A 57,671-nucleotide genomic window follows, 5' to 3' on the forward strand; every position below is an offset into this window, starting at 1 on the left:
GACGATGCCGATCGCCACCGCGATGAGGTTCTTGAGCACTCCCCCGAACTCCGTGCCGATCACATCGGTGTTGACGAACGTGCGGAAGTAGCTGTTCCGCGCCGCGCGCGCGACGATCTCGGCCGTCTCCTGGCTGCGCGAGGAGATCACGGCGGCGGTCGGCTGCTCTCGGGCGATCTCCAGCGCGAGGTTCGGACCGGAGGCGACGGCGATGCGATCGGGGTCGCAGCGCAGCTCCTGCTGGATGACCTGGCTCATGCGCAGCCCGGTTCCGCGCTCGACGCCCTTCATGAGGCTGATGACCTTCGCATCGCTCTCTGCGAGCAGTGGCCGCAGCGCCTTCAGGTTCTCGCGTAGGGACTGGCTCGGCACCGAGAGATAGACCTGGTCGACCCCGTCGAGAGCGGTTGCGAGCTCGTGTGTGGCCGCCATGGTGCGCGGGAGGTTGATGCCGGGCAGGTAGCGTGAGTTGCGCTTGGCCTCGTTGATCTCCTGCGCGAGCTCGGCGCGGCGCGCCCACATCGTGACCTGCGCTCCGCCATCCGCGAGGATCTTGCCGAAAGTCGTGCCCCAGCTGCCCGAGCCGATGACCGTGGCCCGCGGACCGACCGGAGCGGTTCTCTTAGGAGTCAAGGCGTCCGGTCTCCTTCTGGCCGTGGCTGGCCGGGTTCCATCGTTCCGCCGGAGCCTTCTCGTCGCGCAGCTCCTCGAGGAGCGCGGTGATCGCATTCATCAGCCGGTTGGTCGCCTCGTTGAGGGCCGCAGGCTCTCCGGCGCGTCCGCGCAGATCCGAGACGTCGACGGGGTCTCCGATGATGACCCTGACGGGCTTGCGCAGCGGCCAGAGGCTGAGCCCCTTCTGATAGCGGCCCATGATCGCCTGCGTGCCCCACTGCGCCATCGGGATCAGTGGGATGCCGTCGGCGAGGGCCAGACGCACCGCGCCGGACTTTCCCCGCATCGGCCACAGATCGGGGTCACGTGTGAGCGTGCCCTCCGGGTAGACGATCACCCCGCGGCCGTGTTCGACGAGCTCTTCCGACTGCTTCATCGTCTGGCGCGCGGAGGAGGCCGAGGAGGTGCGTGCGACCGGGATCATCCCGGTGCGGTGGAGGAACCAGCCGAGGACCGGCACCTTGAAGAGGCTCTCCTTGGCCATGAAACGTGGGGCGCGACCGGCACGCCATACGGCGACGGCCACGACGAGCGGATCGAACTCCGAGTAGTGGTTCGGCGCCAGGATGAACGCGCCCTGCTGCGGAAGCTTCTCCGCCCCTTCGACACGGATCTTCGCGATCAGGGAGACCGGCGGGATCACCAGCGCCGCGAGCGGCCAGAAGACGCTCGGCCGCTTCGTCTCCGTCGACCGGGACGTCACTGCCGTCACCGGATGACGTCGAAGTCGGCGCCGAGCGCGTCGAGCTTGGCGAGGAACTTCTCGTAGCCGCGGCTGAGGATGTCCACACCCGAGACCTTCGACTCGCCCGTGGCCGTGAGCGCCGCGATGACGTGACTGTAGCCGCCGCGAAGATCGGGGACGACGATGTCCGCACCGTGCAACGGCGTGGGCCCGGTGATGACGGCGGCCTGCTCGAGGTCGCGGCGCGGAACACGGCGAGGGCCGTCCTGCAGACCACGCGGGTGCACGACGATGTCGGCGCCCATCTTGACCAGGGCATCGGTGAAGCCCATCCGGTTCTCGTACACGGTCTCGTGCACGACGGAGCGGCCGTGGGCCTGGGTCAGCGCGACCACGAGCGGCTGCTGCCAGTCGGTCATGAAGCCGGGGTGCACGTCGGTCTCGATGACGACGGGCTTGATGTCGCCATCGCGACGGAACAGGATGCCGTCCTCCTGGATGTCGAACCAGCCGCCCGCCTTGCGGAAGACGTTGAGGAACGTGAGCATCTCCTGCTGCTTGGCGCCGCCGACGAAGATCTCGCCGTCGGTCGCGAGAGCGGCGGAAGCCCAGGACGCGGCCTCGTTGCGGTCGAAGATCGACCGGTGGTCGTACCCACGGAGCTTCTCGACGCCCTCGATCACGATGACGCGGTTCGGCTCGTAGGAGATGATCGCCCCCATCTTCTGCAGCACGGCGATCAGATCCATGATCTCGGGCTCGATGGCGGCGTTGCGCAGTTCCGTCACGCCCTCGGCGCGGACGGCGGTGAGGAGCACCTGCTCCGTCGCACCGACGCTGGGGTACGGGAGGTGGATGTTCGCTCCGTGCAGGCGGGTACCGCCTGTCGAGAGGCGGATACCGCTCGGGAGCTTCTCGACGATCGCGCCGAACTTGCGGAGCGCATCCAGGTGGAAGTCGATGGGACGGTCGCCGATGCGGCATCCGCCGAGGTCGGGGATGAACGCCTGACCGAGACGGTGCAGGAGCGGGCCGCAGAACAGGATCGGGATGCGGGAGGCGCCGGCGTGGGCGTCGATCTCCTCGAAGTGGGCGGACTCGACATCGCTCGGGTCGAACACGAGCGAACCCGGCTCGTCCCCCTCCGAGACCCGCACACCGTGCACCTCGAGCAGCGAGCGCACCACGGCGACGTCGCTGATCGCCGGCACGTCGCGCAGGGTGCTCACGGTCTCGCCGAGGAGCGAGGCGACCATGGCCTTGGTGGCCAGGTTCTTCGCGCCCTTGACGTCGACGCGACCGCGAAGCGGTCGCCCACCTCGAATGGCGAGGACGTCTCCGGTGAGTGCGGGGACTCCGTCCGGAAGAGCGTCGCGCACAGGTGTCGTCATTCGGAGCCTCACTTCATTCACGGATTTCGGGGGCGGGTTGCCCCTGGCTCCCCCGCCCCCTCCGTCTACTGGACGGGAAGGGTTCGGGGCCGCCACGACTCGCGACGGGCCTCGAACTGCGCGATCTTGTCTTCATTGCGCAGCGTGAGCCCGATGTCATCGAGCCCTTCGAGGAGCCGCCATCTAGTGTAATCGTCGATCCCGATCTCGGCCTGGACGTCACCGATCGACGCCGAGCGCGCCTGGAGGTCGACCGTCATCTGCGCCCCGGGATTCCGGTCGATCTCGGCCCAGATCCGCTCGAGATCCTCTTCCGAGATCGTCGCGGCGAGGAGCCCCTGCTTACCCGAATTGCCGCGGAAGATGTCGGCGAAGCGGGGGCTGAGCACGACCTTGAAGCCGAAGTCCCGCAGCGCCCAGACGGCGTGCTCACGGCTGGATCCGGTACCGAAGTCCGATCCGGCGACCAGTACCGACGCGCCCTGGAAAGGTGACTGGTTGAGAACGAACTCGGGATCCTGACGCCAGCCGTGGAACAGGGCGTCCTCGAACCCGGTCTTCGTGACGCGCTTGAGGAAGACGGCGGGGATGATCTGGTCGGTGTCGACGTTCGAGCGCTTCAGCGGGGCGGCGATGCCCGTGTGAGTGATGAACTTCTCCATGATTCAGAACCCTTCGGTCAGGTCGCTCGGGCTGGACAGGGTGCCGCGGATCGCGGTCGCCGCAGCGACGAGGGGAGAGACGAGATGTGTGCGCCCTCCCTTGCCCTGACGGCCCTCGAAGTTGCGGTTCGAGGTGGAAGCGCACCGCTCCCCCGGCGCGAGCTGATCGGGGTTCATGCCCAGGCACATGGAGCAGCCGGCGAACCGCCACTCCGCGCCGAAGTCCTTGATGATCTTGTCCAGGCCCTCCGCCTCGGCCTCCAGACGCACTCTGGCGGATCCGGGCACGACCATGACGCGCACGCCGTCGGCCTTCTTCTTGCCCTGGATGATCGACGCGAAGGCACGCAGATCCTCGATGCGGCTGTTCGTGCACGATCCCATGAACACGGCATCGACCGGCACCTCTTTGAGAGGAGTCCCCGGGGTGAGATCCATGTACTCGAGTGCCCGCTCGGCGGCCGCCCGCTCGTTCGGGTCGATGATCTCGGCGGGATTCGGGACCGACGACGACAGCGAGCTGCCCTGGCCGGGGTTCGTCCCCCACGTCACGAACGGCTCGAGCTGGTCGGCGTCGATGAACACCTCGGCATCGAACGTCGCGCCGTCGTCGGTCGGCAAGGTGCGCCAGTAGGCGACGGCGTCGTCCCAGTCCTGCCCCTTCGGCGCATGCGGTCGACCCTCGAGGTAGGCGAACGTCGTCTCATCGGGGGCCACCATGCCGGCGCGGGCTCCCGCTTCGATCGACATGTTGCAGATCGTCATGCGCCCCTCCATGGAGAGGGCGCGGATCGCGCTGCCGCGGTACTCGAGCACGTAGCCCTGCCCGCCGCCGGTGCCGATCTTGGCGATGACCGCGAGGATGATGTCCTTCGCGGTGACCCCGGAGCGCAGTGTGCCCTCGACGTTGATCGCCATGGTCTTGAACGGCTTCAGCGGCAGCGTCTGCGTGGCCATGACGTGCTCGACCTCGCTGGTGCCGATGCCGAAGGCCATGGCGCCGAAGGCCCCGTGCGTCGAGGTGTGGGAGTCGCCGCAGACGACGGTGATACCGGGCATGGTGAGTCCGAGCTGGGGTCCGACCACGTGCACGATGCCCTGCTCCGCGTCGCCCAGCGAATGCAGGCGCACACCGAACTCGGCGGCATTGCGGCGCAGCGTCTCGATCTGCGTGCGACTGGTCAGGTCGGCGATCGGCTTGTCGATCTCCCAGGTCGGCGTGTTGTGATCCTCGGTCGCGATCGTGAGATCGAGACGACGGAGGGGGCGTCCCTCGCTGCGCAGACCGTCGAAGGCCTGCGGGCTGGTGACCTCGTGCACCAGGTGCAGGTCGATGTAGATGAGGTCGGGTTCGCCGTTCTCGCCCTTGACGACGAGGTGGTCGTCCCAGACCTTCTCGGCGAGCGTCCTGCGGCGTGCGGAATCGGCACCGTTTGCGGGGGTGGTCATTGCGTGTCTCCTGAGGCTGGCGGTTCGGCCCACGATGGACTCCGCGACGAGGAGGGGCTCAGAACGAGGTCTCGTCGCGGCGCCTAAGAAGAAGGAGGACGGTCCGCATGACGTCAGATTACCACCGCTCGGACGTGCTCCGACCCGTCATGACACTCTGTTGAGCACCCGAACGACCGAGAGGCACCGCATGACCGTCGACACCGCCCGCTTCGCCACCCGTGCGGTCCATGCAGCGAGAAGCCGCGAGACGGCATCGTCCCGCGCGACCCCGATCTATCTGACGGCGGGCTTCGAGTTCGACGACTTCGACCATGCGGCGGATCACTTCAGCACCGGAGCCGGCTTCGGCTACACCCGCACCGGCAACCCCACCGTGCGCGCCGTGGAGCGCCAGCTCGCGGCACTCGAATCCGGTGCGGATGCGGTGCTCGTGGCCAGCGGACAGGCGGCGGTCGTCACCGCCCTGCTCACGGTCGTGGGCGCCGGCGATCACATCGTCTCGTCGACCCACATCTACGAGGGCACCAGGGGGCTGTTCCTCGACAACCTGGCGAGGCTCGACATCGAGACGACATTCGTCGACGACATCGCCGATCCCGGGGCCTGGCGCGCGGCCATCCGTCCGAACACCCGCGCACTGTTCGCGGAGTCTCTCGCGAACGCGCGCAACGACGTCCTCGATGTCCGCGCCGTCAGCACCATCGGCGATGAGTATGCGATCCCGCTGATCGTCGACAACACACTGGCGACACCGGCGCTCCTGCGTCCGCTCGAGCACGGCGCGGCGATCGTGGTCCATTCCGCCTCGAAATTCCTCGCCGGACATGGTTCCGTGCTCGGCGGTGTGATCATCGACGACGGGCGCTTCGATGCCGAGCGCGCGGGCCACAACGCGCCGCACCTCGTACTCCCCGGGCGAGGGGACGCCCCCAGCGTTTTCGCCCGCCAGGGAGGTCGCGCCCGCATCGCCTACGCCCGGGAGTCGGTGGCACCACGCTTCGGCGCCTCGCCCTCCCCTCTCAACGCGTTCCTGATCGGGCAGGGTGTGGAGACGCTCGGGCTGCGCGTCGAGCGGCAGTCGCGGAACGCCCTCCGGATCGCCCAGTGGCTGGAAGCGCACGAGGCCGTCGAGAGCGTCGACTACGTCGGACTCCCCTCGCACCCCGATCATGAGCTCGGGAAGCGATACCTCGACGGCGGATTCGGCTCCATCTTCACCTTCACCCTGCGAGGGGGGCTCCCGGCGGCACGCCGATTCGTCGAGCACGTGCAGGTCTTCACCCACATGACCCACATCGGAGATGTGCGCTCGCTGGTGCTGCACCCCGGGACCACGAGTCACGCCCAGCGCACCGAGGAGGAGCGCGAGATCCTCGGCGTGCGGCCGGGAACCCTCCGGCTGTCGATCGGCATCGAGGACGTCGACGATCTTCTCTCCGACCTGTCCCAGGTGCTCCAGGGCGTGCGGGAGACGGTGGCATGAGTCGCCCCCAGCACTTCGGCTGGTTCCTCGCCCGCGGCTTCGGACCCCAGGGCTGGGGCTATCCGTCCCTCGACTGGGACTACGACTGGACGCGCCCCGAGATCTATCAGGACGCCGCCCGCACTCTCGAACAGGCGGGTTTCGACCTCGTGATCATCGAGGACGCACCCTCATTGGGCTCGCCATCGACGATCGACCTGCGTGTCCGGCACGCGTTCGGAGGGCCGAAGCTCGATCCACTCCTGCTCGCTCCCTACCTTTTCCAGGCGACCAGGCACCTGGGCGTCGTGCCGACGGTGAACCCCGCGGCGTACCTGCCGTACACGGCCGCGCGGCAGTTCGCGACGCTGCAGCACCTGAGCGGACATCGGCTGGGCCTCAACGTCGTCACCGACACCGGTAGCGCCCGGCACTTCTCCGAGGCGCCCCAGCTCGGGCACGACGAGGCTTACGATCGCGCCGAGGAGTGGCTCGCCGGCATCCGCGCGCTCTGGCGCAGCTGGGACGACGGCGCCCTCGTCGCTGATCGGGAGACCGGCGTCTTCGCCGATGGAACCCGGTTGCGGACGGTCGAGCACCGGGGCGAGTACTTCGCCTTCGACGGCCCGCTGAACGCCGTGCCCTTCACCGACGGGGACCCCGCGATCGTCTCCCCCGGCGGCTCCGGCCGAGGGCTCGGTTTCGCCGGCGCGAACTCCGATGTCCAGCTCGCCCTCGCTCCGTTGCACGAGAAGTCCGTGCGGGACTACCGCGCCAAGGTGCACGAGGCGGCGATCGCGAGAGGACGCCGGCCCGAAGACATCAAGATCCTCTTCGCCATCCAGCCCGTGATCACGTCGTCGAGCGAGGAGGCCGATCGCATCGTGGCGGCGTCCGCGCACCCGGACGATGCAGCGCTCGTGCAGATCGCCCGCAAGCAGTCCAGCGATCTCGAGACCGATCTGACGACACTCGATCTCGACAGGCCGCTCGACCTCTCCGTCTTCGGAGCCCATGTGTCGCGCGGAAGCATCCAGCGCCTGATCGGAGACCGTGGGGAAGACGCCCCGCTCCGCGCACATCTGACAGCACTCGCCCGCACAGGACGGATCGCGGACCGCACCGGATTCGTCGGCACCGCCGACGAGTTCGCCGACCTGATCGAAGAGCTCGGCGAGTGGGGGAACGACGGCGTCCTGCTCTGGGGCGACTTCCATCCGGTCACCCTGCACCGCACGCTGGACGAGCTCGTGCCTGTCCTCCGCCGCCGCGGCATCCTTCGTCGGGACTATGCGGACGGCGGCCTGCAGGCGAACCTGCGCCGATTCTGAGTCGGGCGCAGGTCCGTTGCCGGGCTACTCGCTGACTGCGGCCTTCTTCTTCTCCGCACGCTTCTCGCGAGAGGAGGCGATCAGGCTCGCGACGGTCGCGATCGTCATCGAAGCCAGGATGACGCCGAGCGAGACCATGTTGCTGATGTCCGGCACCCACTCGACGTGCTCGCCGCCGTTGATGAACGGGAGCTCGTTGACATGCAGGGCGTGCAGGATCAGCTTGATGCCGATGAAGCCGAGGATGACGGCGATGCCGTAATGCAGATAGCGCAGGCGGTCCAGGAGGTCGCCCAGGAGGAAGTACAGCTGGCGCAGACCCATGAGCGCGAAGATGTTCGCCGCGAACACGAGGAAGCCGTTCGTCGTGATCTCGAAGATCGCGGGGATCGAGTCGATCGCGAAGATCAGGTCGGTCACGCCGATCGTGATGAAGACGATCACCATCGGCGTCCACATGCGCTTGCCGTCGACCGTGGTGCGGATCTTGGACCCGTCGTACGTCTCGCTGATGTCGACGCGGCGGCGGAGCTGCCGCACGATGAAGTTCTCGCGCTGCACCTCGCCCTCGTGGTCGCCGTCCGGCATGGCCTGACGGATCGCCGTCCAGATCAGGAACGCGCCGAAGATGTAGAAGATCGGCGAGAAGTTCTCGACGATCGCGACGCCGGCGAGGATGAAGAGGCCGCGCAGGATGAGCGCGATGATGATGCCGACCATGAGCACCTGCTGCTGCAGACGCCGCGGCACCGCGAACTGGGCCATGATCAGGACGAAGACGAACAGGTTGTCGATCGACAGGCTGTACTCCAGCGCCCAGCCGGTGATGAAGTCACCCGCGTTCTGCCAGCCTCCGACGTTGCCGAGCAGCACCGCGAACAACAGCGCGAGGCCGACGTAGAACACCACCCAGAGGGTGGATTCCTTGGTCGAGGGGATGTGCGGCCGCAGCCGGATGAGGAGCAGGTCGGCGATCAGGATGATCGTGAGGACGACCATCGAGGTGATCTCGAACCAGACGGGGATTTCCAAGGGCGCACTGCACCTTTCGCGGAGGGGTCGGGAATGAGTCGAAAGTCTCTCCCCCGCACACACGTGCGGCGCGCGCCCGGAGCAGCGATGACGGTGCTCGTGATGACGTTACGCGCGGATTCGGGATACTCCCTCTCGCCCGGGCAATGCTACCGGAGCCGTGGCACCGACGAGTAGCGACATGGTGAAATAGTCGGCGTGACTTCGACCTCTCCCCTCCAGAACCCCGAGCACGGCATCGCACCGCTCGAGGCCACTCCTCGCAATCCCTGGGCCCGCTCGATCGGATCACTGATCTTCGTCAGCCGCTGGCTGCAGGCTCCGCTCTACCTCGGACTCATCGTCGCTCAGGTCGTCTACGTCGTGGTCTTCATGGTGGAGCTGTGGCACCTGATCGCCGAAGACGTGTTCGGCGACATCACGCACATCGACGAAGCCACGATCATGCTGACGGTCCTCGGCCTGATCGACGTCGTCATGATCGCCAACCTGCTCATCATGGTGATCATCGGCGGATACGAGACTTTCGTCTCCCGCATCGACACGGACGGGCACCCCGACCAGCCCGAGTGGCTCTCGCACGTGAACGCGAACGTCCTCAAGGTGAAGCTCGCCATGGCGATCATCGGCATCTCGTCGATCCACCTCCTCAAGACCTTCATCGAAGTCGGCGGCATGGGCGAGGGCGGCATCAGCACCGACGGCGAGAAGTACACCCCGACCGGCGTGCTCTGGCAGGTCGTGATCCACTGCGTGTTCATCTTCTCCGCGCTCGCGCTCGCTTGGATCGACAAGATGTCGCAGAGCACGGCGAAGGCGGCACACGACGCCGCCCAGAGCCCCGCGCACGCGATCTGAGACGATGGGGCATCCATCGACACTTCCCTGGTGAGAGACACCGAACGGAAACAGGATGCCCCTGCAGACAAGTGATCAGAAATGGGCGGCGGCGGCCGCGGCCGGCGACGAGAACGCCTTCCGCGCGCTGTACCGCGCACACGTACGACCCGTGTACTGGATCGCGCAAGGGATCCTCGCCTCGCCGGCCGACGCCGAGGACGTGACGCAGGAGACCTTCGTCGTCGCCTGGCGGAAGCTCCCCGACCTCGAGCTGCGCGGCGAGTCGATCCTGCCCTGGCTGGCCACGATCTGCCGTTTCCACGCCGCCAACCGGCTTCGGCAGCGTCGGCGCGATCAGGCGCACACGGCCGAAGCCGTCGACGAGACCCTGCTCCCGGACACGGTCACCGTGGAGGAGCAGGTGATCACCGCGGAGCTGGCCGCGCGGATCGCGGCCGAGGTGGGCACACTGGGCGACCTGGACCGCGAGATCTTCCGTCTGTGCGCGTCCGAGGGCTATGCCTATCAGGCGGCGGCCGAAGAGCTCGGCGTGTCCCACGCCGTCGTGCGGAACCGTCTCTCCCGAGTGCGCACGCAGTTGCGCGGCGCCGTGAAGGAAGTGAGAGACGCATGAACGACCAGACCACCCGCGAGGAGCTGCCCACGCTGTCGGACGAGACGATCGCCCGCATCGAGGACGCGGTCTTCACCGAGATCGCCACCGAACGGGCCCCTGCACGTCCGGTCATGGCGAAGTCCCGTGCTCGCCGGCGACGCTGGCTCACCGGCGGAGGCATCGCCGCGGCATTCGTGATCGGCGTCCTCGTGACTCCGCCGATCCTCGGGGCCGTCGGCGGCTCCTCCTCGGTCACCGCCGAAGGCCTCAGCATGCCCGTCGACTCCGCCGCCGACTCCGCAGGCTCCTCCCCCGAGCGGCTCGTCGGTGTGACTCCGGAGTCGCTGCCCGACGGCGCCCTGAGCCCCGACCTGAACGGCGCGATGCTCCCGGGCACGGCGGTGTCCGACAACGGTCGCGAGATCATCGCGACCGCGCAGGCCACGGTGCAGGTGACGAGCATCCCCGACGCCGCGACCGCGATCGCGGCGCTCGCCGAGGAACATGGCGGCTACGTCGAGAGCACCGAGATCGGAAAGTCGATGGCGGTCGACGGCTCCGCCGAACCCGCCCCCGCCGATTCGGCGTACGGCTGGATCAGCATCCGCGTTCCTTCGGCGGATCTGCCCGAGGTGATCACCGCACTCGGCGACACCGGAGAGGTCCTGTCCTCCTCCACGTCGAAGCAGGACGTGACCTCCGTCGCGATCGATCTGCGGGCGCGGGTCGACTCCACGAAGGCATCGGTCGAGAGGCTCACGCAGCTCATGGCGCAGTCGGGCAGTGTCTCGGAGCTGATCGAGGCGGAAGTGGCTCTGACCGAGCGTCAGGCTCAGCTCGAGTCGTACGAGCAGCAGCTCGCCGCGCTCGACGATCAGGTCGCGATGTCTTCGCTCCAGGTGCAGTTGACCAGGTCGGGTGCGCCGACTGCCGCCGATCCCGCGGGCTTCGCCGATGGCCTGCTCGCCGGGTGGAACGGCCTCGTGGTGTCGCTGAACGCCCTGGTCATCGCCGCCGGGTTCCTCCTCCCCTGGCTCGCCATCGCCGGCATCGTCGTGCTGATCGTCTGGCTGATCCGCCGGACACGTCGAAACCGTCGCGCGGGGCGGGCACCGGCGGAGACCGAGGCCGAGGCCGAGATCTGAGGATCGTGGCACCCGACGGCCCGCTCCTGAGCACTCAGGAGCGGGTCGTTTCGTTGATTTTCCGGGGTATACAAGAAGTCTTGTCCATCTTCTCCGCGGCGATTAGCGTCGATTCCCGTGGAAGACATCTCTGTGATCACCGCCGTGCATCACCCCCTGCGTCGCCGGATCTACGACTACCTGCTGCTGTACGGCGCCTCGCAGGTCACGGCCATCGCACGCGCCCTCGACAGTCAGGTCGGCAGCATCAGCCACCACCTGCGGATGCTCGAACGGGCCGGTGTCGTGGAACGCGCACCCGACCCCGCCGGAGACAAGCGCACCAGCTGGTGGGCGGTCGCGCGCCGCGGACTGACCTGGTCGACCGACGACTACGCCGATTCCCCAGCCGACGCGCTGCTCGCGCGGGAGGCCCAGCGCCAGGGCATCCGGATGCAGATCGACCGGCTCCAACGATGGCATCGCCGCCGACATGATCCCGCCTATGCCGGGTACGACGGGTCCAACACCGAGACGACCGCCTGGGCTTCTCCCGACGAGCTGCGGGATCTCTCCGCACGGATCCTCGGAACGATCCGCGGGTGGCAGGACGGCATCGATCTCGAGGACGGTCAGGACCGTGTTCCCGTCTTCGTGTTCGCCCATGTCTTCCCCACGGAGCCGTGATGACCGCCGTCGGCGACCCCGTCGAACTCGTCGCGCCGCCGGGCTTCCGTCGAGATCGCCTCGTGCATGCCTGGATCGGCATCAAGGCGCTCTCCGATGCCGGTGACGCGCTGTGGACGATCGCACTCGCCTGGACAGCGGTGCAGATCGCCTCCCCGGCCGTCGCCGGACTGATCGTCGCGGCCGGCACCGTCCCCCGGGCCGCGATCCTGCTCTTCGGCGGTGTCATCGCCGATCGCGCAGATGCGCGGCGGGTCATGATCGTGTTCAACGTGCTGCGGGTCGGCGTCCTCGTCGCCGTCGCGATTTGGGTGCTGACGACGCCGCCCTCCGTCGCCATGCTCCTCTTCGCCGCGATCGCGTTCGGGGTGTGCGACGCGTTCTACGAGCCCTCAGCAGGGACGATCGCACGTCAACTGGTGCGAGCCTCCGATCTGCGGTCGTACGGCGCGGCCGCACAGACGGCGTCGCGCCTCGGGACGATGGGTGGGGCGGCGATCGGCGGCGTCATCGTCGCTCATACCGGTCTGGTCGGCAGCGCCTCGGTCAATGCGCTGACGTTCACCCTGGTCGTGGCCTTCATCGCGATCTGGCTGCGTCCGCGCTTCCGGCTCGCCCGCGCCGACAAGGAATCCGCCCTGCGCGGCATCGCGCGAGGGTTCGCCCACCTCTCCGCGAATCCGACCACGCGGACCCTCGTGATCGCGCTGTCGGGACTGAACCTCGCCGTCGGGCCCGCCGTCGGCATCGGGCTCGCCCTGCGCGCGCACGCCGAAGGGTGGGGTGCGCAGGCCGTCGGCCTGTTCGAGGCCCTCCTCGGTCTCGGAGCGGCCATCGGTGCGATCTCCGTCGCGAAGTGGCGACCACGGCACGAAGCGCGAGGCGGGTTCTGGGCACTCGTCCTCCAGGGTGCGGGGATCGTGGCGCTGGGGTTCGGGCCGGCGTGGACGGTCGCCGCGGCGGCCTTCGTGATCGGCGCCACCGCCGGCTACGCGTCGGTGCTGCTGAGCGCGACGTTCTCGGCCACTGTCGACACCGCCTACCTCGGGCGGATGGGGTCGCTCACGCGTCTGGGCGATGACTGCCTGATGCCGCTCGCGATGGCGGGGTTCGGCGCGCTCGCATCGGCCACGACCCTCTGGGTGCCGTTCACACTCTTCGGCGGGGCGATGATGGCGCTCATGATCCTGCCGTTGAGCAACCGGACCTTCCGAACGATGTCATTGCGCGCCGAGTCCTGATCGGGGTGCGCGCACGAGGAAGGTAGGGTCGTGTGCCATGAGCACCGCCACCGCCGATCCCACGCCTCGCACCGTGCCGGCAGGCCGCGATCTCACTCTCGACCTGGTGCGCGTCGCGTGCGTGCTGCTCGTGGTCTTCGTGCACGTCCTGTTCACCGGCGTGGGGCGAGAGGCCGACGGATCGCTGGTGATCGAGAAGACCGTCGAGGCTCAGCCGTGGTTCGCGGCCGCCTCTTGGATCGCGAACATCATGCCGCTGTTCTTCGTCGTCGGCGGCTACGCGGCGAGAGCCGGATGGCGCTCAGCCCTGGCCCGAGGAGAGAAGGCCGACGCCTTCGTGCGCATCCGACTGGCCCGTCTCGCCCGTCCCGCGCTCCCCCTCTTCCTGTTCTTCACGATCGCCCTCGGCGCGACGCGCCTCCTCGGTGTCGACCCTGCTCTCGTCGACACCGTGGCGATCGGCATCGGATCCCCCCTGTGGTTCCTCGCCGCCTACATGATCGCGCAGGCACTGGCCCCGACGATGATGCGGCTGCACGAGCGGTACGGCGCCTGGGTGCTGCTCGTGCTGTTCGCCGCCGCCCTGGCGGTCGATGCGTTTCGCTTCCTCTTCATCGGCGGGGTCCTCGGGATCGAGCCGGTCGTTCCCGGCGGATACGGCCTCGGACAGGAGCTCTTCGGCATTCCCAACATCCTGTTCGTGTGGCTGTTCGCTCAGCAGGTGGGATTCGTCCTCTACGACGGCTGGTTCGCACGCCGTGCGTGGTGGCAGCTCCTGTCGATGATCGCCGGCGGATACGCGGTGCTGTGGGGTCTCGTGTCTCTCGGCGGATACACGCAGAGCATGCTCGGCAACCAGTGGCCTCCGACGGCGACGATGGCGGTGCTCGCGGTCATCCAGGCGGCCGCGCTGACCCTTTTGCACAGCCCGCTGACCGCGCTCATGCGCACTCGCCCCGCCCAGGGCGCGGTGTTCGTCATCGGGTCGCGACTCATGACGATCTATCTCTGGCACCTGCCGGTGATCATGGTGCTCATCGGCATCGAGCTGCTCCTGCCACTCCCGTTGCCCGCACCGGGGAGCGCTGTGTGGTGGTGGACGCGGCCAGTGTTCTTCCTCGTGGTGCTGGCGACGGTGCTGCTGCTCTCGCTGTGGCTCGGCCGCTTCGAGAGGGTTCCGCCTCTCGGACTCCCCCGGCGCCCGTCACGCGCGGCCACGGCAGGGGCGGTGCTGCTGTTCGTCGTGCCGATCATCGCGATCACGACGTACGGGCTCGACTTCCCCCTGGCCGTGCTCGCGGCCGCCGGCACCGCCGCGGCGCTCTGGCTCACCCGCTCGACTGCGGCGTGAACCGGCCCGAAAAGCGAGAAAGCCCCCGGCGAACCGGAGGCTTTCTCTGTTGTGTGACCCCAGCGGGATTCGAACCCGCGTTACCGCCGTGAGAGGGCAGCGTACTAGGCCGCTATACGATGGGGCCGTCTGGCGAAACGTTTCCGTCGCGCGACAACCGTTCAAGTATGCCATGGCGATTCTCGCTGCGCCAAATCGACGCCGCCTCCCCTCGAATCCCGGGCGTGGCGCGAAGAATCCGTTTGCCGTGGGCGATCCGAAGGAGTTGACTCTCCTCATGCGCGTCACCAAGTTCGAACATGCCGCCCTCCGCCTCGATGCGAACGAGCAGACCCTTTTGATCGATCCGGGCTCCTTCACGGCGCCTGTGAACGATCTCCCCGCCCTGGTCGGCATCGTCATCACTCACGAGCACCCGGACCACTGGACCACCGATCACCTCGATCGCCTGCTTCGTGCGGCACCGGGCACGCCGATCTTCGCGCCGTCCGGAGTGGCGCGCGCCGCCGAGGGGTACGACATCACCGTGGTCTCCCCCGGCGAGACCGTCGAGGTCGGCGGATTCACGCTGCGATTCTTCGGGGGGACCCACGAAGTCATCCACTCCTCACTGCCGACCGTCGAGAACGTCGGCGTGCTCGTGAACGACGAGCTCTACTACCCCGGCGATTCCTATGCGGTTCCCGAGGGCGTGAAAGTCGGCACGCTCGCCGCACCGCTGGGAGCCCCCTGGCTGAAGATCGGCGAGGCGATGGACTACGTGCTCGCCGTCGCACCGCGTCGTGCCTTCGGCACCCACGACATGACCCTGTCGGTCATCGGCAAGAACATGCACCGGCAGCGCCTGCAATGGGCGACCGAACAGGGCGGCGGGGAGTTCTTCGTGCTGGAGCCCGGCGAAACCCTCGACCTCTGACGATGGCGGATTCTCCCGCCGCGGAGCACGTTCTCGACGAACGAGGCGTGCGCGAACTCGTCGGCACTGCCGCGCCGGAACTGGCGACGCTCGCGCTCAGCCGCTTCGCCGAAGGATGGGACAACGTCACCTGGCGCCTCGGCGCCGACCTCGCCGTGCGTGTCCCCCGCCGGAGCATCGCCGCCCCGCTCATCAGGAACGAACAGAGCGCACTGCCTCGGCTGGCTGCGGCACTGGCCGCCGAGGGCGTCCGCACGCCGCTGCCTGTCGTCGCAGGGTCTCCCACGGCCGACTTCCCGTGGCCCTGGTCGATCGTGCCGTGGCTCCCGGGTCGCCAGGCACTCGGTCTTCCTCGACGTGACAACTCCGGGTGGGCCGCGCAGCTCGCCTCGGCGCTCCTCGCCCTGCATCGAACCGCTCCCGACGACGCGCCGTCCAACCCCGCTCGCGGCGTACCCCTGGCGATGCGGGACGACAGCATCCGCCTCCGGCTCGCAGACCTTCCGAGCCGGATCGCCGACCCCCTCGGGACGATGTGGCGGTCCGGGCTCGACGTCGAGCCGTCGACGGAGAACGTGTGGATCCACGGCGACCTGCACCCCGGGAACATCCTGGTGGCCGGGGACCGTCTGTCGGCGCTGATCGACTTCGGCGACGTGACGGCCGGCGACCCGGCCTACGACCTCGCCGCCGGCTGGCTCGCCTTCGATATCGAGGGCCGCCACGTGTTCCGTCGCACCACCGGTGGAAGATACGACGACGCCACCTGGATCCGCGCCCGCGCCTGGGCGGCGGCGATCGCGGTCATCCTCTGCCATGCGAGCGATGATCGCGAGGACCTCCGCGCGCTCGGTCTCGACACCGCCGCCGAGCTGGTCAGCGAGGCAGAACTCCCCGCACCGTGAGATCGCGGCGCAGGTGATCGCGTTGCTCGATGACGAGTCGCCGGAGGGCGGCGGGCGCATCGGCGTTCTCTTCGAGCCAGGTGTCGACGGGGCCGAGCGAATCCATCGAAGGGAAGAACCCGAGAACGAGCCGCTTCGCGATCTCGATGCTCCGTTCGCCCCACACGGACCTGATCCTGTCGAAGTACTCATCGTCGAAGCCGGCGGTCAGATCTCGACGCCCTCCGGCGCGGAATCCACCGATCTCCGCGTCGAGATGATCGTTGCTGAGCGACAGGTCGTTCCACGCGGCGTCCCAGGCCGCACGACGCACGGCCGCGTCCGGGCGCGAGGCCCGCGCCCGCCGCGCCGCCGTGCGCCCGTCGCCGGTGTCATCGCGCACCTGCTCGGCATCGACATCCGCGACATCCGCGCGTGCGATCGTGACGAGAGCAGTCAGCAGTTGCCAGCGCAGATCGGGGTCGACGACGAGACCATCGGGGACATCGCCGTCGAGCAGAGCACGCACCTGCGCGTGATGACGGTCGTCGAATCCCGACGACGTCGCGAACGCCCGCGCCCACGACAGCTGAGCATCACTGCCGGCCTCGGCGCCCTGCAGAGCGGCCCACACCGCGTCGGTCCACCTCTGCTGCTCCTCATCGCGCTCTGCATCGCCGACGAAGTGGCGGATCGTGTAGACGGCGTTCGCGAGGACCCCCGCCAGCAGTCCGATGTTCGACTCCGCCGGCGCATGCGCCCGCACGATCGCGAGGTACCGTGCCGCGTCGAGCTCGCCGTCCCTGGTGGCGTTCCAGAGCGACGACCACACGAGCGCGCGCGCCAGCGGGTCCTCGATCGACGACAGTGACTCCTCGACGGTGCGGAGCGAACGCTCATCGAGGCGCGCCTTCACATACGTCAGATCGTCGTCGTTCAGAAGCAGCAGATCGGCGTCCGGCAGCTCCACCTCGGTCCGCTCGCCGATGACGTCCAGCTCCTGCTGCTCGCGCCGGACGATGCGACCGTCACGCCGCTCGTAGAGTCCGATGCGGAGGCGGTGCGGACGCGGATCCGTCTGCACCAGGAACTGCCGACCCTCACCATCCGTCTCCGTCCACAGCGTCGACACACCCGAGGTCTGCAGCCACGCCGACGACCAGTCGCTCATGTCGCGGCCGGAGACCGCGCTCAGCTGCACCAGGAAGTCGTCGAGCGTCGTGTTGCCGAACGCGTTGGCGGCGAAGTAGCGGCGTGCGCCTTCGAAGAACGCCTCATCCCCGACGAAGGCGACGAGTTGCTTGAGCACCGCCGCGCCCTTGGCGTAGGTGATCCCGTCGAAGTTCAGCTTCGCGGCTTCGAGGTCGGTGATGTCCGCCACGATCGGGTGCGTGGTCGGCAGCTGGTCCTGCTGGTAGGCCCAAGCCTTGCGGCTCGCGGCGAACTTGACCCAGGCGTCATGGAAACGCGTCGCCACCGCGGAGGCGTGCGCCCCCATGTAGTCCGCGAACGACTCCTTGAGCCACAGATCGTCCCACCACGTCATCGTGACGAGGTCGCCGAACCACATGTGCGCCATCTCGTGCAGGATCGTGTTGGCGCGCGCGGCACGCTGCGCGTCGGTCGCCGCCCCGCGCGAGAGATACGACTCCGTGAAGGTCACCAGACCCGGATTCTCCATCGCGCCGAGGTTGTACTCGGGCACGAAGATCTGGTCGTACTTGCCCCAGGGATACGGGTACGCGAACGCGTCGGTGAAGAAGTCGAGTCCCTGCCTCGTCACTTCGAGGATCTCGTCGGCCTCCAGGTGCGGTTCGAGGGACCGACGCACGAAGACCCCGAGCGCGATGCTCTGCTCGTCGCGCTGCCACTCGCCGTCCACGCGCGTGTAGGGACCCGCGGCGACCGCGGTGATGTAGCTCGAGATCGGAAGTGTCGGGGCGAATTCCACGCGCTGCACGCCGACACCGAGATCGGTGTGCGCAGCCGACTGGTTGGAGAGCACCTCCCACCCCGTCGGCGCATCGACGACGAACGTGTACGCCGCTTTCATGTCGGGCTGCTCGAAGCACGCCATCACACGCCGCGAGTCCGCAGGCTCGTACTGCGTGTACAGGTAGGTCTCGTCATCGACCGGGTCATGGAAGCGGTGCAGACCCTCGCCGGAGCGGCTGTACGCCCCCACGGCGTCGACACGGACGATGTTGGAGCCCCCGAGTCCGGAGAGCGAGATCCGCGCACCGTCGTAGACGACTTCCTGCTCGACGCCGTTCACCATGACCCGATGCACGTCTTCGCCGATGAAGTCGAGCCATGTCGTGTCGGTCGTGGCGTCGAACTCGAGCGTCGTCACGGTCGGGAAGCCGGTGCGGGCCCGCTCCGGCGCGCCGGTCAGGTCGAGCTCGACGCGGATGCGGTTCACGGTGATCGACGCGGATCGCGCGGCGGTCTCCTCGCGGGTGAGATTGGCGGTGTCCATGCATCCATCCTGTCATCCGGATGTCGGAGGGACTGCCCCACCCCGGTGTTCACGGCGTTGCCAGGCGGTGTCCGACCTCGCTGTAGAGCTGCACGGAGGCGCGAGCGAACGCGGCGGACGCCTCCGCTTCACCCCGTGCGGCGGCGATCGACGAGAGGATCGCATCGCTTCTGGCCACTTCCGCACGATCTCCTGTCGCCTCCGCGATGCTCCGCGCCTCCTGCGCATGCCGCTCCGCATCGTCGAGCCCGACGGGCGACGAGTCGGCGACGACGGCAGACACCAGGATCTCGGCCAGCGAGTTCGCGGCCTCTGTCGCGATGAGCGGAGATCCCGCCAGCTCCGCCTCGCGCAGAGCGCCCGCAGCGGATGTCGCCGCCCCGGTGAAGTCGCCGGCGCGACCGTCGATCCGGGCAGCGAGCAGGACGAGGTCCGCCGATGTCGCGAACTCGCCCGCGATCTGGAGCGTCTGCATCGCCGTCGCACACAGGTCACGCGCGCGCACGTCGTCGCCCCGCGCCTCCGCGACGAGCGCGAGCGTTCTCCGCACGAACGGCAGCGAGTCGACGCTCGATTCGTCCAGCAGACTGCGCAACTCCGCCTCCGCCTCGTCGAGATGCCCGATCGCGAGAAGGAGCAGCGGGCGATTGCCGCGCACCACGGCCACGTTGAGGTCATCTCCGGCGGCACGTGCCATCGCGAGCGCGACCGCGTAGCCGTCCAGCGCCTCCGGGTAACGGGCGAGGATGCGGAGGGTGTCGGCATGATTGCCGGTGGCGCGCCCTTCGACGATCCGGTCCCCCGCAGCTCGTGCCTGGCCGATCGCGCGCTGGTACGACTCGAGCGCCTCGTCGAGATGGCTCATCCAGCGCTGCACGTTGCCGATCTGGTTCCAGGTCCGCGCGAGCGACGAGCCCGTGGCGATGCGCCGGACCCGATGCAACGTGATCAGGGCCTCGTCCAATCGTCCGAGCTTCTCTGCGCAGTGTGCGATACCGAGGGCGATCTCCGGCACGAGGTCGAGCCCCTCGCCTCGGGCCGCCAGATCGTGCAGTCGCAGTGATTCCGCCCACAGCGACCACCGCGAGAGTGCGGGATGCGCCGCGAGCGCGAGGTGCTCGACCTCCGCGTCCAGCCCGTGCTCCCTGGCCGCCGCGGCGACCGCGAGCACCGTCGCGACCTCGCGTGCCGCGTAGTCGGGGTCGGCACCGATCATCGTCAGAACCGCCTCCGCCGACCGCGTGACGAAGCCCCGCCGCGCCGAGGAGGGTCGCAGCGATCTCGACCGCTCGGCCGCGAAGGCGTACACGGTGGCGTGCATCCGCACGCGTCCGTCTCGAAGCTCGATCAGGTGCCGCGCGTCGAGACGTCGCAGATCCGATGCGGCGTGCGCCCCGCCGGCTGCGAGGAGGACCTGCGCGTCCACCTCGCGGTCGAGCAGGGCGGCGTCGGCGAGCAGGTCTGCCTCTCCGCGGGACAGCGAGCGGGTGGCTGCCTCGAGCACCGGACGGATACGCGCATCACGGGGTTCGTGTTCGAACCGCGAGGCGAGGTCCTGGAACGACCACCCCTCGTGCTCGCGGACGATTCCCGCGAGCATGACGAGATCGAGCGGGAGGCCACCGCCGACCGCGACGATGCGTCGCAGCGCATCCGTGCGCAAGGTGACGTCGGTGCCGGACAACCGTGCGGACCCCTCCGCGGACAGCAGGTGCGTGAGGAGACGCTGCGCGTCGTCATCACCCATCGGAGGGACGACGATACGCGCGACGCGCAGATCCTTCGACGGCAGACGCTCCTCCAACCCCACCGGGTCCACGCGCGCGGTCACGATGAAGCGGACACCGGGGACGAGCAGGGCGGCGAGACGCCCGGCGTCGCCGGCATCCTCGATGATCACCGTGGTGTCACGGGCGGCCCCCTGCAGGCGCTCACGAAGTCGCGGGAGCTCATACGGAAGCGCGCGGACGCCGAGGCTGCCGAGCATCCGCCTCAGGATGTCGATCGGGTCGGCGGGCGGTCGGTCGGGCTCCGACTCGCGCAGATGCACGGTGAGCACGGGTTCGCAGCCCGCCAACGCCGAAGCCAGGGTCGTCTTCCCCGCGCCGGGGAGTCCGGTGAGGAGGAGCACGTCCGCATCGGGCGCGGCGGCGAGCAGAGCCTCCCTGCCGATCTCCGCGCCCGACGTGGGGCGAGGTGCGAGCGATACCTCGATGTGCACTCCCGACCTCTCGCCGTTGAGAGTGCGCGCAGCCTCGCGCCAGCCGTCCGCCCCCGTGTCGTCACCACCCAGGACCCGGACGATGTCGCCGACCAGACGATCGTCCACGCGCCGCCGCCCCGGACGGAAGCAGTCGTAGACCGTCACTTTCGGGGGCTCGATGCCGTCGCGCAGGCGCCCGATGCGACGGGCGATCTCGGCGTAGGACGGGGCGCCGGCCGCCATGCGCATGCGGCCCAGCCCGATGCAGAGCTCGTCGAGGGTGCGCGGGGCGGGCATGAGTCGAGCCTATGACAGGCCATCAGCGGTCGGAGCACTGTCGTTCGGGCTCGTTCGGAGTCGGGATGCCCGGCACCGGTCACGCCTAGGCTCGCTCGACGGAGAGGCCGCCCGTCCTCCCGGACAAGGAGAGAATCCCCATGACGACACGCACAGAGATCGCCGCGAAGCTCGACGACTTCGCGTTCCAGAAGGTGAACTTCGGCGGGTTCCTGATGAACAAGCGTGCCAAGCTCTCGCACGCGATGTGGACCCGCGCCTCCGAGAAGGGTGTCACCGAGCTGACGATCCTGGCCACCCGCGACTTCGGCGAGGGGAACGTGTACGACGTCGCCGCGTTCACGCTCGACGGCACCGTCCCGGCCGAGGTCGTCGCCGAGCTGCGGACAGAGGCCGAGTCGCTCGCAGACCGCATCAACCTCCGCGAACACGGCTACGTGTACACCTTCCTCGAGCCATGGGACGGCGGCGGCTCCATCTGGATCTCGAAGAAGCCGGAGTTCCGGGCTCTGAGCCGAGTGGACCAGGGCGTGTACGTCATCCCGATCCAGCGCCTCACCGGCCCCGGCGAGCCGCGCTGGCTCGCCTGGGCCCACGATGGCGGCCATCTGAACATCGCGATCGTCTACAAGCCCTGACGGTGCGCGGACCCTTCGACGACACGCCCGCCTCGCACGCGCAGCCGCGCGCGCGAGGTGGCGCGCTCCTCGCCGCCGCCTCCGCGACATCCCTCGCGATCGCCGCGTCCGTGGCCTTCTATGTCCTGCCCGTGGGCTTCGGCCTGCAGGGGGCGACGCTCCTGCTCGGCCAGCTGGGCGCGATGCTCGTGGGAGCGGTGCTCGTCGCCTCGTCCACGATCACGATCCGACGCCATCGTCGGCGCCGTGCTGCTCTCGCGGAGATCGCGACGGCGTTCGACTGGACATACCGCGCCGACATCGGCGATCGGGTCTGGGGCGGATCGATCGACGAACAGATCGACCGAGGGAGCCGCACGGCGCAGGACCATCTCGATGCCCTGCACGCCGACCTCCCGTTCGACAGTGTCGAACGGACCTTCGTGGTCGGCGACCGCGAAGGTGCGACGATGCACACCGTCCGCGCCGTCCGGATCCCGCTGCCGTCGGAGGCCCCGCGGATCACCCTCCGATCGCGGCGGGGCGGCGGTGCGCTGAGTGTGCTCCCGCGTCGACCGACCGGAAGATCGCAGCTCCGGTTGGAGGGTGACTTCAGCGATGTCTTCGAGGTATCGGTGCCCGCCGGATACGAGACCGATGCCCTCTACGTGCTCACTCCGGACCTGATGGCGATCCTTCTCGACGAGAGCGCCGAGCTCGATCTGGAGATCGTCGACAGCACGCTGCACGTGTACCTCCCGGCCGCCGATCTCACCGACCAGGCTGCGCTCCAAGGGTTCCTCACCGTCATCGCGGCTCTATACGACCGATTCGGACGCCGGACCCTCTTGTATCGCGACGAGGCAGCGGAGCCCCTGGATCCGGAGGCATACCGGCGGAGCGGCGACACGCTCGCCGCTCGGGCGCGGAAGGTCGACACCCGCGCCCGGTGGTGGCCGGTGATCACGGCCGTGGCCACACCGCTCGTCCCCATGGTCATCGCCGTCGTCTGGCTCCAGCTCTCCGGGTGACCTTCCGCGAGATCTCCGGGCCGCCGAGCAGGCGACGGATCGCCGTCTCCGGGGTGACCGACAGGTCGAGTGTCCGACCCCGCGCGTACTGCGTGAACACGCGGGGGTCGATGTAGCTTCCTCGAGCGACGGCCGTGGTGTTGCCGAGCGCCGTCGCCGCGGCCTGCACCGCGAGGCGCTCGGCCTGACTCCGCCGGCTGCGACTGTCGAGCTCGCCGATGCGTGCCAGCGCATCGGCGGCGATGATCGTGCCGTGAAGGGTGCGGAAGTCTTTCGCCGTGAACGACGCCCCCGTCACTTCCCGCAGATACGTGTTGACCTCCGCAGGGGTGATGCGCACCCGGCGACGGCCTCGGCGGTAGGCGAGGAGGAACGCTCCGGACTTCCCCGCGGCGAAGTCGGTCAGGGCCTCGGCGAGAGACTCGTCCGAGATGTCGATCGACGCCGTGCGCCCGCTCTTGGCCGGGAACGACAACGCCACCTCGCTGCCGCTCACACGCACGTCGCGCCGCCGAAGCGTGGTCAGGCCACGGCTGCCGTGTCGCACCAGGTATCGCTCCGAGCCGATGCGGAGCGCCGCGTCGTCGAGGAGCCGGAAGGCGATCGCGAGCGCCCGTTCCTTCGCCTGCCCCTCCTCTTTGAGGGCTCGGGTCACCTGCGCCCTGGCTCCGGGAAGTGCGGCAGCGAGGTCGAGGGCGCGCACGAACTTGCGACGGTCGCGGCTGACCCTCCACAGCGGGTGATACAGATACTGTTTGCGGCCTGCCCCGTCCACGCCCACCGCCTGGATGTGCGCGAGCGGGTCTGCGGCGATCCACACGTCGTTCCAGGCCGGCGGGATCACCAGATCATGGATCCGCTCCCGATCCGCCTCGGGCGCCGTCTCCCCCCTCGGATCGACGTAGCGGAACCCCGCCCCTGATCGCCGACGGCGGAAGCCCGGGTCCTCCCCCGGGACCACACGGATCAGTCTCGCCATCTCGCTGCCTCCTTCGATCTTCTGCGATCGAGGATGCCGAGTCGGGGGCATCTGCGATAGGGAGTGGCGTCGCGCGTATCGCCGTGCTATCCGCCCTCGCTGCTCCGGGAATGGGGCGCCGCGAAGGTGCTGCGCATGTGGTCGCTCGTCAGGAAGTCGGCGATGCCGATCATGATCAGGCTGAACACGATCTGCTCGGACACCATCCACAGCGGATACAGACCGGGGATGGCAGCCATCACGAGGGTGATGACCGGAAAGATCTGCGCGAAGAGGCGCAACCGCTGATACGCCCATCGCCATCCGCGCCGCGCCCGCCACGCGAAGTAGAACAACGTGGCGGTCATGGCGAGCACGACCAGGGTCCGCATCCATACCGCGAACGAGACCGACTCGCCGTCGACTGCCAGCACGAGGGCGACGATGACGGCCCCGACCCCGATCACGAGTTCGACGACCAGGAGCCAGAGGATCCAGACGAACGCGCGGACGGTCTTGGGGTGGGTACGGTCGGCCTCGCTGATCGCGACGCCGGCCTGCCGCCCGCCCGCGATCCGGTCGAGTCGGAGGAAGAGAGACTCCAGAGCCATGCTCGGAGCCTATTGCGTGCGTGTGCCGCCGTCATCGTCCGTTCGATGGATGCCCGGAGCGGCCACCGCTCTCCTGCCGGCGTCGATGCCGGTGACGGTCACGCCGTTGACCTCGGGCGTGACGGTCCGCTCGAGCACGAGTGCCAGTCCGCCGACCGTCAGACTCCCGGCGATCATGACCCCGATGAACCAGCCGTCGAGCCCGCCACCAAGCATCACACCCGCCACGAGCGGGCCCGTGATCGCGCCGCCCTGAAACGCCGCGGAGTTGATCGCGTTGTACCTGCCTCGTGTGCGATCCGAGGCGAGGTCGTTGTAGATCGCGGGGACGGTGGGCTGCAGCATGGTCTCGCCGAACGCGAAGACACCCATGAACGCGATCACCCCGATCGCGGCGGCGAGCGAGTCCGGCAGGAACCCCGTGGCACCGAGCAACACCCACGAGAGCGCCCAGATGAGCGCCATCACCTGCATGACCCTGGTGCGTCTCCTGCCGGAGATGAGCCTGAGCACGGCGAACTGCAGCAGCACGATGACCGCCGTGTTCACGGCGAACGAGAGGCCGACGACCTGGGTCGACACCTCTGACACCTGACGCGCGAATGCCGGGAACCCCGCCTCCATCTGGCCGTAGCCGATGAAGACCGAGAAGAACGTGAGCAGCGTCAGCCACAGCACCGCAGGGCGACGCAGGATCTCCCGGTAGCCCCCCGTCGGAGGAGCGTCGGCCTCCGCCTCGTGCTGCGTACGGACATGTCGGAGCGGACCGAGGAGCAGCGCCAGCGGGATGAGGCTGCTCGCAGCGTCGATCAGGAAGATCGTCGTGAAGGTGGCGGGGTCGGTCACATCGACGAAGAACCCGCCGATCACGCCGCCCACGCCGATGCCCAGATTCACGAGGGCGAAGTTGACGCCGAAGTACTGCTGCCGCACCTCGCCTTCGACCACCGTCGCGATGAGGGCGTTGAACCCGGGCCAGGACACCCCGAAGTTCACACCGATGAGCATGACGGCGACCGCCGCCACGACCGGGTGCGTGGCGTATGCCAGAAGGATGCACCCGGCGATCATCGACAGCAGCCCCACGACCAGCACCCGACGCGCGCCGAAGCGGTCGATCAGGGTGCCGCCCGGGCCCGTCACGATGAGGCCGGTGATCGCGATCAGGCTCATCAGCGCGCCCGAGATGCCCAGATCGAATCCGCGCACCTCATGGAAGTAGATGATCGTGAACGGGAGGGTCATCCCCCGCCCGAGCGTCTGGATCGCGACGGTCGACAGCAGCCAGCGCCCTTCCGTTGGCAGGGCGTTCCAGAAGCTCCTCATACCGATCACCTCGACATTCTTCCGGATGCCGGGGACATCGGCGCGCGGGCCGTTGCGCGAGGCCTCGACCTCTCGGTGCCCGGGCGGCGGCGTGTCACACGGCGGAGTCGGGCAGCCCCACCTTCGGCTTCGCCCAGGAGCGGCCGCGCGTGTCCTTGAGGATGTCGTACTCGACGTCGACATGCGGCTCGATCGCGCTGTACTTGTCATTGGGAGCGCCGATCACGAGCTGGAAACCGAGCCCCCTCCACGCGCCGATCGCCCGTTTGGTGAAGTGTGCGTCCGCCTTGATCAGCGCCTCGTCCATGAAGACCGGCGCATAGCGAGGCCGCGCCGCGCCCGCATCCCCGAGCTGATAGCGAAGGGCTGCGCCGACGATGAACGCGACGAGCTCCTGCGACTCGCCTCCGGATTTCTCCCCGATGTGATCGTAGAGCGCGACGTGCTCGCGTGTCGCGGCGGTGACCCGCTCCGCGCTCACGCGCACGTGGTTTCGCACGTCGATGAGTTCGGCGAAGTCGGGCGCCGTCCGTCGCATCCGCGCGATGAGGCGGCCCATCTTGCGGTAGACGGTCTCCCGTTCGGCATCCGTCGACGCGGCCTCGATCAGGCCCCGGACTTCACGCAGCTCTCGGCGGAAGCGCTTGCGCGCCTCCGACTGATTCTCGCGCGGGGTGATCTGCAGACGGTGGTCGTCGTCGTAGAACGGCAGCTCCTCCATGATCCGGTTGATGGGATCGATACGGTCCTTGATCTCGCGCAGAGAACGGCTGAGCGTCGAATCGAGGCTCGTCAGGTCATTCCCCGAGAGCTTGACCAGGCTGTCGCGCCACTCGGCCTCCAGCTCATGGAGCCCATTGGTCTGGAGCGCCTCGAGGATACCCTCGAACTCCCCGACCGAGGCATCCGGATCCGGGAGGATCGTGAGGTTGTCCCACCGCTCGAGGAATCCCGTCATGAGTCGACGCATGCTCTCGCGCTGCTGCTCGTGCGCCTCGGCGGCCTCACGCCGGTCTTCGAGAAGACGCTGCGCTGCGGTGCGGAGGGCGGTGTCCAAGTGGGCCAGCCGCTGAGATGCGCTCGGGGTGTCCCCCGTCTCGGAGTGCAGGAATCGGCCGTCCAGGAACGCCGCATGCCCATCCCCCAGCTCGACTCCGGAGGCCTTCGCCGAATCGATCACGCTCTGACACGTGTCGACGTCGTCGGTGACCTGCCCCCAGCGCTCCTGTGTCTGGGCGAGCTCATTGCTCAGTCGCGCCTCCTCGTCGCGGAGCCGTCCTGCACGAGACCTCAGGTCTTCGGCTCGACGCTTGAGTTGAGCGATCTCGGGGCTGGCCGTCGTGACCTCTGCTTCCACGGCGAGCCAGCGTTCTCTCTCCGCCTCCACCGCGGCGACATCGATCTGCTCCCAGGTGAGGTCTTCGACCTTCGCGAAGGCGGTCGACCGCGCCTCGATGCGGTCGAGCGCGGACTCGGCGGCCTGCGCGGAGGACGCGCACTCCTCGTAGCGAGACGCCAGCTGTTGCAGCTGCTCGTCGATCTCGCGCAGCCGACGGTCGTTCGTGAAGCCCAGCACGTTGGCGCGGCCCTGTCCACCATGGGCGCCTCGGCTCCCCTGAGACATCTGGCCGCTGATCGTGAGCGCCTTCGGGTGCGCGCCCAGCTGCGACGGGGAATCGACGCAGACATATCCGAATCGGTCCTGCAGTCGCTGCTGAAGCCACCCGGTGAAAGGGGTCGTCAGATAGTCGAGCCGAGCGGGGAGTGTCTTCGGGTCGGCATTGCGAACCTCGGAGAGCCCGATGTGGACACCCTCGTAGTTGAGCCGCTCCGGTGTGCGCACGGAGTTGATGGCGGCGCGGAACGAGGCCAGCTGCTCTGAATCGATCAGGAGCGTCCTGGCGAAGCCGCCGAGCGCGAGGTTGAAGGACTCCCGCCAGGGCTCGAACTCCGTCCGCAGCTCGATGAGCTCGCCGACGAACGGAAGATCCGACGGGTCGAGTCCGACTGCCTTCGCGAGAAGGGCGCGCGATTCGTCGAGATGCGCCGGGATGCTGCCGCGCACACGGCTCGTCCGCTCGCGTTCGTCGCGCAACCTCCGGATGTCGGCCTCGATCGTCCTCCGCGCGGTCTCGGCATCGGCGAAGGCTGCGCGCGCGTCGCGAATGTCGGACTTCGGAGACGGAACCCGAGCACCGGACACGAAGGCCTCGAACTGCGCGGCGTTCTCGACCTCCGCCCCGAGCTCCTGGACGATCGCGTCGAACTTCGCCCGTTCCCGAGCGACGTCCTCCACACGACGCTCGGCCACTCGGAGCTCGCGCTGCGCGGTCTCGAGGCGGTCGCCACCGGACTGCCGCAGCACATCGAGGAGCCCTTCGCGCTCGACATCGGCCGCGTCGACGAGCGCACGCTTCTCGCGCACGGCGAGGCTCAGCGCGCGGGAGCGTTCCCCCAGCTCCATCTCGACGTCGCGCAGCAGATCCAGACGCCGCTGCGCATTCCAGAGCGCGGCGAGTGAGGCGGGATCGACGAACACACCGACCTCATCGATCACGCGCACGCGTTCGCCCGCCGCCGCGATGCGCTCCTTGATCCCCCGGATCGGCTCGAGCGCGCTCACCTGCTGTTTCGCGGTGAGCATCCTCGTCCGGGTGCTCTCGAGCTCATCGAAATGCGCGACGACGGCATCCGCCGTGGCCATCGTCTCCGGCTCCTCCAGGACGAGCTTCTTGTACAGGTCGTCGACCGTCGTGATCTGCTGGCCTGCCTGGATCCTCGCGAGAAGGCTGATCGCCTTGGCACCGGAGCCGGCGGCACCGATTCCGAGCACCGCCTGCAGCCGCGCGGAGAACTCGCGATCCGTCGCCAGCGTCTCCAGTCCCGCGGCGCGCACGGAGGCATCCGCGAGCCGCTGACCCGCCGCCTGCTCCAGACGGCTCAGGTCGAACGCCCCGCTGACGGTCGCCCGCACACGGGTCGTGTCCTCCAGGGTGCGCGCATCCGCCGGGATGTACCACGCGCGCACCGCGGTGAACCGCGAGCCGTCGTGGTCGAGCCACGTCGTCGCGATCGCGCTCCACGTGTCTTCGCCGTCGCCGCGGAGCACGCGGAGCTTCGTGCCGTCTTCCGTGCGGGATTCGTCGATCTTCCCCCGCCCGTAGGAGAGGATGTTCCGCTGCTCATCCCCACGCGGGCGACCGGTCACCCCGCCGTTGGAGGCGCCGTTGAACGGAGTGGTGTGGGGCATCATCAGCGCGATGTAGGCATCCATCAGCGTCGACTTGCCGGAACCGGATCCGCCGCAGAGCAGAGTGGCGTCGGGCGAGAAGCGCACACGGTGGGGTCCGCCGTCGTAGCCGCCCCAGTTGATCAGCTGCAGCTCCTCCGCGACCCATTGCTGTCCGCGCGAACCCGCGGGGATGAGGCCGAAGAGCGTGTCGACCATGGTCATCGCTCTCCTCCTTCCTGCGACCGCAGCCAATCGCGCAACTCCTTGAGCGTCTCGGCGCTGAGGACGACCTCGACCAGTGCGCTGATCCGATACCGTCCGCTGGTCTCCTCCTGGACGATGCCTTCTCGATCCAGGCGATCCATCGCGTTGCGAATCGCCTTCTGCTGCTTGGCCGTGCCTCCGTCGACATCGGTGAAGTAGCTCAGCACGGTCTGCTCGAGGTCTTCGATGTCGATGCGGACGGATGCCTCGCCCGCCGCGGACTCGCGTTGATAGACCGTGCGCAGATGCACGAGCACGAGTGTCTCGGCACGCGTGTAGGGCGCGTCCTTGAGGAGAACCGGCATGTCGATCTCGTCGGAGCGCAGCTGCTGCTTGTAGGCGAATCCCCGGCCGTGGTCGACGACCAGGCGGAGGTAGAGGTCGTTCAGGCGCGACTCGATCACCTGCTGGTGGTCGAGCAGCAGCGTCCACTCCCGACGGTTGCGCTCCGCGGCGATGAACCGGCGCTGGAGGATGTGCACGAGCACACGACGAATCTCGGGATCGAGCGTGCCGCGGTCACCGGCGAAGTGCTCCTCGATGTCGCCTTCCATCGGGATCGGGGCGATGAACGGGTCGTCGACCGCCGGTTCCGTCACGAGGCTGTCTTCAGGCATGTGCTTCTTCCTTCGGGTTGCGCGCCGTGACGGCGCCGAACGCGAAACGTCGTGTGGAGCCGTCGGGACGCCGCGCTTCGACCACCGACACGGCATCGCTCTCCGTCATCCCGTTGCGGTGTGCGATCTCGAGCAGTCCGACGAGGTCGACGGGACGGCGGGTGTCGGCCGCCGCATCGGCGAAGGCCTCCGCGAGGTCGAACTCCTGACCGAGGCCCGCGACGTACTCCTCGAGTTCCGCGTATCGCGGCCCACCCCACGCTCGTGAGTCGATGTCGACGAACTCGACGTCGACCGCATCTGCGAGAGGCGCGGGGACGGTGGGAGGGCGGATGCTGCTCACCGTCTGTCGGAGGTGGCCGAGGTCCAACAGCGGGAGGCTGCGCACCGGTGCGGCGCTCGCGCCCGATCCGTCCCAGACGTGGAGCGCGGCGATGACGTCGCGCAGCAGGTCGTCTATCTGACGGTCCCGCAGCGGATCGTGCGTCTTGACCTGCCCGGTGATCACGTGCGACGCCCGCCGCTGCGCAGCCAGAACCTCTTCGACACCGAGCTCCACCCGTCGCCCGATCGCATCGAGCTCGGCCCGCTGGGTGGTGTCGAGCATCCTCGCGAACGGCTGCCTCAGGAGGTCGTGCAGTTGCGCCGTGAGCGCATCGATGCGGTCGGGATCGCCGATCAGCCGAAGCGCCCCCGCGAACGCGCGACCCTCCGCTGTGGAGTTCATCACGTCCTGCGCGCGCTGGAGGTATTCGCGCAGCACCTCGCCCGTCGGTCGCTCGTCGCGACGCAGGTGAGCGACGACGTCACGCTGCATGAGCTTCAGCGACTCGGCGACACGTGTGAAGTCGGCTGGCAGCTCGCGCGCCAGGTGCAGCACGTTCTCCGCTTCCTCGAAGAGTTCCTCATCATCGAGAGGATCGGCCGTGCCGGACTCCTCGATCCGGCCGATCTCCGCGTCGAGAGCCGCACGTTCCTCACGCAGACGGGCAAGTCGGCGGACCGGGTCGGCTTCGGCACTGTCCGCCAGATGCTCCACGGCTTCGAGAAGGGTGCGCACCCGCGAGTTGGAGACACGCGTTCTGCCACCGCCCGTCCGTCCCGCGATCTCCAGTGCCTCCACCGCGTGTGCGGACAACCGGTACACCTCGACGTCATCGTCGATCTGCTGTACCAGCCAGCCCAGACGCACCCAGTTCCTGGCGACGTCACGACCGGTTCCCGCCGGCACGCGACGATCGTCGTCGTCATACCCTGCGCCTCGCAGCTCTTCGAGGATCTCGGACAGTTCGGCCTGGGCATCCGCGATCGGGATGGATGCGCGGTCCGCGGTGAACAGGAGCGAGAGCGACGCGACGACGAAAGGCGCGAATCGGCCGTGGAGCAGGTCGAGGGTCGGAGTGTTGAATGCGGTGACAGCGCGCGAGTATGCCGCTTCAGCTCGTGTTCCTGTCACACACTCGAGATTAGTCGGCGCCCTCGACATCCGTTGACAGGGCGCGGGCTGGTGGCGCCGGAGATCGTGTCTTCTCCATGGCACGGCCGCCGACGTCGACCTCTCACGAGCTTTCCTCCCGGAAACGAAGAAACCCCCGCCTGAGCGGGGGTTTTCATCTTGCTGGGGTACCTGGACTCGAACCAAGAATAACGGAACCAGAAACCGTCGTGTTGCCAATTACACCATACCCCAAGGGCGAAACCGGAGCCTCGCACCGAGAATCAAGCCTACCCGAGCGGCGACCGAACACCAAAACCGGCGCTCCGTACCGCCGCCCGGGCGCGTCGCGGCTCAGCTCGCGAGGAATGCGGAGAGCGAGCGCAGACGACGCAGGGACTCGTCCTTGCCCAGCAGCTCCATCGACTCGAACAGCGGCGGCGAGATCCGACGACCCGTGATGGCCACGCGCGGCGGACCGTAGGCGATGCGCGGCTTGAGCTCGAGCTTCTCGACCAGTTCGGCGGCCAGCGCCTCCTGGATCTTCTCCGGAGTGAAGTCCATCACCGGCTCGAGAGCCACGACGCACGCGTCGAGCACCTCGGCCGCATTCGCCGGCAGGCCCTTGAGGGCATCTTCGGCGTAGGTGACCTCGTCTGTGAACAGGAAGCCCACCATGCCGGGCACCTCGCCGAGCAGCTGTACGCGCTCCTGCACGAGAGGGGCGACGCGGAAGGCCATCACCAGCTGCTCGTGGGTGGGCTCGTCGAAGAGACCCGCAGCGGCGAGATACGGGATCGTCCGCTCGGCGAAGTCCTTCTCCCCCAGCATCCGGATGTGGTCGCCGTTGATCGACTCGGCCTTCTTCTGGTCGAAGCGCGCCGGATTCGGGTTCACGTTCACGATGTCGAATGCGGCCGTGAACTCCTCGAGCGAGAACACGTCGCGGTCCGGACCGATCGACCATCCGAGGAGGGCGAGGTAGTTCAGCAGCCCCTCGGGGATGAAGCCGCGATCGCGGTGCAGGAACAGGTCTGCCTGCGGGTCGCGCTTGGAGAGCTTCTTGTTGCCGGTCTCTCCCAGCACGAGCGGCATGTGGGCGAAGCGCGGCACGAACGTCGTGACACCCGCATCGATCAGGGCCGCATACAGCGAGAGCTGGCGCGCGGTCGACGGCATGAGGTCCTCGCCGCGCAGCACGTGGGTGATGCCCATGAGCGCGTCGTCGACCGGGTTCACGAACGTGTACAGCGGCACGCCGTTCGGCCGCACGACCACGAAATCGGGGAACGAGCCCGCCGGGAAGGTGACCTCGCCGCGGATGAGGTCGATGTAGGTGACGTCCTCGTCCGGCACGCGCAGACGCAGGGCGGGCTGGCGGCCCTCGGCGCGGAACGCCGCCTTCTGCTCGTCGGTGAGGTCGCGGTCGAAGTTGTCATACCCGAGCTGCTTGGCGCGGCCGGCGGCCTCGTTGCGCGCGTCGATCTCCTCGGCCGTGGAGTAGCTCTCGTAGAGGGCCCCCGTCGCGATGAGCTTGTCGATCACCTCGCGGTAGATGTCATGACGCTCCGATTGCCGGTAGGGAGCGTGGGGTCCGCCGACCTCGACGCCCTCATCCCAGTCGATCTTGAGCCAGGTGAGCGCGTCGATGAGCTGGCGGAAGCTCTCCTCGCTGTCACGGGCGGCATCGGTGTCCTCGATGCGGAACACCATCTTCCCGCCGTTGTGGCGGGCGTAGGCCCAGTTGTAGAGAGCCGTGCGGACCATGCCGACGTGCGGCAGTCCGGTCGGCGAGGGGCAGAAGCGGACGCGGACGTCGGCACCACTGACAGTCGTGGTGAGGGGGTGAGGGGTAGCCATAGCCCTTCGATTCTACGGGGACCCCCACCGCGGCGGTGGCGGAACGAGACCTCTCAGTGGCTTCTGCTCACGGCGACCGCGGCGCGGTGCTCCAGGGGCAGGACACCGTCCACGCTGCGCTCGTCGACGACGCGTTCGAATGCTGCACGGAAGCGCCGTCGCTCCTCCGGGCCGAGCGCGGCGTAGAGGGCGCCGGCGCCGGCGACGCCGCCCTCGACGGATCGCCAGAGCGCGTCGGGTGCCGCGTTCCAGGTCCACTCGTGCTCGGTGACGGAGACCTGCACGAGACCCGCCTCCCGCAGCATCCGTCCGAAGCCGTCCGCCGTCCGCTCGAACTCCTGGTCTGCAGGAAGCCGCGCGCCCGCGAATGCCACGACCTCGGCATGCGCGGTGATCTCGGCCCACAGCCAGGAGGGCGAGAGAGTCCAGGTCGTCGCCACGACGGCGCCCCGGCTCACGCGTCGCAGTTCGGCAGCCGATGCGCGCGGAGTTCCCACGTGGTTCAGCACGAAGTTCGCCACGACGACGTCGAAAGCGCCGTCGATGAACGGCAGCTCCGGCAGGGCGGCGTCGATCGTCTCGATCACCGGATGCCGTCGCCGAGATGCCGCGCGCATGGTCGCCTCGGGCTCGCAGGCCATGACGGTCCATCCCTCAGCGGACCAGGCGGCGGCGAGCCTGCCGTCTCCGGCACCGACATCGAGCAGGCGACGGCCGCCCGGCTCCCCCAGCGTGTCCCGCATCGCGGGAAAGGTGCCGGCGCAGAGCGCGGCGTAGGAGGCGGAGTACGCCTCGCCGACGCCGATCCAGTCCTTCATCGTGCCCCCGCGCGCGCCAGCGGCGACAGCGCCACGATCGCGACGACGAGCACGAAGGCGGCGATACCGAGTCCCGCGTACTGGAAGTTCGCGAGCACCACTCCGGCCAGCACGGAGCCCGCCGCGGCGGACAGGCTCATCAGCGAGTCGCTGCGGCCCTGGCGGCGCGTGCGCAGCTCCGGTGCGGAGGCCTCGGTGAGCAGGGCGGCACCGGCCACCGTCGCCGCGCTCCAGCCCAGTCCGAGCAGGATGAGGGCGACCATCACGCCCCAGGCCTCCGTCCCCGTGAACACGGCGAACGCGAGAGCCCCTGCGAGCAGCACCTGACCCAGCAGGACCACCCGAAGGCGACCCCATCGATCCGCGAGCACGCCGAACACGGGTGACAGCGCGTACATGCCGCCGACGTGGAGGGCGATCGTGATTCCGACCAGGGCGGACACATCAGCCGGGGTCGCCGCCATCCCGTTCGCACCATGCGCCATGTGCGAGAGGTGAACCGGGGTCATCGCCATCACCGAGGCCATCACGACGTGCGACCCGGCGACCGCGAAGATCGCATAGCGCGCCACCCGCGGCCTGTCGACGACCGTCAGCCCGGTCGCGGCAGCTGCCGCTTTCGCCAGTCGCTGCGCCGCCAGGAGCGGATCCGGACGGAGCGCGACGAGGTAGAGCACGAGGGCCGCGCACTGGGCGACGAACGAGAACAGGTACGAACCGGTCTGCGGCGGCATCCCGATCGCCGCACCGACGATCTCGCCGGGCCCGAGCAGCAGCGGACCGGCGACTCCGCCGATGGTCGTCGACCAGACGACGATCGAGAGATCTCGGCCACGATGCCGAGGAGCAGCCAGATCGGTTGCGGCGAATCGCGACTGGAGGTTGCCGGCGTTGCCGGCGCCGATCATCAGGATGCCCGCGAGCAGCAGAGGGAAGATCCTCAGCGAAGCGGCGAGGATGACGACCGCGATGCCGACGAGCGCGAAGAGGTTCCCCAGCGTCAGCGCACGGCGGCGCCCGACGCGCGCGGCCAGGCGCGCCAGCGGGATCGCGCACAGCGCGGCTCCCAGGGTGACCGATGCCGTCGCGAGTCCGGAAAGCGCGTCGCTCCCCGAGATGTCCGCGGCCAGGAGCGCGCCGAGCGAGACCGTGGCACCGAAGGCGATACCGCCGAGCACCTGCCCGAGCGACAGCACCAGCACCGTGCGCCGCTGAACGGCCGTCTGCTGCGCCGCCGTCAGGGCGACATCGGTCATGGCGCAGGGACGGCGTCGCGCGCGATGTTGCGCAGAATTCCCAATCCCGAGATCTCCACCTCGACGACGTCTCCTGCGTCGAACGTGCCGACGCCGGCCGGCGTGCCCGTCATGATGACATCACCCGGGAGCAGCGTGAAGACGGCAGAGGCGTACTCGATGATCGCGGGGACGGAGTGGATCATGTCGGTGAGCGGAGCGTGCTGACGCACCTCGCCGTTCACCCGCGTCTCGATGGTCGCCGTCGCCGGATCGAAGTCGGTCTCGATCACGGGCCCGAGCGGGCAGAAAGTGTCGAAGCCCTTGGCTCGCGCCCACTGGCCATCCTTGCGCTGCAGGTCTCGTGCGGTCACGTCGTTCCCGATCGTGTAGCCGAGCACGTAGTCGAGGGCGTTCTCGGCCTTCACGTTCTTCGCGATCTTGCCGATGACCACCACGAGCTCGCCCTCGTATTCGGTGCGCTCGGACAGGGTCGGGCGCACGATCGCGTCACCGGGCCCGATCACCGCGGTGTTCGGCTTCAGGAACAGCAGCGGCTCCTCCGGAGCCACTCCCCCCATCTCGGCCGCGTGATCGTGGTAGTTCTTGCCGACGCAGACCACCTTGGACCGCGGGATCACGGGCGCGAGCAGCGCGGCATCCGCCAGCGGCACGCGCGCACCGGTGGTCTCGTACCCGGTGAACATCGGATCTCCGGCGAGCACCACGAGCTCGCGCTCGTCGATGATCCCGTACATGATGGCTTCGTCGTGGCTGAACCGGGCGATCTTCATGGGATCCAGCCTACCGAGCACGCCGGGAACAACCGAGACCCACGGTCCTCGCCGACACCCACCGTCCCGGACGTCCGGGACGTTGGGGGTCGGCCAGACGCGCGGGTCTCGCCGGCGGGATGCTCAGGCGTCGAGGCGCAGGAGCCAGCCGTGCTTGTCTTCGCGGCGACCGTACTGGATGTCGGTCAACTCCTCGCGCAGGGAGAGGGCGAGCTCGCCCAGCGGCTGCGGCTCGTCGAAGCCGTCGCCGACCAGCGCGCCGATCGGAGTGACGACCGCTGCCGTGCCGCAGGCGAACACCTCGACGATGTCACCGGAGGCCACGCCTTCGCGCCACTCGTCGATCGAGATCGGACGCTTCTCGACCGTGTAGCCGCGGTCCTCCGCGAGCTGCAGGAGGGAATCGCGGGTGATGCCCTCGAGGATGCTGTCGGATTCGGGGGTGACCACGCGTCCGTCCTTGAAGACGAAGACGACGTTCATGCCGCCGAGCTCCTCGACGTCGCGCTTCTCGTTGAGGAACACGACCTGGTCGCAGCCCTTGGCGCTCGCCTCGCTCTGCGCGAGCAGGCTCGAGGCGTAGTTGCCGCCGGTCTTCGCCTTGCCCGTGCCACCCTTGCCCGCGCGGGCGTATTCCTCCGAGAGCCAGATGCGCACGGGCTTCACACCGCCGGAGAAGTAGGCGCCGGCGGGGCTCGCGATCACGTAGTACGCGACCTTCTGCGCCGCGCGTACGCCGAGGAAGGCCTCCTTGGCGAACATGAACGGGCGCAGGTAGAGGCTCTGGTCGGCACCGGAGGGCACCCAGCGGCCGTCGACGGCGATCAGCTCGCGCAGCGACTGGATGAAGTACTCGGTCGGCAGCTCCGGCAGCGCGAGACGGCGGGCGCTGGCCTGCAGACGTGCGGCGTTGCGGTCGGGCCGGAACGTGTGGATCGAGCCGTCGGCGTGACGGTAGGCCTTGATGCCCTCGAAGATCTCCTGCGCATAGTGCAGCACCGACGCTGCGGGGTCGAGCGGGATCGGGCCGTACGGCTGCACGCGCGGACGGTGCCACCCGCCCTTGGCGGACCAGCAGATGTCGACCATGTGATCGGTGAAGACAACACCGAAGCCCGGATTCTCCAGCGCCTCGTCGAGCCGGGCGGGCGAAACGGCGTTCAGGTTCTTCATGACGAGGAACTCCAGTGGAGCCACGGTCGCCTCTGCATCGATGGTCGTCATATCGTCATCCATTCCTCGTGGGTGGGCGCATCGTCGCGCTGTCTCAGAATACGCCTGCGATCAGAGGCGTGCAGTGATCGCGGAGCCGATCTCCGCGGTCGCTCGGGCACCCGTGCGACCGGCGATGTCCGCCTCGACCGCGGCACTCACCCGCGCGGATTCCTCGGTCAGGCCGAGGTGGTCGAGCAGCAGCGCGATCGAGAGGATCGCAGCGGTCGGGTCGGCCTTCTGCTGCCCCGCGATGTCGGGGGCCGACCCGTGCACGGGCTCGAACATCGACGGGAACGCGCCGTCCGGGTTGATGTTCCCGGACGCGGCCAGGCCGATGCCTCCGGTCACCGCTCCGGCGAGATCGGTGAGGATGTCGCCGAAGAGGTTGTCCGTGACGATCACGTCGAAGCGCGAGGGGTCGGTGACCAGGAAGATCGTGGCGGCGTCGACGTGAAGGTAGTCGACGGCGACGTCGGGGTGCGACGAGGCGACCTCGTTCACGATGCGCTGCCAGATGGCGCCCGCGTGCACGAGCACGTTGGTCTTGTGGACCAGGGTCACCTTCTTGCGGCGACGCTCGGCGAGCTCGAACGCGTAGCGCACGACGCGCTCCACCCCGAAGGCCGTGTTCACCGAGGTCTCGTTCGCGACCTCCTGCGGAGTGCCGATGCGGATCGCGCCGCCGTTGCCGACGTACGGCCCCTCCGTGCCCTCGCGCACCACGACGAAGTCGATCTCGCCGGGGTCGGAGAGCGGACCGGGCGCACCCGTGAAGAGCTTCGACGGCCGCAGGTTCACGTAGTGGTCGAGTGTGAAGCGCAGTTTCAGCAGCAGCCCGCGCTCGATGTTCGCGTCCTTCAGACGCGGATCGCCCGGGGTGCCGCCGACGGCCCCGAGCAGGATGGCGTCGTTCGCGGAGATCGCGGCGAGGTCGGCATCGGTGAGAGTCTCTCCGGTCTCGAGGAAGCGTCCGGCGCCGAGCGAGAAACGGGTCTTGTCGAAGACCACTCCGCTGTCGGCGGTGACGGCATCGAGCACCTTCTCCGCCTCGGCGATGACCTCGGGACCGATGCCGTCACCGGGGATGACGGCCAGCTTCACGACACGCGACATGACACTCCTTGCGCACTGCACGGGGATGGACCAGCCCGCGCCCGATGTGGCGGGCGAGCCGGTCCTCCCAGCGTACTGGTCAGTGCGTGGGGGCTTTGCGCAGTGTGACGGCGGCGATGACCCCGGCCAGGACCACGAGACCTGCGCCGATGAGCGAGGTCACCATCACGCCGGAGCCGAAGGCGGCCGCCGCCGCGTCCCACAGGGCCGTCCCGAGCTGACCGGGAAGAGCCTGCGCCGCCGTGTACGCGCCGGCGAGCGTCTCCTCCGCTGCCTTCGCGACGTCGGCCGGCAGCCCCTCCGGCAGCACGAGCGCGCCCCGGTAGAACGCCGTGATGATGCCGCCGAGCACCGCGGTGCCGAGAACAGCCCCGAGCTCGTATGCCGTCTCGGAGACGGCACTCGCCGCGCCGGCCTTCGCCGCGGGGGCGCTCGACAGGATCAGCTCGTTGGAGATCGTCTCCGCCGCACCGATCCCGATACCGAGCACCACGAACGCGACGACGAGCGGCAGGACGCCGTGCTCATGCGTCGTGAACGCGACGATCAGATATCCGGCCACCGACAGCGCCAGTCCGACCGGGATGACGATGTGCGGAGGCACACGACGCGAGATCGGCACGACCGAGAGCCCGGCGACGATCATCGCGAGCATTCCGGGAACGAGCGCCAGCCCCGCCGCCATCGGCGACAGGCCGAGCACGAGCTGCAGATGCTGCGACACGAAGTAGAGGAAACCGACCAGAGCCACGACGCTGAGCAGATTGACCAGGATCGCCCCGGAGAACGAGCCGCGGCGGAACAGCGCCATGTCGAGCATCGGCGTCGTGGCACGCAGCTGGCGACGGACGAACAGGTATCCCATCCCGAATCCGAGGATCGCCCAGGCGGCGGCCTTGAGGCTCGGCCCGTCGACGGCGAGCGACTTGATCGCGTAGACCACGGGGATCATCGTGGCCATCGACAGCACGATGCTGACCAGGTCGATCCGGCCCGGGTTCGGGTCTCGGCTCTCGGGCACCAGCAGGGGTGCGGCCACGAGCAGCGGAATGAGCACGGGGACGGCGATGAGGAACACGGATCCCCACGCGAAGTGCTCGAGGAGGAATCCGCCCACGATCGGGCCGAGCGCGGAGCCGGCGGAGAACGCCGATGCCCACACCGCGATCGCCATGCGGCGCTGATCGCGGTTCTGGAAGATCGAGCGCAGGAGGGAGAGCGTCGACGGCATCAGCATCGCGCCGAAGAAGCCGAGGAGCGCACGGGCGGCGATGAGCAGCCCCGCGGTCGGCGCGAAGGCCGCCAAGGCGGACACGGCCGCGAAGCCGGTGGCACCGATCAGCAGCATCTTCCGGCGGCCGAAGCGGTCACCCAGCGTGCCCATGGTGACGAGGAGGCCCGCGAGCACCAGGGGGTACACGTCGATGATCCACAGCTGCTCGGCCCCCGTGGGCGCGAGCGCGATGGAGATCTCGGGGAGCGCGAAGCTCAGCACCGTGTTGTCCACCGACACCAGCAGCACCGGCAGCATGAGGACGACGAGCGCCGCCCAGCCACGGGCTCCGACGCGGGGAGCATCCGTCTCTGTCGTCGGAATCGACGCAGTACGGGTCATGGAACACCTCTCAGGATCTTGTCGGAAGGTTGGTGAACCGTCCGGATGGTATAGTAACAGAATTCCCACCCCGCCTCGCTGTGCAAGGAACCACGATGCCCCGACCGCCCCTCGCCCGCGAGAAGGTGCTCGACGCCTTCGAAGCGATCCTCATCGCCGACGGAGAGCGAGCGGCGACGCTCGACGCGACGGCCAAAGCGGCCGGGGTGTCGAAGGGCGGGCTCCTCTACCACTTCGGTTCGAAGGACGACCTCGAAGCCGGACTCATGGAGCGCCTGGAACACCTCACGACCGCAGACCTGGAGCGGATGACCGCGGCCGAGGAAGGTCCCGTCGCCTATTACGTGCGCACGTCGGTGATGGAGGACGATGCGCTCGATCGCGCCCTGATCGCCGCGACCCGGCTGGCACAGGGCGGCTCGAATCCCGCAGCCGACATGCTCCGCGAGATCCGACGGCGCTGGGCCGAGGCGATCCGTCCGCATGTGCGCGACACCGCGAGCCTCGACCTCGTGATGCTGGTGAGCGACGGCCTCTACTTCAACAATTCGCTCGATGTGCACGGACCCGAGCGCCTGGTCCCGCGCAGCGACGAGCTCGCCGCGTTGATCGCCCTCGTCCTGAAGGCCACCGCCTGAGTCTCCGCAGAACGGCGAGAGGGCGGGAGCATCGCGCTCCCGCCCTCTCGCCTGTCGCTGTCGCTCAGACCTCGGTGATCTCGATCTGACGGAACAGGTCGGCGTCGATCGCGTCGCGCACATCGTCGAGCAGGTCATCGGAGACCGGCGAGTCCAGCGTCAGGACGCTGAGCGCCTGCGCACCGGCTGCCTGACGGGCGATCTGCATCCCCGCGATGTTGATGCCCGCCTCACCGAACTTCTGGCCGTAGACGGCCACGATGCCGGGGCGGTCGGTGTAGAGCATCACGACGTGGTGCTTCTCGATCGGCAGTTCGAGGGCGTGGTCGTTGATGCCGATCAGCTTCTCGGTCTGCTTCGGTCCCGTGAGCGTGCCGGACACCGACAGCTGCGAGCCGTCGGACAGCGCACCGGTGAGCGTGATCACGTTGCGGTACTCGTCGCTCACGTCGTCCTTGAGCAGGCGCACCGCGATACCGCGCTGATCGGCGAGGAGCGGAGCGTTGACGTACGACACGGTCTCGCTGACGATGTTCGTGAACACACCCTTGAGCGCGGCGAGCTTGAGCACGCTCACGTCGTAGTCGTTGAGCTCGCCGTGCACCTCGACGTCGAGGCTCGTGAGCGGCGACGTCGCCAGCGAGGCAAAGATCTGACCGAGCTTCTCGACGAGCGAGATACCCGGGCGCACGTACGGGTCGATGATGCCGCCGGCCACGTTCACCGCGTCCGGCACCAGGTCGCCACCCAGGGCGAGGCGCACGGAACGGGCGACCGAGACTCCGGCCTTCTCCTGCGCCTCTTCGGTGCTGGCGCCGAGGTGCGGCGTGACGACGACGTTCGGAAGGTCGAGGAGCGGTCGCGCTGTGCCCCCCTCTGCCGGGGGCTCGGACGTGAAGACATCGAGACCCGCGCCCGCGATCTCACCCGCGACCAGTGCCGCGTGCAGCGCCTCTTCGTCGATCAGGCCACCACGGGCGACGTTGACCACGAAGGCGGTCGGCTTCATGGCCGCGAACTGCTCGGCGCCGATCATGCCCGTGGTCTCGGGGGTCTTGGGCATGTGGATGGTGAGGAAGTCCGACTCGGCGACGAGTTCGTCGAGCGAGAGGAGCTGCACGCCGAGCTGCTGGGCGCGGGCAGAGGTGACGTAGGGGTCGTAGGCGACGACGCGCATGTCGAAGGCCGCGAGGCGCGCCGCGACGAGGGCGCCGATGCGGCCGAGGCCGATGATGCCGACCGTCTTCTCGAACAGTTCGGCACCCGTGAACGAGCTGCGCTTCCATGCACCGGCCGACAGCGAGGCGTGCGCGGCCGGGATGCGGCGCGCGAGGCTCAGGATGTGACCGACCGTGAGCTCTGCGGCCGACACGATGTTCGAGGTCGGCGCGTTCACGACCATGACACCGGCCGCCGTGGCCGCCTTGATGTCGACGTTGTCGAGGCCGACACCGGCGCGGGCGACGACCTTCAGCTTCGGGGCGTGCGTCAGGGCTTCCTCGTCGATGCGGGTCGCCGAGCGCACCAGCACCGCATCGGCATCCGCCAGCGCCGCGAACAGCGCCTCACGGTCGGTGCCGTCGACGTCGCGGACGTCGAAGTCGGGACCGAGAGCGTCGATCGTGGCGGGAGAGAGTACTTCGGCGATAAGCACGACAGGCTTCGGCACAGTGGATCCTTCGGGGCAGCGCGGCAGGGGCCGATGCGCCGCACACCATGGGGGCGCGATCGCGTCAACTCTACCCGAGCGCTCGAGACCCTCCGTGCCGTGTGACGCCGGCGCGGGCGGTCGGGCTCAGGCGCTGGGCATCGTGAGACTCAGCGCGATCAGGCTCATCCAGAACACCGCGACGACCCCGAGACCCGCGAGGAACACGAGAGCGAGCTCCCCCACGCCGCGCCGTCGGCCGATCGCGTAGGCGAATGCGAAGACGATGGCCGGGAACGCCACACCGAACAGCAGTGTCGCCCACCCGCCGCCGGTCAGTCCGGTCTGCGCCATCGTGATCAGATGCGCGACCGCATTCCACACCGCATACGCGTAGAAGAGCCCCGCCAGTCCGACGACGAGTCCCACGATCCAGCGCGGCGACCCCGTCGACTCCTCCGGAACGATCTGCGAAGCGGTCATGATCCGATCACCCCCACGGTGACGAAGGGCCAGGGGACGAGGAGGACCACGCCGGCGAGCAGCACGGCGACACGGATCCACGCCGCCCTCCCGCGCGTGAGCACCCAGCTCGCAAGGAACCACAGGGCGGGCGCGGCGATCGCGAGGACGAACCAGGGCAGGAACATCACGTCGGAGACGAGGAAGGACGCGAGAGGCTGCAGTCGCAGTCCCCCGACGACCCACCCGATCGTATAGAGGAGGTAGACCCCGCCGACCACGCCCACGAGCAGCAGCATCGGCGTGCTCAGGCCGGACGGCTCGACCGCGTTCGCTGACGAGACGGTGCCGTCCTCGTCGATCGTGCCCACGTCACCGCTGCCCTTGCCGACGGCGTTCCAGCCGTGCGGGAGAGCGGGATCCTTCGGCGCTGCGGCCTCGTCGCCGTCCCAATTGAGGGCGTCGTCGGAATCGGAAGTCATGTCCCCAGCGTAGGACACCCCCTCCACTAGGATCGGGGTTGCCTTGAGCCGGAACGGCAGGCATCGGAGGGGAAAGGGAGCACCGTGGCCGAGAGCGACAAGAGCGACACCGGCGTCGAGTCTGCGGAGGGCACGGGTTCCGAGCCACCCACAGGCTGGGTGCCCACCCCCGAAGCCCAGGCGAAGGCCACACGATTCCGGTGGATCGCCGCGATCCTCTGGGCCCTCGCCATCGTCGGTGAGGCCGTCGGCATCTTCTGGCTCCTGCGCCAGCGCGTCTTCGTCGGCGAGGACGGCACGTTCGTGCGCGATCCCGACACCGGTCTCCTGGAGGAGCACGGCGTCACGGCGCAGTTCCCGCAGTGGGCGTTCATCGCGCTCCTCGTCCTGCTCGTGGTGATCGCGGCGCTGTCGATCACCGGATCGGTGCTGTGGAAGAAGGCGAATCGCCTCGACCCTGCACGCAGGTCCGACAAGGCACGGTTCTTCGTTCAGAACCAGCTCGGCGCGATCATCGCGATCGTCGCCTTCCTTCCGCTCGTCACCCTGATCTTCCTCAACAAGGACATGGACAAGGGGCAGAAGACGACCGCCGGCATCGTCGGCATCGCCCTCGCGGCTCTCGCCGTCGTCCTCGGCATCGACTTCGCTCCGCCTTCGGTCGAGCAGTACACCGCGGACCAGTCCGCGGTGATCCAGCTCCTGGGCAAGGACGAGGTCGTCTGGGTCGACGGCGGCAAGGTCTATCACGTGTGCGATGAGGTCCCGGCGATCCAGACCGGCAGCGAGATCCGCACCGGCACCACTGCGGAGGCTGTCGAAGCCGGCAAGATCCGCCTGACGCTGCAGTTCGCCTCGGAGCTGCGCGCCTGCGACCTGCCCGTGCCCGAGAACGACGAGGAGATCGCCGAAGCTCTGCGCGCGATCCAGTCCGGCCAGGTGGACACCGTGCTGCCCCAACCGGTCTGGGCCGATCCGTCCGAGGCGCCGCTCGTGGTGGAGGAAGCGCCCGCCGAGTAGCGCATGCGTCAACGCTCGTCAGCGCCGGGAATCACGCGTGACTAATCGCCATCGACGACAGTCACCGGGATCTCCGTCAGCTGCGGCGCTTCGCGGTCGTCTGCCGAAGCGTCCTCGAAAGCGTCCCGCGTCAGGGCGACGACGCGGTCGACGAACGCATCGACCTTCTTCCGGTAGGTCGGCTGCGCGCTCTCGAACAGAGGGATGACGTAGTTCGCCTCATCGTTCTCCGCGACGGCGACCTGTTCGAGATATGGCGGCAGGGCGATCGATCTGCCCTTGCCGAACGTCGCGTCCTCGCCATCGAGTACGGGTTCGTATCGGGAGAGCTTGGAGTCCTTCGTCCCGAACGACTGCGCGAGGTAGAGGTACTCGCCGTCCCACGCGATGCCCTGCACCTCCTTGGGGGTCCGGAATGCCACATCCGCCGTGATGTGGATCTCACCGGATTTCGTGATGCGCACGTGATTCGAGTCTCCCGCCCTCGTGAGCGTGACGTCGTCGCCCTCCGCGACGTCGGCGAACTCCAGGGAGAACAACGGGAGTTGAGATTCCTCCGCCTCGTTCGAGAAGTTCCCTGCCCAGAGGACGTCCTCCGAGAACGAGAGGGAAGAAGTCGCCGGGAGGCTGTCGATATAGAACGACAGTCCATATTCGACCGGCTGCTTGCTCTCGATGTCGTAGCTGTCGATCACCTCCTGCTCGACGGCGGAGATCACCGCTCTCCCCTCGCGTCGGTCCCCGACCCAGAGGACGCCGCGCTCGCTGTCGTACCCGATTCCTCCGACATGAGCCTTGTTGTCGAGCGAGATCGTCTTGATGAATCGCCCGTCCAGATCGAGGATGAAGATCACGGAGTTCAGCTGTCGATCGTGGTCGTACGCCGAGATGAAGACGAACTCCTCGCTGAGCGCGAGCCCTTGCGGGGTGAACCCGTCGGAGCGAGCGAGGACATAGCCGTCCTTCGCCGCCGCCAGGCCGTACGCACCGTACAACCCGGGGACGTTCACGGCGTTCGAGAACGCGTCTCGGATGACGGGGTATCCGCTCATCGCCGCCTGGAATTCTTTGTCGGTGCGCAGGGGGTTGACGGATGCGGTACCGACGGGGATCACGTCGTCTGCGCGTTCGCGGTCGACTTCGAATGGGCGGGCGCACGCCGTGAGCGAGAACGGGATCGCGAGGGCGAAGAACAACCCTGCCGCACAGACCCTCATCAGACCGGACGCGGTTCTCCTCACAGTCGGCACTCCCCTTCGTCGCACTCATCTCGCGCCAGCGCGCCGACATGGAGGGGCCCTTCGGGACGCCTTCCTCCACGTGGGCGCACGAATCCGCCTTCCCTCCAGCTTCGTGCGCGCGCCCACCACGCACTCGGGTACCCGGCCGCATTCAGTACCGTGAGCGGAGAATTCAGTGCTCCTGCACCACGCTCGGGCCGGGTCAGTCGGTGTCGAGCGCCGCCACGAGCCGCTCCTCCGCCGAGGAGAGGTGCGCGTCGAGGAGGGCAGCCGCGCGATCGGCGTCTCCCGAGGCGACGGCGTCGAGGATTTCGGCGTGCTGCGCGGCGATCACCGACGCGTCGAGCAGTCGCCGCCCCTGCACCTGAGCCATGCACAGGCGCACCTCGTCGAGCACGCTGCGGTACATGCGACCGGTGCGCTCGCTCTCGAGGGCGTCGATGAGAGCCGTGTGGAAGCGCAGGTCGGGGTCGACCGTCGCCGGATCGGGTCCCGGAGGCATCCCGAGGATCTCGGCATTGGCGTCGAGTGCCGCCGGCGGCACGGTCCTGGTCGCCGCGAGGTCCCGCAGCGCCGCACTCTCCAGGCGGGCTCTGGTGCGGTACACGTCCCGCACGGTCTCGGGATCGATCCCGACCACCCGGGCGCTCCGATGCGCCGTCCGGGCGAGGAGACCGCTCGCCACGAGCTGCTCGATCGCGGCTTTCGCACTCGGCCTCGCCACACCGAACGTCTGCGACACCGCGGCTTCCGTGACGGGGTCGCCCGACCGGATCTCCCCGCTGAGGATCCGTCGTCGCAGTCGGGCGGTGACGGCATCCACCACGCCGATGATCCCGAGCGGCGCCTCCGAGGTCGTGGTCATCCGGTCAGCCTATCGAAGCCGAGACAACTCGGTACACTTGTCTGACAATCTTTCGACGGAGCAGAGGAGCACCGTGCCGACCACCCTCGCCGAACCGCTGGACCCCGCCCTGCTGGGCTCCGCGACACAGGTCCACTCCCGTTCGATCGATCGCTTCGCCCGGGCGCACGACGCCTCCCACTACCTGCTCATCCCTGACGCCGTGCTCTCCCCCGCGGATGCCGAAGGCGTCGCGCGCGCGTTCGGCGCGGTCCGTGCCGCGGGGCGCACCCTCACCTTCCGCTCCGGCGGCACGAGCCTGTCAGGACAGAGCGTGAGCGACGACATCCTCGTCGACACGCGCAGCAACTTCCGCGACATCCGGGTGGAGGACGACGGCGCCCTGGTGCGCGTCGGCCCAGGAGCGACCGTGCGTCAGGTCAACACCCGGCTCACGCGGTACCGCCGCAAGCTCGGCCCCGACCCGGCGAGCGAGATCGCCTGCACGATCGGCGGAGTCGTCGCGAACAACTCCAGCGGCATGGCGTGCGGCATCACCGAGAACTCCTACCGGACCATCGACTCGATGACGATCGTGCTCCCCAGCGGCACGATCCTCGACACCGGCCGTCCTGACGCGAACGAGATGCTGCGCGCCGTGGAGCCGGCGATCGCCGACGGCCTGCTCGCCCTGCGGGCTCGTCTGCTCGCATCGCCGGAGCACGTGGCGTTCCTCCGCCTGCAGTTCTCCATGAAGAACACCATGGGGTACGGGCTCAACGCGCTGCTCGACTTCGACGACCCTGTGCGCATCCTGGAACACCTCATCATCGGCTCGGAGGGCACACTGGCCTTCGTCGCCGAGGCACGGTTCCGCACGATCGAGGTGCGCCCGTCCATCGCGACCGGGCTGCTCGTGTTCGAGGACCTTTCCGCCGCGATGACCGCGCTCCCCGACCTGACCCGGCTCGGCCTCGCCACGATCGAGCTGATGGACGCCGCGTCGCTGCGCGTCGCGCAAGGGCTGAGCGACGTCCCGGCGGCCATCGCCGAGATCGAGGTCCGAGGACACGCCGCTCTTCTCGTCGAGGTCCATGCCGCCGACGCGGATTCGCTCGCGGAGGCCGGCACCGCCGCGCAGGCGCACTTCGAGGCGCTGCCGCTGGCCGTGGCACCGCGTCTGACCACGGATGCGGGCGAGCGTGCCGCGCTGTGGCACGTCCGCAAGGGCCTGTACACCGCCGTTGCCGGCGCCCGGCCTTCCGGGACCACGGCGCTGCTGGAGGACATCGTGGTCCCCGTCCCTCGTCTGCTCCACACCTGTGAGCGGCTCATCGAGCTGTTCGCGGAACACGGCTACGAGGGTTCGGTCATCTTCGGGCACGCCAAGGACGGCAACGTCCATTTCCTCCTCAACGAGCGCTTCGACGACGCCGACAGCGTCGCGCGCTATCGGCGCTTCACCGACGACCTGGTCGACCTCGTGCTCGCGCAGCAGGGGTCACTGAAGGCCGAGCACGGAACCGGACGCATCATGGCGCCGTTCGTGCGACGCCAGTACGGCGACGAACTCACCGACATGATGTGGGAGATCAAGGGCCTGCTCGACCCGGACGGCATCCTCAATCCGGGCGTCGTGCTCTCGGACGATCCCGACTCGTACCTGCACGACCTCAAGCGTGTGCCCACGGTCGAGAACGAGGTCGACCGCTGCGTCGAGTGCGGATACTGCGAGCCGGCGTGCCCGAGCAAGAGCATCACGCTCACCCCCCGTCAGCGCATCGTCATCCGTCGCGACATGGCGTGGGCCGAGGAACAGGGCGACACCGAGCTGCTGCGAGACCTGCAGAAGGACTACGACTACGACGGCGTGCAGACCTGCGCGGTCGACGGCATGTGCGGCGTCGCCTGCCCCGTCGACATCAACACCGGCGATCTCGTGCGCCGTCTGCGGTCCGAGCAGTCGAAGGCGGTCGAGGGCGCCGTGTGGGGCACCGCCGCCAAGCATTGGGGCACGGTCACCCGCGCCGGCGGAATCGCGCTCACGGTCGCCGACGCCCTGCCGGCTCCCCTCGTGCGCGGGGTGACACACCTCGGCCGCGCCGTCTTGGGCGCCGACACCGTGCCGCTCTACGACCGGGGACTCCCCGGCGGCGGGTCGAAGCCTCCGCATCCCGCTTCGCCGACCGACGCGCAAGCCGTGTTCTTCGGCGCCTGCATCGGCACCATGTTCGGCGCAGAAGGCGAGAGCCAGGGGTCTCGGGACGCGCTGCGTGCCCTGCTGAACCGCGCCGGCATCCCTGTCGTGATCCCGGAGGAGAACGGCGGCCTGTGCTGCGGCACACCCTGGAAGTCGAAGGGGCACCTCGACGGCTACGCGCTCATGTCGGAGCGGGTGCTGGACTCGCTCTGGGAGGCGAGCCGCCACGGCGAGCTCCCCGTGGTGTGCGATGCGGCATCCTGCACCGAGGGGCTGGATGTGATGCTCGCGCAGGCGGTCGCCGAGAACCTCCGCTACGGGGGGCTGCGGATCGAGGATGCGACGACCTACGTCGCCCGTGAGGTGCTGCCCCGGTTGCGCGTGTCGGCGAAGCTCCCGACGGTCGCCGTGCATCCGACCTGCTCCACGACCGCGCTCGGAGCGACCGGAGCCCTGACGGCCATCGCCGAGGCCGTGGCCGACGACGTGTTCATCCCCGAGGGCTGGGGCTGCTGCGCCTTCGCCGGCGACCGCGGCATGCTGCATCCGGAGCTCACCGCGAGCGCGACCGCACAGGAGTCCGCCGAGATCGCCGACGCCGAGAGCACTCGCGGAGGATTCGATGCGTTCGTGTCCGCCAACCGCACGTGCGAGATCGGCATGACGCGCGCCACCGGCCGTCCCTACCGCCACGTGATCGAGGTGCTCGAGGAGCTCACCCGCCCCTGATCCCGGGGAAGATGCAGCGAGGGCCTTCTCGGATCGAAATCCGGGAAGGCCCTCGTCGTGGTCCGATCCGTCTCAGCCTGCGGACAGGACCACGACCGCCTCGTCACGCAGACCGGCGGGAATCACCACGACCGTGCTGTCGCCGGCGGACCGCTCCGCCGCGCTGCCGTCCGACCAGCGCAGCTCCGATGCCGCGAGCTCATGCGGCAGCTCCAGCTCGCCGAGGCGCGGGTCGAGGGCGTGCACGTGCACCGTCGACCCCGTGGTCGTGTATCGACGCGGCGCGCCGGTGCGCTCCCCCATCCGGATCCACGGACGCGTGCCGTAGATCGCGTGGCCGTTGGTCTCGAGCCAGGCGCCCAGCTCGCGCATCGCCCGGCGCTGCAGCTCCGGGATCGAGCCGTCGGCCGCGGGACCCACGTTGATCAACAGGTTGCCGTTCTTCGCGACGACGTCGACGAGCAGGCGGATCAGAGCCGCGCCCGACAGCGAGTGACGCTCGTCCTCGGCCTGGTTGAAGCCGAACGAGTAGCCGAGGCCGCGCGTCGACTCCCACGGCTCCGGGATGATCTCCGGGATGTCCGTGTACTCGCGCGTCAGGAAGCCGTGGTACGGCACACCCCAGCGGTCGTTGACCACGCCGTCTGGCACGGCGTCGAAGTAGCGTTCCAGCATCGCCGCGACGGCGTACTCGTCACTCCCCTTGCCGCCGTCGGGCCAGTCGATGTCGTTCCACAGCACGTCGGGAGAGAAGCGCGAGACCAACTCGTCGAGCTGTGCAGCCGAGTAGCGCGCGAAGTGCTCGTCGTTGCGACGGAACCGGAAGAGGTCGGTGTCGGACTCGATCGCCGGGAAGTCGCTCACGTGCCAGTCGAGCGCGCCGGAGTAGTAGACGCCGAACTTCGCACCCGCCCGACGGGTCGCATCGTGGAACTCCGAGATCAGGTCACGGCGCGGGCCCCGTGCGACCGCGTTGAATCCGGTCGTCGCGGTGTCCCACAGGCAGAAGCCCTCGTGGTGCTTGGTGGTCGGGACGATGTACTTCGCCCCCGCGCCGACGAGCTCCCCGACGAAAGCATCCGCGTCGAAGGCAGAGGCGTCCCACCGGTCGGCCAGGTCCTCGTAGGAGGTTCCGGGGCCGAACAGCTGCTGATGCCGCTCCCACGTCGGGCTGCCGGCGATCCGCACCGTATTGCCGTACCACTCCGCGTACTGATGCCACGCGTAGGCGTCCTCCGTCGGGATGTTCACGCCCTCCCCGTGCTGCACGGCCCACGCGGGCACCGAGTACAGCCCCCAGTGCACGAAGAAGCCGAGCTTCGCATCGCGGTACCAGTCGGGCACGCCCTGGGTCGGATACGCCGGAGCGCTCGCTCCGAGGTCCGGGCCGGTGCGCTTCTCGAAGTTCATCATGCGTTCTGCTCCTCAGAGGTTTCGCGGCGGACGACGACCGCGGTCAGGTCGGGGTTCCCGTGCGGGTCGAACGGATAGACGCCGGTCCGCAACCGGTGGTGGCCGAGACGCAGGAGGTCCTGGTCGACCCCGCCCGGAGTCAGCGCGAGGGTCCAGCCCTCGGCGAGGTCGTACAGCTCGGGCTCGAGGTAGCCGATCTTCACCACGACGATGTCTGCCGTCGTGGGCTCCAGCCCCAGCATCCGGAAGTCCGAGAGATGGTGGAAGGGCTTGCGACGCTCGGTGATGATCGCGTGCAGACCTCCCACCACGATCACGGCCTGCGTCCCTGCATCCGGGTCACCTTCCGTGACGGAGAACACGGTTCCGGTGAACGTCACGGGGCCGTGCGGACCCGCATCGATCCTGGCACCCGCCTCGAGCGTGATGGGGGCGCCGACCCCCGCGGCGACCGCCTGCGCGACGGCCCCACGGTCGAAGATCGAGGCGACCAGCGTGGTGCGGCTGCCGTCGGTGAGCTCGGGCCGCTCGAGCAGGTGCGCGAGCGTCCAGGTGACGTCACCGGCGCCGCCCGCGGTCGGGTTGTCGCCGGAATCGGAGATCAGGTACGGATGCGGGGCGCCCGGAGCGAGGGCTTTCTCGAGTGCATCGTCGAGCGAACCCGTCTCGGCCACGAAGACGAAGTCCTCGCGGGCGTCCCAGAACATCCGCGCGACCCGTTCGGCCTCGCGGGCGATCAGCTCCTCGTCGTCGCCGGTGACCACGACGTACGCCTGGCAGCGCGGCTCATCCGCCCATGCGTAGCCGATCCAGACCGAGGCGTCGACGACACCGGGCATCGCCTCGATCTCGGGCAGTTGCGCGTAGATCCCGCGCGCGGGCTCCAGCCGGGTGCTGGTCTTCTCACCGGGCAGCAGCACGGGAACCGGCACCCACGCCGTGTAGGGTCGGCGGCGCAGCGGGTCGGCTCCATACGGTCCCCGCAGTCGCGCGAGCAGGTTCCACACCGCCCGCTCCTTGGTGTTCATCCAGTCCTCGTGGGGAGCCATCCGGTAGCACGTCAGCAGATCGACCGCGTCACGCAGCACCTCCGAGACGTTGCCGTGCAGGTCCATCGAGGTCGACACGAGCGTGTCGGGTCCGAGCGCCGAGCGCACGGCGAGTGCGAGATCGCCCTCGGCGTCATCCATTCCGACGACGCTCATCGCACCGTGGATGTCGAAGAAGAACCCGTCGAAGGGTCCCTGCTCGCGGATCCCGGCGATGATCGCCTCCTTCATCCGCCGATAGGTCTCCGGAGCCACGGCACCACCCGGCAGGGACCGGCCGTGGGTGAGCGGGACCCACTCGGCGGCGGCGGCGAGCTCACGCCCTTCGTCGAGGAACGGGTAGTACGCCCGCAGCGTCTCGCCGGTACGGACGGTGAAGGCCTCGTCACCGGAGATGTGCGGCGAGAACGTACTCGACTCGATGGAGATCCCGGCGATGCTGATCCGGGGCTTCGGCAGTCCGCCTTCGGCGACGGTCGGAAGCGGACCCATCCAGATCTCGTGGGCTTCGGGACGTGCGGTCACGTGAGGTGCTCCTTTTCGGTGCGAGGGTCGGACTCAGTGTGCCCCCGCCGGCGCGAGGGCGCGGCGGGCGGTCTCGATGGCGCCGAGGGCGACCGCGTCGGAACCGAGGACGGCGGGGATGATGCGCAGCGGGATGCCGGACACGGGCGAGTCCGTGCCCAGCGTGCGAGCGATCGCGGGCTCGAGAAGGTCCCAGGCGGCGGTGACCCCTCCCCCGACGATCGCGCAGGGCAGATCGAGGATCGTGGCGGCGCTGGCGCAGGCGAGGGCGAGCGCGCGGCCGGCGGCGTCGAAGACCGCGATCGCATCGGCGTCCCCGTTGCGGGCCCGATCGGCGACCTCGCGGGCGTCGGTCACCGTGCCGTCCGTGCGCTCCTGATAGCGCAGCGCGATCGACGTGCCGGAGGCCAGCGTCTCGAGGTGCCCGATCTGGCCGCAGGTGCATACCAGCTCGCTGTACCCCGGCGTGTGTCCGATCTCGCCCGCCGCACCGTGCGGGCCGTGATGGAGGTCGCCGTCGATGAGGAGGGCCCCACCGACTCCGGTGCCGAGCATCACTCCGAGCACGTCCTGCTCGCCCCGCCCTGCGGCAGCGACCTCGCCGAGAAGGAAGGCGTTCACGTCGTTCTCGACGCGCACCGGAATCCCGAGACGGGTCTCCAGCTCGTCCGCGAGCGGGAAGCCCGCCCACCCCACGAAGGTCGCGGATGCCGCGCGGATGGTGCCTGTCTCGTGGTCGATGACTCCGGCGGCGCCGACTCCGGCGGCGGCGAGCGACACGTCGACCTCCGCGGCGAGAGCCCTCGCGAGCTCGGCGGCGGCGTCCGCCATCGCGCCGCCGCCGAGCGCGGCCGGCGCCGGGACGCTGCCTCTGGCGAGCACCGTCCCCTCGGCGTTCACGAGGAGAGCGGCGATCTTGGTGCCGCCGATGTCGATACCGACCAGTCCGTTCTCGCGGGTCGTGTGACTGTCGATGGGCATGGTGGTCCCGTGTTCCTGACCGATCATGCTCAGCGTCCGCCCAGTCCTGCCATCGCGATGCCCTTGACGAGGTGCTTCTGCAGCACGATCACGAGCAGGGTGGTGGGGATCATCGAGATGATCGCCGCGGCCATCTGCAGATCCCACCGCGTGCCGGTGAGACCCGAGAAGCTCGCCAGACCGATCGGGAGCGTGCCATGGGCGTTGTAGTCGACGGTCACGATGAGTGGCCAGAGGTAACTGTTCCAGAAGGACAGGAAGGTGAACACCGAGAGCACGGCGACCGCGGACTTCGCCAGCGGCAGGATGATCTGCACGAAGGTGCGGACGGGTCCTGCCCCGTCGACGCGCGCGGCCTCCTCGAGCTCGTACGGGATGCCACGGAAGAACTGGCGCATCAGGAACGTGCCGAACGCGGTGAACGCGAACGGGAAGATCAGCGCCTGGTAGGTGTCGACCCAGTCGAACCACTGCATGACCTGGAACATCGGGATGACGAGCACTTCGGCAGGGACCATGAGGGTCGCCAGGAAGAGCACGAAGACCGCGTCCCTCCCCTTCCAGCGCAGGCGGCCGAAGGCGTATCCGGCGGTGGTCGAGACGAAGAGGACCACGAGCGTGCCGGCGATCGCGACGAAGAACGAGTTCCCGATGTACGTGAGGAACGGCCCGTAGGCGAACACATCGAGGAAGTTCGTCCAGCGCACCTCGGAGGCGATCAGCGTGGGCGGCATGGTGAACATCTCGGAGTTCGGCTTGAGCGCCGAGAAGAACGCGTACACGATGGGCGACACGAAGATCGCGGCCGCGAGATACACGAGCACGTGGGCGATGACCAGGCGCACGCGCTCCGGCCCGCTCAGCGGTGCACGCGTGCGTCCGGTGCGCTCGACCTCGACGTGCTCGTCGTCGAGGACGACGGATGCCGTCGACAGATCAGTGCTCATAGTGCACCCACTTCTTCTGCGCGCCGAACTGCAGCGCCGTGATCACGATGATGAGGGCGAAGAGGATCCACGCACCGGCGGCCGCGAGACCCAACTCCTGGAACTTGAAACCCTGGTTGTAGATGAACTGCACCAGAGGCTGCGTGGCGTTTCCCGGACCTCCGCCGGTGAGCAGCTGCGGCTGCACGAAGACCTGGAGCGCGGTGATCATCGTCATGATCGTCGCGAAGAAGATCGCCGGCGAGATCATCGGGATGACGATGCCGAGCTGCATGCGCAGTCCGCTCGCGCCGTCGATGCGCGCCGCCTCCATGACCGACTCGGGAAGCTGCTCGAGCGCCGCCGAGAAGATGAGCATGTTGTAGCCGACGCCCTGCCACACGCTCATGACGACGACCATGATCATCGCCCACTGCGGGTCTGCGAGGAAGTTCGGCAGCGTGACGCCGAACCAGCTCTCGGCGGCGCCGTTGAACAGCCCCTGCGGCTGGAGCAGCATCTTCCACACCAGCACGTTCGCCACCATCGGTGTCACGACCGGGATGAAGAACAGGACGCGCAGTGCGCCGCGCCCGCGGATCCGCGGAGCGAGCGCCATCGCGAGGACGAGTGAGAGGCCCACGTTCAGCGGGACGTAGAGGATCGTGAACACCGCGGTGTTCCGCAGCGCCGGCCAGAAATCGGGGCTGGAGGTGAACAGGCGGATGTAGTTGTCGATTCCGATGAAGGTCTTCTCGCCGAACGTCGGCCAGTCGAAGAAGCTCATCACGATGGAGAGCACGACGGGCACGACGGTGAACACGGCGAGGCCCGCCAGGGCCGGGGTTGCGAACCCCAGCGCCTGACGGCCCTCTGCCTTGGCGAGAGACCTCCGACGTCGCACGTTGGTGGTCATCACTCGTCTTCCTGGATTGCTTTACTTGCCGAACTGCTGCTGGGCGGAGTCGAGGACGTTCTCCATCGTCTCCTGGCCGTTGTAGACGCTCACCAGCTGCGGCTGGATGTACGTGCCGACCTTCGCCCAGTTGTCGCTGACGTACTGGCCCTGGACGTTCTCGAAGGCGGCCGTGAAGACCTCCTCGACCTGGTCGCGGTACTTCTCGTCGATCGACTCGAAGTAGAGCGGCTGGCTCTCGGCGCGAGCCGGGTAGCTGCGGCCGGAGGACGCGATGTAGTCCTGCGCGTCGGCGCTGAGCAGGGAGCCGAGCACCTTGAGCGCGTCCTCCTTGTTCTCGCACGTCTCGGAGATGCCGAAGCCGGAGCCGAGGATGAGGCTGAGCGACTCGCCGTTCTCGGCGGGCAGCGGCGCCATGCCTGCGGCGAACCCTGTCTCGTTGTTCAGGTAGCTCACCGCGTTCCAGGTGCCGTCGACGGCCATCGCCGCGTTTCCGCTGGAATACTGGTTCTCGCCCCAGCCGGTGTCCGACGCGGAGGCGACGGGCAGAGCGACCTTCTCGTCGGTGACGAGGCCCGCGTACCAGGTGGCCGCATCGACGAACTTGTCGTCCGTCAGCTGCAGCGTGCCGTCCTCGGTGACCGGCTGCAGGCCCGCCTTCGCGATCGGCAGCGCCTGCCACTGGAAGTCGCCCATGCCCACCGCGAAGCCCGACTTGCCGTCGCGCGTCGCCGCCTTGGCGGTGGCCTCGAAGTCGTCGAAGCTCCAGTCGGTGGCGGGGGTCGCCGCACCGGCGGCGGCGAGCTGGTCGGCGTTGTAGTAGACGAGCATCGTGGCGACGTCGAAGGGCAGGCCGTAGAGCGTGCCCTTGTTCTTCAGGATCTCGGTCGCACCGGGAGCGAAGTCACTGTCCGCGAGGCCCGCGGTCTTGAGGTCGGCGTCCGTCAGCTCGGCGAAGCCGTCCGTGTAGCTGGACAGCATTCCGCTGTTCATGCCGGTCACGCAGGCCATGTTGCCCGAGGCCATGTTCGTGGTGAGCTTCGTGAAGAAGTCACCCCAGGGCGCCGTGCGCAGCTCGATCTTCAGGTCGGGGTTCTGTTCCTGGGCGATCTTGATCTGGGCGTCAAGCGCCTTGGTGTCGTCGGCGGAGCCCGCCCACATGTCGACGACGATCGTGTCGTCGCCGGAGGCTCCGGAGCCGCTCGAACCGGCACATCCTGTCATGGCGACCGCAACGCCTGCGACGGCGATCACAGCTCCCACACGCATCTTCTTCATTGAATGACTCCTAGCGGATCGGCAGGTTGTTTCGCGGGTCGAAGCAACCTAGTAGGATTTCGTATGAAGTTACCGTTTCATACTTCGCAAGAGGTCGCAAGCTGAACATCCGATGTTTATCGGACCTTGATAATTCGTAACTCCGGGGAAACACGACGCGCCCCCGCTACGCTGACGATGCTCCGACCAGGAAAGTGCCCCATGCCGAACACCGCTGACACCACCGTCGACGACCCGCAGACACGGAGGATCCTCGACCTCATCGCTCGCGGCGAAGCGCGCTCCCGCTCGGAACTGGCCGCTCTGCTCGGCGTGGCCGCGTCGACGGTCGGGATCCGCGTGCAGTCCCTGCTCGATGCCGGCGTTCTCCGCGAGGCGGGCGACGGCACCTCCCGCGGCGGACGGCGACCCCGGGTCCTCCAGATCGCCGCCGACGGCTTCGTGCTCTCCGCCGACCTAGGCGGAGGTCATGCCCGGATCGGCAGGCACTCGCTCAGCGGCGCACTCCTGGACAGCGAGTCGATCGCCATCGACGTGACCGAGGGCCCCGTAGCCACGCTCGACCGCATCGCCGCTGTGTTCGACCGCCTCGCCACCGATGGGCGCGTGCATGCGATCGGGATCAGCCTGCCGGGCCCCGTCGACATCGCGACCGGCTCCGTCGACCAACCCTCCCGGATGCCGGGATGGCCGGGATTCCGGGTCGGCGAGCATCTCGCTGCACGCTACGACGCCCCCGTGGCGGTCGACAACGACGCGAACCTCGCGGCCCTCGGCGAGCACCGCGAGCGCTTCGGGCACACCGGGCACAGCATCACGGTGAAGGCGGGAACGGCGATCGGCAGCGGAATCATCGTCGACGGACGGGTGCATCGTGGGGCGACCGCCGCCGCAGGCGACATCACCCACACCCGCATCGACGGAAGCGGCGACATCCCGTGCTCGTGCGGCAACACCGGCTGCCTCGAGACCGTGGCGAGCGGGGCGAGCCTCGTCCGGCAGATGCAGGCACGCGGCAACGACACCGTCCGCACGACGACCGATGTGCTCGGCCTGGCCCGTGACGCCGATCCTGTCGCCACGATGCTGGTGCGCACAGCCGGAACCCACCTCGGACAGGCCCTCTCCGGTGTCGTGAACTTCTTCAACCCGCACGCCGTCTTCCTGACGGGCAGCATGAGCGCGTCCGAGCCGTTCATCGCCGCGGTCCGCAGCCGCGTGTACGAGGCTTGTCACCCGCTCGCGACCCA

48 protein-coding genes and 2 tRNA genes (2 of these 50 only partly in view) are annotated in these 57,671 nt (G+C 68.6%); 16 read left to right on the forward strand and 34 right to left on the reverse strand.

Annotated features, from left to right (window positions below; all coding sequences use genetic code 11):
• The 5 genes from CQ042_RS00855 to leuC all read right to left on the reverse strand — a co-directional run.
• On the reverse strand, positions 1–633 hold the 5' portion of the coding sequence (locus tag CQ042_RS00855) for an NAD(P)H-dependent glycerol-3-phosphate dehydrogenase (protein WP_105668346.1). 501 nt of this gene lie to the left of the window's left edge; only the first 633 of its 1,134 coding nucleotides appear in the window; it begins with the start codon at positions 631–633; the stop codon falls past the left edge of the window.
• Positions 623–1,387, reverse strand: coding sequence for a 1-acyl-sn-glycerol-3-phosphate acyltransferase (locus tag CQ042_RS00860; protein ID WP_105668347.1), 765 nt, complete (start codon positions 1,385–1,387; stop codon positions 623–625). The genes CQ042_RS00855 and CQ042_RS00860 overlap by 11 nt, the downstream gene beginning before the upstream one ends.
• The gene (gene murA / locus CQ042_RS00865) at positions 1,384–2,751 is read right to left on the reverse strand and encodes a UDP-N-acetylglucosamine 1-carboxyvinyltransferase (RefSeq protein ID WP_046748442.1); all 1,368 of its coding nucleotides are present in this window, start codon (positions 2,749–2,751) and stop codon (positions 1,384–1,386) included. Before murA ends, CQ042_RS00860 begins: the two co-directional genes overlap by 4 nt.
• Before the next feature lie 65 nt (positions 2,752–2,816).
• Positions 2,817–3,413, reverse strand: coding sequence for a 3-isopropylmalate dehydratase small subunit (gene leuD / locus CQ042_RS00870; protein WP_105668348.1), 597 nt, complete (start codon positions 3,411–3,413; stop codon positions 2,817–2,819).
• Between the two features lie 3 nt (positions 3,414–3,416).
• Positions 3,417–4,862, reverse strand: a complete 1,446-nt coding sequence (gene leuC, locus CQ042_RS00875; RefSeq protein WP_105668349.1) for a 3-isopropylmalate dehydratase large subunit — start codon at positions 4,860–4,862, stop codon at positions 3,417–3,419.
• 190 nt (positions 4,863–5,052) lie between these two features.
• Between leuC and CQ042_RS00880 the strand changes: the two genes are divergently transcribed.
• Both CQ042_RS00880 and CQ042_RS00885 read left to right on the forward strand, forming a co-directional pair.
• Positions 5,053–6,348 carry an O-acetylhomoserine aminocarboxypropyltransferase/cysteine synthase family protein gene (locus CQ042_RS00880; RefSeq protein ID WP_105668350.1) on the forward strand — a complete coding sequence of 432 codons (1,296 nt, stop codon included), beginning with the start codon at positions 5,053–5,055 and terminating at the stop codon, positions 6,346–6,348.
• Positions 6,345–7,658, forward strand: coding sequence for an LLM class flavin-dependent oxidoreductase (locus tag CQ042_RS00885; RefSeq protein WP_105668351.1), 1,314 nt, complete (start codon positions 6,345–6,347; stop codon positions 7,656–7,658). Before CQ042_RS00880 ends, CQ042_RS00885 begins: the two co-directional genes overlap by 4 nt.
• 24 nt (positions 7,659–7,682) lie before the next feature.
• Here the strand turns inward: CQ042_RS00885 and CQ042_RS00890 are convergent, their stop codons facing one another.
• Positions 7,683–8,690, reverse strand: coding sequence for a TerC/Alx family metal homeostasis membrane protein (locus CQ042_RS00890; RefSeq protein ID WP_105668352.1), 1,008 nt, complete (start codon positions 8,688–8,690; stop codon positions 7,683–7,685).
• A gap of 198 nt (positions 8,691–8,888) precedes the next feature.
• On the opposite strand from CQ042_RS00890, the gene CQ042_RS00895 reads away from it, so the two are divergent.
• From CQ042_RS00895 to CQ042_RS00920, 6 genes are all read left to right on the forward strand, one after another.
• Positions 8,889–9,548, forward strand: coding sequence for a TIGR00645 family protein (locus CQ042_RS00895; protein WP_258131898.1), 660 nt, complete (start codon positions 8,889–8,891; stop codon positions 9,546–9,548).
• Between the two features lie 55 nt (positions 9,549–9,603).
• Positions 9,604–10,164: an RNA polymerase sigma factor gene (locus CQ042_RS00900; protein WP_105668353.1), complete on the forward strand. Its 561-nt coding sequence runs from the start codon at positions 9,604–9,606 to the stop codon at positions 10,162–10,164.
• The gene (locus tag CQ042_RS00905) at positions 10,161–11,291 is read left to right on the forward strand and encodes a DUF4349 domain-containing protein (RefSeq protein WP_105668354.1); all 1,131 of its coding nucleotides are present in this window, start codon (positions 10,161–10,163) and stop codon (positions 11,289–11,291) included. The genes CQ042_RS00900 and CQ042_RS00905 overlap by 4 nt, the downstream gene beginning before the upstream one ends.
• Before the next feature lie 117 nt (positions 11,292–11,408).
• Complete coding sequence (locus tag CQ042_RS00910) at positions 11,409–11,957, forward strand: helix-turn-helix domain-containing protein (RefSeq protein WP_105668355.1); 549 nt, start codon at positions 11,409–11,411, stop codon at positions 11,955–11,957.
• Complete coding sequence (locus tag CQ042_RS00915) at positions 11,957–13,198, forward strand: MFS transporter (RefSeq protein ID WP_105668356.1); 1,242 nt, start codon at positions 11,957–11,959, stop codon at positions 13,196–13,198. Before CQ042_RS00910 ends, CQ042_RS00915 begins: the two co-directional genes overlap by 1 nt.
• A 37-nt stretch (positions 13,199–13,235) precedes the next feature.
• Positions 13,236–14,549, forward strand: coding sequence for an acyltransferase (locus CQ042_RS00920; protein WP_105668357.1), 1,314 nt, complete (start codon positions 13,236–13,238; stop codon positions 14,547–14,549).
• Positions 14,550–14,603: 54 nt separating this feature from the next.
• Here the strand turns inward: CQ042_RS00920 and CQ042_RS00925 are convergent.
• Positions 14,604–14,676 (reverse strand) — tRNA-Glu (locus tag CQ042_RS00925).
• Between the two features lie 150 nt (positions 14,677–14,826).
• On the opposite strand from CQ042_RS00925, the gene CQ042_RS00930 reads away from it, so the two are divergent.
• Together CQ042_RS00930 and CQ042_RS00935 are read left to right on the forward strand one after the other, a co-directional pair.
• A complete protein-coding gene (locus CQ042_RS00930; protein WP_105668358.1) occupies positions 14,827–15,465 on the forward strand; it encodes an MBL fold metallo-hydrolase in 639 nt (212 codons plus the stop codon).
• Between the two features lie 2 nt (positions 15,466–15,467).
• Positions 15,468–16,370 carry a phosphotransferase gene (locus tag CQ042_RS00935; protein ID WP_105668359.1) on the forward strand — a complete coding sequence of 301 codons (903 nt, stop codon included), beginning with the start codon at positions 15,468–15,470 and terminating at the stop codon, positions 16,368–16,370.
• Here the strand turns inward: CQ042_RS00935 and pepN are convergent.
• Positions 16,342–18,828 (reverse strand): aminopeptidase N, encoded by a 2,487-nt coding sequence (pepN, locus tag CQ042_RS00940; protein WP_105668360.1) that lies wholly within the window; start codon positions 18,826–18,828, stop codon positions 16,342–16,344. The two genes, CQ042_RS00935 and pepN, sit on opposite strands and share 29 nt — an antisense overlap.
• A gap of 49 nt (positions 18,829–18,877) precedes the next feature.
• A complete protein-coding gene (locus CQ042_RS00945; RefSeq protein ID WP_105668361.1) occupies positions 18,878–21,328 on the reverse strand; it encodes a tetratricopeptide repeat protein in 2,451 nt (816 codons plus the stop codon).
• A 140-nt stretch (positions 21,329–21,468) separates the two neighbouring features.
• Between CQ042_RS00945 and CQ042_RS00950 the strand changes: the two genes are divergently transcribed.
• Positions 21,469–21,966: a hypothetical protein gene (locus tag CQ042_RS00950; protein WP_105668362.1), complete on the forward strand. Its 498-nt coding sequence runs from the start codon at positions 21,469–21,471 to the stop codon at positions 21,964–21,966.
• Between the two features lie 2 nt (positions 21,967–21,968).
• Entirely contained in the window at positions 21,969–22,976 is a 1,008-nt protein-coding gene (locus CQ042_RS00955; RefSeq protein ID WP_105668363.1) for a hypothetical protein, read from the forward strand.
• Here CQ042_RS00955 and CQ042_RS00960 read toward each other — a convergent pair.
• The 14 genes from CQ042_RS00960 to CQ042_RS01025 all read right to left on the reverse strand — a co-directional run bounded on the left by CQ042_RS00960 (position 22,942) and on the right by CQ042_RS01025 (position 40,069).
• Positions 22,942–23,955: a DNA topoisomerase IB gene (locus CQ042_RS00960; RefSeq protein ID WP_105668364.1), complete on the reverse strand. Its 1,014-nt coding sequence runs from the start codon at positions 23,953–23,955 to the stop codon at positions 22,942–22,944. The genes CQ042_RS00955 and CQ042_RS00960 overlap by 35 nt on opposite strands.
• An 86-nt stretch (positions 23,956–24,041) precedes the next feature.
• The gene (locus CQ042_RS00965; RefSeq protein ID WP_105668365.1) at positions 24,042–24,545 is read right to left on the reverse strand and encodes a hypothetical protein; all 504 of its coding nucleotides are present in this window, start codon (positions 24,543–24,545) and stop codon (positions 24,042–24,044) included.
• A gap of 9 nt (positions 24,546–24,554) precedes the next feature.
• Positions 24,555–26,081, reverse strand: coding sequence for an MFS transporter (locus tag CQ042_RS00970; RefSeq protein ID WP_374954453.1), 1,527 nt, complete (start codon positions 26,079–26,081; stop codon positions 24,555–24,557).
• Complete coding sequence (locus CQ042_RS00975; RefSeq protein WP_105668366.1) at positions 25,966–29,325, reverse strand: ATP-binding protein; 3,360 nt, start codon at positions 29,323–29,325, stop codon at positions 25,966–25,968. Before CQ042_RS00975 ends, CQ042_RS00970 begins: the two co-directional genes overlap by 116 nt.
• Entirely contained in the window at positions 29,322–29,984 is a 663-nt protein-coding gene (locus tag CQ042_RS00980; protein WP_105668367.1) for a DUF4194 domain-containing protein, read from the reverse strand. Before CQ042_RS00980 ends, CQ042_RS00975 begins: the two co-directional genes overlap by 4 nt.
• Positions 29,977–31,440 (reverse strand): DUF3375 domain-containing protein, encoded by a 1,464-nt coding sequence (locus CQ042_RS00985; protein ID WP_105668368.1) that lies wholly within the window; start codon positions 31,438–31,440, stop codon positions 29,977–29,979. The genes CQ042_RS00980 and CQ042_RS00985 overlap by 8 nt, the downstream gene beginning before the upstream one ends.
• A 162-nt stretch (positions 31,441–31,602) precedes the next feature.
• A tRNA-Gln gene (locus CQ042_RS00990) sits at positions 31,603–31,674 on the reverse strand.
• Positions 31,675–31,773: 99 nt separating this feature from the next.
• On the reverse strand, positions 31,774–33,279 hold the full coding sequence (gene gltX, locus CQ042_RS00995) for a glutamate--tRNA ligase (RefSeq protein WP_105668369.1): 1,506 nt from the start codon (positions 33,277–33,279) through the stop codon (positions 31,774–31,776).
• 53 nt (positions 33,280–33,332) lie between these two features.
• On the reverse strand, positions 33,333–34,097 hold the full coding sequence (locus CQ042_RS01000; protein WP_105668370.1) for a class I SAM-dependent methyltransferase: 765 nt from the start codon (positions 34,095–34,097) through the stop codon (positions 33,333–33,335).
• Complete coding sequence (locus CQ042_RS01005) at positions 34,094–35,353, reverse strand: MFS transporter (RefSeq protein ID WP_105668371.1); 1,260 nt, start codon at positions 35,351–35,353, stop codon at positions 34,094–34,096. The genes CQ042_RS01000 and CQ042_RS01005 overlap by 4 nt, the downstream gene beginning before the upstream one ends.
• Positions 35,350–36,126, reverse strand: a complete 777-nt coding sequence (locus tag CQ042_RS01010; RefSeq protein ID WP_105668372.1) for a fumarylacetoacetate hydrolase family protein — start codon at positions 36,124–36,126, stop codon at positions 35,350–35,352. Before CQ042_RS01010 ends, CQ042_RS01005 begins: the two co-directional genes overlap by 4 nt.
• Before the next feature lie 123 nt (positions 36,127–36,249).
• Positions 36,250–37,350 carry a branched-chain amino acid aminotransferase gene (locus tag CQ042_RS01015; protein ID WP_105668373.1) on the reverse strand — a complete coding sequence of 367 codons (1,101 nt, stop codon included), beginning with the start codon at positions 37,348–37,350 and terminating at the stop codon, positions 36,250–36,252.
• A gap of 60 nt (positions 37,351–37,410) precedes the next feature.
• Positions 37,411–38,454, reverse strand: coding sequence for a 3-isopropylmalate dehydrogenase (locus CQ042_RS01020; protein ID WP_105668374.1), 1,044 nt, complete (start codon positions 38,452–38,454; stop codon positions 37,411–37,413).
• Between the two features lie 79 nt (positions 38,455–38,533).
• On the reverse strand, positions 38,534–40,069 hold the full coding sequence (locus CQ042_RS01025) for an MFS transporter (RefSeq protein WP_105668375.1): 1,536 nt from the start codon (positions 40,067–40,069) through the stop codon (positions 38,534–38,536).
• A 95-nt stretch (positions 40,070–40,164) separates the two neighbouring features.
• Between CQ042_RS01025 and CQ042_RS01030 the strand changes: the two genes are divergently transcribed.
• Positions 40,165–40,707 (forward strand): TetR/AcrR family transcriptional regulator, encoded by a 543-nt coding sequence (locus tag CQ042_RS01030; RefSeq protein ID WP_105668376.1) that lies wholly within the window; start codon positions 40,165–40,167, stop codon positions 40,705–40,707.
• 64 nt (positions 40,708–40,771) lie between these two features.
• On the opposite strand, the gene serA is transcribed toward CQ042_RS01030, so the two are convergent.
• From serA to CQ042_RS01045, 3 genes are all read right to left on the reverse strand, one after another.
• Complete coding sequence (serA, locus tag CQ042_RS01035) at positions 40,772–42,376, reverse strand: phosphoglycerate dehydrogenase (RefSeq protein ID WP_105668377.1); 1,605 nt, start codon at positions 42,374–42,376, stop codon at positions 40,772–40,774.
• 126 nt (positions 42,377–42,502) lie between these two features.
• Positions 42,503–42,838 carry a hypothetical protein gene (locus tag CQ042_RS01040; protein ID WP_105668378.1) on the reverse strand — a complete coding sequence of 112 codons (336 nt, stop codon included), beginning with the start codon at positions 42,836–42,838 and terminating at the stop codon, positions 42,503–42,505.
• A complete protein-coding gene (locus CQ042_RS01045) occupies positions 42,835–43,299 on the reverse strand; it encodes a hypothetical protein (RefSeq protein WP_105668379.1) in 465 nt (154 codons plus the stop codon). The genes CQ042_RS01040 and CQ042_RS01045 overlap by 4 nt, the downstream gene beginning before the upstream one ends.
• Positions 43,300–43,383: 84 nt before the next feature.
• Between CQ042_RS01045 and CQ042_RS01050 the strand changes: the two genes are divergently transcribed.
• Positions 43,384–44,319, forward strand: coding sequence for a hypothetical protein (locus CQ042_RS01050; RefSeq protein ID WP_105668380.1), 936 nt, complete (start codon positions 43,384–43,386; stop codon positions 44,317–44,319).
• 41 nt (positions 44,320–44,360) lie between these two features.
• Here CQ042_RS01050 and CQ042_RS01055 read toward each other — a convergent pair whose 3' ends face one another.
• Complete coding sequence (locus tag CQ042_RS01055; RefSeq protein ID WP_146115324.1) at positions 44,361–45,560, reverse strand: hypothetical protein; 1,200 nt, start codon at positions 45,558–45,560, stop codon at positions 44,361–44,363.
• Positions 45,561–45,762: 202 nt separating this feature from the next.
• Positions 45,763–46,425: a GntR family transcriptional regulator gene (locus CQ042_RS01060; RefSeq protein ID WP_105668382.1), complete on the reverse strand. Its 663-nt coding sequence runs from the start codon at positions 46,423–46,425 to the stop codon at positions 45,763–45,765.
• Positions 46,426–46,498: 73 nt separating this feature from the next.
• Between CQ042_RS01060 and CQ042_RS01065 the strand changes: the two genes are divergently transcribed.
• Positions 46,499–49,333 (forward strand): FAD-binding and (Fe-S)-binding domain-containing protein, encoded by a 2,835-nt coding sequence (locus CQ042_RS01065; protein WP_105668383.1) that lies wholly within the window; start codon positions 46,499–46,501, stop codon positions 49,331–49,333.
• A 72-nt stretch (positions 49,334–49,405) separates the two neighbouring features.
• Here CQ042_RS01065 and CQ042_RS01070 read toward each other — a convergent pair whose 3' ends face one another.
• From CQ042_RS01070 to CQ042_RS01095, 6 genes are all read right to left on the reverse strand, one after another.
• Positions 49,406–50,746: an alpha-L-fucosidase gene (locus CQ042_RS01070; RefSeq protein WP_105668384.1), complete on the reverse strand. Its 1,341-nt coding sequence runs from the start codon at positions 50,744–50,746 to the stop codon at positions 49,406–49,408.
• Positions 50,743–52,287 carry a M81 family metallopeptidase gene (locus CQ042_RS01075; RefSeq protein ID WP_308736975.1) on the reverse strand — a complete coding sequence of 515 codons (1,545 nt, stop codon included), beginning with the start codon at positions 52,285–52,287 and terminating at the stop codon, positions 50,743–50,745. The genes CQ042_RS01070 and CQ042_RS01075 overlap by 4 nt, the downstream gene beginning before the upstream one ends.
• 66 nt (positions 52,288–52,353) lie before the next feature.
• On the reverse strand, positions 52,354–53,301 hold the full coding sequence (locus tag CQ042_RS01080; protein WP_258131907.1) for an ROK family protein: 948 nt from the start codon (positions 53,299–53,301) through the stop codon (positions 52,354–52,356).
• A 29-nt stretch (positions 53,302–53,330) separates the two neighbouring features.
• Positions 53,331–54,248 (reverse strand): carbohydrate ABC transporter permease, encoded by a 918-nt coding sequence (locus CQ042_RS01085; RefSeq protein ID WP_105668387.1) that lies wholly within the window; start codon positions 54,246–54,248, stop codon positions 53,331–53,333.
• Positions 54,238–55,143, reverse strand: coding sequence for a carbohydrate ABC transporter permease (locus CQ042_RS01090; protein WP_105668388.1), 906 nt, complete (start codon positions 55,141–55,143; stop codon positions 54,238–54,240). The genes CQ042_RS01085 and CQ042_RS01090 overlap by 11 nt, the downstream gene beginning before the upstream one ends.
• A 21-nt stretch (positions 55,144–55,164) precedes the next feature.
• Positions 55,165–56,421, reverse strand: a complete 1,257-nt coding sequence (locus CQ042_RS01095) for an ABC transporter substrate-binding protein (protein ID WP_258131909.1) — start codon at positions 56,419–56,421, stop codon at positions 55,165–55,167.
• Positions 56,422–56,622: 201 nt separating this feature from the next.
• On the opposite strand from CQ042_RS01095, the gene CQ042_RS01100 reads away from it, so the two are divergent.
• On the forward strand, positions 56,623–57,671 hold the 5' portion of the coding sequence (locus CQ042_RS01100; RefSeq protein ID WP_105668389.1) for an ROK family transcriptional regulator. Its footprint extends 103 nt past the window's final position; 1,049 of the gene's 1,152 nt are visible here — the first part of the coding sequence; the start codon lies at positions 56,623–56,625; its stop codon lies off the right edge, out of view.

This window comes from Microbacterium sp. MYb62 (genome assembly GCF_002979475.1).
Classification (GTDB): domain Bacteria; phylum Actinomycetota; class Actinomycetes; order Actinomycetales; family Microbacteriaceae; genus Microbacterium.

What these genes read in the sequence shown, in the direction of transcription:
- CQ042_RS01030 (WP_105668376.1), top strand. Translation starts at nt 40,165, where the DNA reads ATGCCCCGACCGCCCCTCGCCCGCGAGAAGGTGCTCGACGCCTTCGAA.
- CQ042_RS01010 (WP_105668372.1), bottom strand. Translation starts at nt 36,126, where the DNA reads ATGAAGATCGCCCGGTTCAGCCACGACGAAGCCATCATGTACGGGATC.
- CQ042_RS00945 (WP_105668361.1), bottom strand. Translation starts at nt 21,328, where the DNA reads ATGCCCGCCCCGCGCACCCTCGACGAGCTCTGCATCGGGCTGGGCCGC.
- CQ042_RS00935 (WP_105668359.1), top strand. Translation starts at nt 15,468, where the DNA reads ATGGCGGATTCTCCCGCCGCGGAGCACGTTCTCGACGAACGAGGCGTG.
- CQ042_RS00950 (WP_105668362.1), top strand. Translation starts at nt 21,469, where the DNA reads ATGACGACACGCACAGAGATCGCCGCGAAGCTCGACGACTTCGCGTTC.
- CQ042_RS01000 (WP_105668370.1), bottom strand. Translation starts at nt 34,097, where the DNA reads ATGAAGGACTGGATCGGCGTCGGCGAGGCGTACTCCGCCTCCTACGCC.
- CQ042_RS00960 (WP_105668364.1), bottom strand. Translation starts at nt 23,955, where the DNA reads ATGGCGAGACTGATCCGTGTGGTCCCGGGGGAGGACCCGGGCTTCCGC.
- CQ042_RS00880 (WP_105668350.1), top strand. Translation starts at nt 5,053, where the DNA reads ATGACCGTCGACACCGCCCGCTTCGCCACCCGTGCGGTCCATGCAGCG.
- CQ042_RS01045 (WP_105668379.1), bottom strand. Translation starts at nt 43,299, where the DNA reads ATGACTTCCGATTCCGACGACGCCCTCAATTGGGACGGCGACGAGGCC.
- leuD (WP_105668348.1), bottom strand. Translation starts at nt 3,413, where the DNA reads ATGGAGAAGTTCATCACTCACACGGGCATCGCCGCCCCGCTGAAGCGC.
- CQ042_RS00885 (WP_105668351.1), top strand. Translation starts at nt 6,345, where the DNA reads ATGAGTCGCCCCCAGCACTTCGGCTGGTTCCTCGCCCGCGGCTTCGGA.
- CQ042_RS00970 (WP_374954453.1), bottom strand. Translation starts at nt 26,081, where the DNA reads ATGACAAGTACAGCGCGATCGAGCCGCATGTCGACGTCGAGTACGACA.
- CQ042_RS00905 (WP_105668354.1), top strand. Translation starts at nt 10,161, where the DNA reads ATGAACGACCAGACCACCCGCGAGGAGCTGCCCACGCTGTCGGACGAG.
- CQ042_RS00930 (WP_105668358.1), top strand. Translation starts at nt 14,827, where the DNA reads ATGCGCGTCACCAAGTTCGAACATGCCGCCCTCCGCCTCGATGCGAAC.
- CQ042_RS00965 (WP_105668365.1), bottom strand. Translation starts at nt 24,545, where the DNA reads ATGGCTCTGGAGTCTCTCTTCCTCCGACTCGACCGGATCGCGGGCGGG.
- CQ042_RS01040 (WP_105668378.1), bottom strand. Translation starts at nt 42,838, where the DNA reads ATGACCGCTTCGCAGATCGTTCCGGAGGAGTCGACGGGGTCGCCGCGC.
- CQ042_RS00920 (WP_105668357.1), top strand. Translation starts at nt 13,236, where the DNA reads ATGAGCACCGCCACCGCCGATCCCACGCCTCGCACCGTGCCGGCAGGC.
- CQ042_RS01090 (WP_105668388.1), bottom strand. Translation starts at nt 55,143, where the DNA reads ATGACCACCAACGTGCGACGTCGGAGGTCTCTCGCCAAGGCAGAGGGC.
- CQ042_RS01080 (WP_258131907.1), bottom strand. Translation starts at nt 53,301, where the DNA reads ATGCCCATCGACAGTCACACGACCCGCGAGAACGGACTGGTCGGTATC.
- CQ042_RS01015 (WP_105668373.1), bottom strand. Translation starts at nt 37,350, where the DNA reads ATGACGACCATCGATGCAGAGGCGACCGTGGCTCCACTGGAGTTCCTC.
- CQ042_RS01025 (WP_105668375.1), bottom strand. Translation starts at nt 40,069, where the DNA reads ATGACCCGTACTGCGTCGATTCCGACGACAGAGACGGATGCTCCCCGC.
- gltX (WP_105668369.1), bottom strand. Translation starts at nt 33,279, where the DNA reads ATGGCTACCCCTCACCCCCTCACCACGACTGTCAGTGGTGCCGACGTC.
- CQ042_RS01020 (WP_105668374.1), bottom strand. Translation starts at nt 38,454, where the DNA reads ATGTCGCGTGTCGTGAAGCTGGCCGTCATCCCCGGTGACGGCATCGGT.
- CQ042_RS00900 (WP_105668353.1), top strand. Translation starts at nt 9,604, where the DNA reads ATGCCCCTGCAGACAAGTGATCAGAAATGGGCGGCGGCGGCCGCGGCC.
- CQ042_RS01070 (WP_105668384.1), bottom strand. Translation starts at nt 50,746, where the DNA reads ATGATGAACTTCGAGAAGCGCACCGGCCCGGACCTCGGAGCGAGCGCT.
- murA (WP_046748442.1), bottom strand. Translation starts at nt 2,751, where the DNA reads ATGACGACACCTGTGCGCGACGCTCTTCCGGACGGAGTCCCCGCACTC.
- CQ042_RS01005 (WP_105668371.1), bottom strand. Translation starts at nt 35,353, where the DNA reads ATGACCGATGTCGCCCTGACGGCGGCGCAGCAGACGGCCGTTCAGCGG.
- CQ042_RS00915 (WP_105668356.1), top strand. Translation starts at nt 11,957, where the DNA reads ATGACCGCCGTCGGCGACCCCGTCGAACTCGTCGCGCCGCCGGGCTTC.
- CQ042_RS01060 (WP_105668382.1), bottom strand. Translation starts at nt 46,425, where the DNA reads ATGACCACGACCTCGGAGGCGCCGCTCGGGATCATCGGCGTGGTGGAT.
- CQ042_RS00975 (WP_105668366.1), bottom strand. Translation starts at nt 29,325, where the DNA reads ATGACCATGGTCGACACGCTCTTCGGCCTCATCCCCGCGGGTTCGCGC.
- CQ042_RS01075 (WP_308736975.1), bottom strand. Translation starts at nt 52,287, where the DNA reads ATGGGTCCGCTTCCGACCGTCGCCGAAGGCGGACTGCCGAAGCCCCGG.
- pepN (WP_105668360.1), bottom strand. Translation starts at nt 18,828, where the DNA reads ATGGACACCGCCAATCTCACCCGCGAGGAGACCGCCGCGCGATCCGCG.
- CQ042_RS00980 (WP_105668367.1), bottom strand. Translation starts at nt 29,984, where the DNA reads ATGCCTGAAGACAGCCTCGTGACGGAACCGGCGGTCGACGACCCGTTC.
- leuC (WP_105668349.1), bottom strand. Translation starts at nt 4,862, where the DNA reads ATGACCACCCCCGCAAACGGTGCCGATTCCGCACGCCGCAGGACGCTC.
- CQ042_RS01085 (WP_105668387.1), bottom strand. Translation starts at nt 54,248, where the DNA reads ATGAGCACTGATCTGTCGACGGCATCCGTCGTCCTCGACGACGAGCAC.
- CQ042_RS01095 (WP_258131909.1), bottom strand. Translation starts at nt 56,421, where the DNA reads ATGAAGAAGATGCGTGTGGGAGCTGTGATCGCCGTCGCAGGCGTTGCG.